This window comes from Fredinandcohnia quinoae, assembly GCF_022427965.1.
GTDB lineage: Bacteria > Bacillota > Bacilli > Bacillales > Bacillaceae_L > Ferdinandcohnia > Ferdinandcohnia quinoae.
This window is the reverse complement of sequence record NZ_JAKTTI010000007.1, coordinates 1-57671: the sequence shown is the minus strand read 5'-3', so window position 1 is coordinate 57671 and position 57671 is coordinate 1. Positions and strand designations below refer to the sequence as shown.

Here is a 57671-nt window from a genome sequence, read left to right as displayed (position 1 = left end):
AGATTCCACCTAAAAAGCTATTAGACATGTATGCGTCAATGAAAGAATTCTTAGGATTATTTGTTGATAATAAAATTTAACGGAGGTGGTCTTCTTGGTAAATAACCAAATGAGGATTACAGGTTTTGCTTCAGGACTAGATACAGCCCAAATTATTACTGACTTAATGAAGGCAGAAAGAATGCCTCTTGATAAACTTTTTCAAAAAAAGGAATGGCTGCAATGGCAACGAGATGCATATCGAGATGTGAATCTAGAATTAGATACTTTCAAGAAAAACAATGATAAGTTGCGTTTTCAAAGCTCATTTAATGGGTATAAAGCATCTAATACTAATTCAAATGTGGCGAGTGTAACTGCTAAGTCATCTGCGGTATCGGGGAATTATGAAGTTGAAGTTATAAAAGTTGCAGAGGCTGCGAAGATATTTTCTGGAAATCCTATTACCTCTGCGAATGGTAATGTTAAAGGATCAGATAAGATACTATCTGGAACTACGCCAACTACTATCCAGATTAATACAAAGGATTCAACAGGTAATGTTTTAACAGGTAAAGAGATTACTATTGATGATAAAACTACTTTTAGTAGTCTTGCTACTCAAATCGCAAATTTAACTGATTCAAATGGAAAATCTCTTGGCTTGCGAGCAAGCTTTGACGATGCGACAGGTCGATTTGTGATTTCTACAAAGGATACTGGTTTAAAGCAAGAAATTACTATAAAGGATACTGGAACTATCGGTGTTGCAAATGCAATTGTAAATGGTGGAGCTATTTCTAATACACCTTTACTAGAAACAAATTTTAAAGGAATAGACGCAGAAGTAAAAGTAAGCGGCGGAAGTGGAGTAAGTGTAGCAACAGTTACTAGTGCCACGAATGATCTTACCGTCTATGGTATGGACATTAAGATTGCGGCAAAAGGGACTACAACAGTCAATGTTTCATCTGATACTGACGCTATCTTTGACAATATTAAAAAATTTGTTGAAGATTATAATTCACTTATCGATAGCCTTAATACGAAGACAAAAGAGAAACGTCAACGTGATTACGCACCTTTAACAGAGGAACAACGAGAAGGATTAACAGAAAAAGAAGCTGAAAAATGGGATAAAGCTGCACAAAGTGGACTTTTGTATAATGACCCCATTTTAAGAGGTGCTTTAAATGATCTTCGTATAAAAATGTATCAACCAGTAGACAGTATACCATCAGGTAATATTCGAATGTTATCAGAGATTGGAATTTCAACCGGGTATTTATCAACTGATGGAAAACTAACCATTAATGAAGAAAAATTACGTGAGGCAATTGCAAATAATCCTGACGAGGTAATGAATCTTTTTACTAAAGATGATGGTATTGCAACTCGAATTATGGACGGGGTTAATTCTACCGTTAAAAAGTTAGTTGAAAAAGCAGGTTCATTAAATAGTCCTTCAAATTTAGATACGAGTGTCATTGGTAAGGATTTAACTGAATTGAAGGAACGAATGGATAGCTGGGAAGATAAATTAAAAATGATTGAGAATCGTTATTGGAAGCAATTCACAGCAATGGAAACGGCGATAGAAAAGATGAATCAACAATCTAGTAGTCTTATGGGTATGTTTGGATAAAAAATAGTAAATGAAAGTAAGAAGTATTGAAGGGGGAGAGAAAAGATGTCTCTACACAATCCATATCAAACATATCAAGATAATTCAGTCTTCACTGCGACACCTGGTGAGCTAACTCTTATGCTATACAATGGTTGTCTAAAGTATATTGGGTTAGCAAAGCAATCGATTCAAGAAAAAGATATTGAGAAAAAGCATGTTAATATAAGTAAGGCGCAGAATATCATCAATGAACTAATGGTTACACTCAATATGGATTATCAAATTTCAAAGGAAATGCGCCTACTATATGATTTTATTAATCGCAAGCTAATTGAAGCAAATGTAAAAAATGATGATCTTGCTTTAAAAGAAGCAGAGGGTTTAGTTATTGAATTTCGTGATACATGGAAAGAAGTGATTCGCTTAAATAGAGCGAAGCAATTCAAAAATGGCGGAATCGCGTAATGGCTTTAAAAGAGTTATATCAATATACTGAAGCACTTCTAAATCATTTAGATAATGAGCATAAAAAAGAACTGAGAGACGAGTATATTGAAAAAGTTATGGATTTACTTGATAAACGGGAGCAAGCATTAACAATTGTTGCTCCCCCTGTGAATGATGAAGAGAAGAAATTAGGCAAACAAATCATTGAAATGGATACTAAGATTAAAAGTAAGCTAACAATTCTATTCACATCAATCAAACAAGATATTGCTTCCATTAATAAAGCAAAAACCCCACAAAAGAAATACCGAAATCCATATGAATCATATAACCCTGATGGTAGGTTTTTCGATAAAAGAAAATAATGTGAAATGTCCCTATATGGGACATTTTTTTTATGAAGTATCGGAATACTTAAACAATTCAGTTGGATTCTATGCTATAATCGACATAATGAAAGGAGTGTATGCTTATTGCTAGAATATGATTGATTTTGAAAGAATATTAGTACTAAACTATTGGAAGATTTCCTCCTATTTTTGCCACCAGATCTCTACGAAAGTATTACCTTCTCAAAATTCCTCAATCGAAGGAGCAAGAACTGCATAAAACTATTCCAAATTCAATAGAAAAAACGCGGATATATATAAAATATATATCCACAACGCTGCGATGAATGCGTTCTTATTTCATACAAAGAACTTTTTTAGTTATCTAAAGAGACTAGGGTGTTGGAGTAATCATTATATGCTCGGTTAAGTGATCTTTATGTAGATCCAAAATTATTAAGCAGGGGAAGTGTATGGGGGATTGTTTATGAAAAGTATTGTTTCAAAAGGTAAAGATATTAATCAAGCAATTATAAGTGGGCTTAGTTTATTAGAAACAACGAAAGATGGAGTAACCATTGAAATCATTCAAAATGAATCTAAAGGATTTTTAGGAATTGGCTGTAAAGAAGGAATTGTCAGGCTTACAAAGTTAGATAAGACGATAAAGGAAGATATTGTATCAAAGGTGCCTAAGATACCCGAGAATCCTTTGAAAAATAATGAAAATCCAGTTGCTGAAAATATCGAGACATCGAACGAATTAGATTTGCTTGCAGGTAAAGTGTGGGTGAAAAATGGGTATTTATATTGTAAATCATCCCCCACCTATTATCCAATGGTGACGGTGACAAATGGTGTTAAGCTTTTTAAAAATGGTCAACCTATAATCGAAGGCTTAGTGATTTTATCTGAACAAGATTCTTATGAGATTAAGACGGAAAATGAAGATAAGGAAACAAAATGGTCGATTTCCATGGATGATCAAAGATTGAAGGTATTGTTAAATGTGGAGCCTGGCTACAAAGTGACAAAAAAAATAGTTGATCATGAGCCAGACAATCATATTGAATTACGTGTGGAAGAAGTGAGAAGGGTCGAAAATACCCTTTCGTATGCAGAAGTCTTACATGAGCTAGAGTCATTGCATGTGACGCATGGATTAAACCAGGCTGAAATTATAAAAGCAATAGGAGTAACTTCCCCAAGCATATTTGAAATTGCAACAGGCATCAAGTCTAAGCCAGGTAAGGATGGATGGGTTGAAATCAAGGTTGATATGAGCGCATCTGAAGAGTTAAAAGAAAATGAGGAAGGTCGTATTGATTTTAGAGAAATAAAAAGAATACCTTCCGTTGAAAGGGGACAACTCATTGGAATTGTTCATCCACCTATATCAGGAGAAATGGGATATACCGTAATGGGTGAACCGCTTCCTGTAAAACAAACGTCTCCAATTATGTTGAAAACTGGAAAAGGTGTTTCAGTTGTTGAGAATAAAATTATCGCAACCCAATCAGGTCGACCGGTAATTGAAACAAGGGGGCATTGTTTTAATGTTGCAATTATGCAGAAATTAATCCATGAAGGAAATGTTGACTTGGCTTCTGGAAATATTCGTTTTACAGGTGATGTTGAAATTAGAGGCGAGGTTAAAGAGGGAATGAAGATTAACGCAGAAGGTGAACTCATCATTCATCAAACTGTTAACATGGCCACTCTTACATCAACAGGAGCAATCATTTCTAAAGGTACTATCATCGGGTCAGAGGTTTCGGCAGGAAAAAATTATTTAATAATTAATGAATTGGGCCAGATACTCGCTAATTTACATCATCAAATTACAAATTTAATTTTTGTCATTGAACAACTTTCTACATCTACAGCTTTCAAGTCAAGTGATTTATCACAGGCAGGAATCCAGCCTTTAATCCGGCTATTAGTGGAGAAAAAGTTTCAAGACCTCCCAAATATCGCTAAAAAGTATATAGAAATTGTAAAAATGAGTGAAAACTACTTGCAGAATGAGGAGTGGAAAGAGTTAGCAGTAATCATAAATAAGCTTTTTCTATCATTAACGAATGAAGTGACCTCACTTGAAACCATTACAGGGCTATCTAGAAAAATGGAAGACTTGATTAAAATAAATAATACGCTAGTAGAATCTCATTCATATATTACAGTTTCAAATTCCCTTAATAGCAGGCTGTATTGTAGCGGAAATATATTGATTACTGATAAAGGTTGTGTCAATTCAAAGGTTCATGCGGGTGGAACTTTGAAAATTAATGGTATACTTCGCGGTGGCGAGGTGTATGGTCGATTAGGTGTAGAAATTAATGAAGCAGGTGCTAAAAGTGGTACATCAACTTTAATCGCTGTGCCAGATGATCAAAAAATTTATATTAACAAGATTATGGAAGGTAGTTCGATCAAGATTGGGAATCAAAAATACATTTTTGAGGAAACAAGGTATCATGTAAAGGCGCGCCTTGATAAGGATGGGAAAATTGTCATTCAATGATGGAGTTACGGAGATTATCGGCGAAGAGATATTCATAAAATCATCGAGTCTGTGTGCATGTCACCACTCGAAATATCTTGTTCAACGGAATTGATTATTTGTAAGGGACTCTAGTTTTACTAGAGTCTCTTTTTTTAGCTATTTGAAACAAACAGAGTACCCCTTCCCAAAAATAATTAGTAAGGAATACTCTGTATGTTCATATGTTAGGGCAAGATTTACCACTACATGTCACCATAAAAACAGACGATAAATTAAGTAGAATAACCTTCGAAAATGGCAAACTTATTGAAAGATAAGGACGCAAAACTACGGGTCTAAGGCTGTGTAAGCTATGATTGCCGAGTTTCCGAAAAGGATTGGATAAAAATTGTGATTGATTAAGTGGGGCGATTATAGAAGCCTATTTGTTGATCATCTTTTGCCTACCAATCTATTGGTAGGCATTTTTAATAGAACTATGTGTGACTTTGATAGGAGGAATTCCAAACATGCTATTCTCTCAAACGATTATCGGATATTTATTTTTTTCTATGAAGGGGGCTTTTGATGATGAGATCACAATTATGCCACCTGAATGAAACTGGGAGGGGAGGGGTAACTGTGAGACGGCTTTTTGATCATGTTCGGAAATATGTTGTGAAGGATAAGAGTGAACCAATTGCAATGACTCTCCCAGTGGGCTTAGCCTACACTGAATTGGAATTTATGACGAAGCGTGGTTTTCTCGCTCAGAAATTAAGCAAATATCTTGGAGTGGATTCATCAGAGGGAAATCGCTTGTTTTATTTATCGTTATCAAAACAATCATTCCTCAACTCGTGTGATGAAGCTGTAAGATTACTTCAATTGAGTGAACAGATGTTAATTTGGGATGCTGAGAAAGAAGATATTTCAGTTCGAATCAAGCAATTAGATGTCAAATCTAGTATCCAAAATGCGATGTTGAAGGCATTTGCTATTTATAAAAATGAGCTATTTCAGTCACCTATAGAGACAGTTGTGTTAGGACCAACGACAAGAAACGATGAGAAATGGGAAGTATATCGGGATGTCGTATTTGCGGCGACACAGGGTAGACTTTTGCTAATAAGTGAAGATGAAGTTAACAGATATAAAGAAGGTAATATTTTATGTGAGAGAACCATTAAGGATCGTTCTGATATTCCTACCTGTCGAAATATTGTGAAAAGTTGCTTAGAAAATAGAGAAATAAGCAATTCTCAAATTATGAGTTGGTTACTTGCTTTATCAGAGGCAATCACAAATACGATTAAGCATGCGGAAGAAGGAAAAATGACACTGATTGAAGATCTTGAAAAAAATGAAATTCGTTTCGTGATTGATGATAATGGACCGGGATTTCAATTAGATGAATTGCCAAGGGCGACATTATTAGCTGGGTATTCGACAAAGAAATCAATGGGACAGGGGTTCACACTCATGATGAAGATGGCGAAACAGCTTTTACTATATTCTTCTCCAAAGGGTTCAATCCTTATTTTGGTATTTGATATGGTTAAAGAGAAGGAGAGGAATCACACTCCAACTGGTTAATCACAAACTTAGGATATGATAAGTCTTAATCGAAATGGGAAGGTGACCATGAAAAAAAAGAAATCTTCATTACGCAAACAATTTTCAACTCGATTAATCTCAATTTTTCTTGTAATGGGGCTTATTTCGAGTGTAGTCCAGCTTTATTTTATGAATAAACAAATTGACTATGAGATTGAAAAGAACACGATTATGATCAATGAAAGTATTAGTCATGGGATAAAAGAAACAGATCTGGCAGCAAAAAATATTGAATATCAAATTGATCTGAAAATCATAGCAGATGCCAAGCATATTGATGATTTATTGAATACAACAAAGGCCAGTGATATTACAAATGAGCAATTAATCCAAATTAAACAGAGATTAAACCTCACGGATATTTCGATAATTAGTAAAAAAGGTGAGGATTATATTGTTGTAAAGGCGACAGATCCAGCGGAGATTGGTTATCAACTCAATCAAACGAACGAATTGAAAAAGACAATAAATGCAATCTTTAATGGGGAAAATCCTATCATTGAAAGCGCCTATACTGGTGATGGGATGTTAGTTTTACCAATCTTAAGCTCTGATGTCCATCCAGGACAGTTTTTTAAATATGCATACTATCACCCAGAAGGAGCAGACTTTCTGATCAATCCTTATATTGAAGCAGATGATATTGAAAAGTTCACCCTTGAGGTTGGACCAGGATCTTGGATTAAAAAGATTATGAAACAACATAAGTATATTAAGGATATTACTGTATTAGATCCAAAGGTTTTTCAAAATCCTAATTTAGAGAATCAACTGTGGCCACCTTTGAAAAAAGTCATATATGGAAGCTTTCAATATCAAACAGAAAAGGATATTAAGACAATTATGAAGATGGCAGAGTCCCCTGCCGAGCAATCATATGTTCAATCGGTAGGCGGTAAGAAGGTTCTGAAGCTTTTCTATCCAATCGAAAATGAGAAGGTTATTTCAATTACATTGGATTATAAAGAAATGACCGGACCACTAGTAATCCATTCTATTATTTTATTTACGTCAGTTGCTATTTCAATCCTATTCATATTTCTACTAATGTATCGTTCTTTCGAAAGAATTTATGGGAAGGTCCAACAAATTGTACTTCAAATTACATCGATAGAATATGGAGATCTTACAGCAAAGAGTACTATACATGACGGTAGTGAAATTGAACATGTATCGGAAAGTTTAAATCGAATGGTCGATAAATTGAACAAACTTGTGCTAGATATGCATGAACAAGCTACAAAAACACAAAAGTTTTCAGCGCTCCTAGAAGCAGAAGCGTCACAATCTTTAGAGAAATTGTATGAAATATCTACGAATGCAACGATCAAATCAAGGGAACAGCTTTATGATATTACGGCATTTCTAGATGAAATCGTAGCAGTTCTAACCCCATATCAAGAAAATAGAAATGTGCAAGAAGCGATTGAGAAAATTGATTTTATGAGAGAAGTAGCGAAGGAACGTACCTCTGCTACAACTACTATTACGATTAGTTTATCTGACTTACTAAAATCATTATATATACAATCAGGTGAGATTTCAGATACTTCAAATACATTACTTGATCAAATTGGAAAATTTAAATTATAAAGTGGGGGAAATGTATGGGATTAACAATAAGTAAAGCGTGTAATGAAACAACTTTAACATTATTCCTGGAGGGTATTTTAGACATTTCAACAGCAAATGTCATTGACCCCTATTTAGAAGAATTGGATGGAATTAATACGTTAATCATTGATTTTTCAAAATTGGAATTTATTGATTCAACTGGGATTGGGTCAATTATGGGTGCCATTTTTATGTCAAAGGAAAAAGGGTTAAAACTGAAGTTTCAGGGAGAAGATGAATTAACGAAGCAAGTGTTGGAAACGGTGGGGCTGTATGACATTTTGAACACAGTGCAGGGGGAGGTACTATGATGTTTATGGATAGTTTATCCTATACGATTTCAACAGGTTCTTACGAAACAGATAAGTTGGATAAATCATTGCAACGTGAGATTAATTTGGCGAAGAATATCCAAGCCTCTTTACTAAATGGAAAAACTCCTTTATTTGAAGGTGGGGAGGTTTCTGGCTCATCAGTTCCAGCAAGGTTAATTGGTGGAGACTATTTTGATTTTTATCCGTTAGTAAATGGAAATATTCGCATTGTTATAGGTGATGTGATGGGGAAAGGAATACCTGCTGCGATGCTAATGATTTTAACGAGGGGCGCGTTTCGGAGTGCAGCGGAGAGTACACAGGGCCCCGGGGAAACATTAACGGCAATGAATCAAGCATTATTTGACGATTTGCGAACGCTAAAATCGTTTGTAACATTATTTTGCGCGGACTGGAACCCGAAAACATCAAAGTTAACATATGCGAATGCAGGACATAATCCTCCATTACTTATCAAAGGTAAAAGTAATTGTGTTGAGGAGCTTCCTAAGGCAAAAGGGATTATGGTCGGAGGACTTCCAAATCAAGTTTATCTTGAAAAAACGATTCAATTAGAAGAACATGACACAGCATTTTTCTACACCGATGGAATTGTTGAAGCACAAAACAAGAGTGGTGAGCAATTTAAACTCCAGCGCCTTACGCAAACATTATTAGCTAATAAAGATAAAGGTGTTGGAGAAATCGAAAAAAGTGTAATGGATTCAATCAATGAATTTACAGAAGGAATGCCACAGAGGGATGATATTACAATGGTTTTATTAAAAATAAGTGAAAGAAAAGCGGATATTACAAGTTTAAATTCTCCAGTGTTATGGTAGGGGGATCTGGTGGTTATGAAAAGTATTGTTTCAAAGGGTAAAGATATAAATCAAGCGATTGAAATTGGACTAGGTTTATTAGAAACAACGAAAGACGAAGTAACGATTGAAATTATTCAAAATGAATCGAAAGGCTTTTTGGGACTTGGCACAAAAGAAGGAATTGTTAAGCTTACAAAGATTGATAAAACGATAAAGGAAAATGAAGTAGATCCATTCGATATAATGGAGGATATTGTCTCTGATATGCCTGAAGTACTAGAGAATCCCTTGAATCAGAATGAAATGACAGATCCTGATATTATCGAGGCAACGAAAGAAATAGATTTGCTTATTGGTAAAGTGTGGGTGAAAGGTGGGCATTTATATTGTAGATCCTCGCCCACCCATTATCCGATGGTTACGGTGCCAAATGGAGTGAAGCTTTTTAAAAATGGTCAGCCTGTAACCGAAGGAACAGCGATTATATCTGAACAAGATTCATATGAGATTAAGGTAGAAGAGAAGGTTAAGGAAACAAAATGGTCAATTTCCATGGACGATCAAAGATTGAGGGTATTGGTAAAAGTGGAGCCTGGCTACAAACTTAATAGAAAAATAGTTGATAGTGAGCCAGATGATCATATTGAACTGCGCGTTGATGAAGTGAGAGAGGTCGAAAATACCCTATCCTATGCAGATGTCCTACAGGAGTTAGAGTCATTGCATGTGAAACATGGATTTAACCAAGCTGAAATTATAAAAGCGATAGGAGTAACTGTCCCAAGCACATTTGAAATTGCGACAGGCATTAAACCAAAGCCTGGTAAAGATGGTTGGGTAGAAGTTAAGGTTGATATGAACACATCTGAAGGGCTTAAAGAAAATGAGGATGGTCGTATCGATTTTAGAGAAATAAAAAAAATACCATCGGTTGATAGGGGACAACTCATTGCAATTGTTCATCCACCTGTACCCGGAGAAATGGGATATACCGTTACTAACGAACCATTGCCTGCGAAGCAAACCTTTCCCATCCTATTGAAGACTGGAAAAGGTGTAACGGTTGTTGAAAATAAAATTGTCGCTACACAATCGGGTCGTCCGGTAGTTGAAACTAGAGGGCAGCTTGTTAAAGTTGCAATCATGCAGAAATTAATCCATGAAGGAAATGTTGACCTAGCTTCTGGAAATATTCGTTTTACAGGTGATGTTGAAATTAGAGGCGAGGTAAAAGAAGGAATGAAGGTTGAAGCAGAAGGCGATCTTACCATTTATCAAACTGTTAACATGGCCACTCTTACATCATCAGGGGCAATCATTGCAAAAGGTACTGTCATCGGATCAGAGGTTTCGGCAGGGAAAAATAACTTGATAATTGCTGAATTAGGCCATATACTCGGTAATTTGCATCAACAAATCACAAATTTAATTTTTGTAATTAAACAACTTTCTACATCAACAGCTTTCAAGTCAAGTGATTTATCACGGGCGGGATTTCAGCCGTTGATACGGATTTTATTAGAGAAAAAATTTCAAAACCTTCCGCCTCTTGCTAAAAAGTATATAGATATTGTCAAAATGAGTGAAAATTACTTACAGGATGAGGAATGGAAAGAGATCGCGTTAGTTGTAAATAAGCTCTTCTTATCATTAACGAATGAAGTGACTTCACTTGAAACTATTGCAGGACTATCTAGAAAAATGAAGGATCTGCATGAATTAAGTAAAACGCCAGTTGAACCCGATTCATATATTACCATTTCAAATTCTCTTAATAGCAGACTATACTGTAGTGGAAATATTTTAATCACTGATAAAGGGTGTATCAATTCAAGGGTTCATGCGGGGGGTACTCTTAAAATTAGTGGTATTCTTCGCGGCGGTGAAGTATATGGTCGATTAGGTGTAGAGATTAATGAAGTAGGTGCAATGAGTGGTACGTCTACCTTAATCGCTGTTCCAGATGATCAAAAAATTCATATTAACAAGATCATGGAAGGCAGTTCAATTAAGATTGGAAATCAAAAATACACCTTCTCGGAAACAAGGTATCATGTTAAAGCGCACCTTGGTAAGGATGGAAAAATTGTTATTCAATGATGGATAGGTTGGGGGATATCACATGTTTCGTTATATATTACTAAAAGAAAATGAGTATGTAGAGGTTAAATTAGAAGGAGATTTGGATATAGATGTTACTGAAGTGGTTGAAGAGGAACTCATTCCTTCATTGGAAGACTTCAATTCAGTGAACCTTAATTTTAAAGATGTTCCATTTGTAGATTCTTCTGGTATCGGAATTTTTCTGCAAATGATTAAAACTCTTGAGCAAAAGGGAATAAAAGTGGTTGTTTCCCATGTTAAAGAAGAAGTGATGGAGGTGTTTAATCTTTTACAAATACCAGAAATTATCGGTGAAGAGTTATTCGTGTAATGATTCATGTCATTGTTATACGAATCACTCATAACTCACTGTAGAAATGCATATAGTTTCAACACTTACACATTTTTTACATTGGATTTACAGTAAGTTAACACATCATCCATCGTTCACATTTTTGTCATGAAAAAAGTTTGTCGAAAAGCAGGAAAAGAAGAAGGATCTGTAGAATATGTAATTATAACCTTTTTAAAATGAAGGGTTATAAAATTTCACAGGTTGAACAAGCTAAGATAGGTTTAAGTTGTGAATATGTAATTTGTTGTTTATTTAGGTGAGTCGAGTTAAAAGGAGGAGTTCTTGTATGAATTACAACGTACGTGGTGAAAACATTGAGGTAACTCCAGCATTACGGGAGTATGTTGAGAAGAAGCTTGGTAAGCTAGAGCGATATTTTGATGGTACTCCAGACGCAAATGTAAATGTTAACTTGAAGGTAAATAGCGCAAAGGATCATAAAATAGAGGTTACAATTCCAATGCCTCAATTAGTCTTAAGAGCCGAGGAATCTCATGATGACATGTATGCAGCAATTGACCTTGTTACTGACAAGCTTGAACGTCAAATTCGTAAGCATAAGACAAAAGTAAACCGTAAATTACGTGAAAAAGGTTCTACACGTGCCATGTTCACAATCAATGGAAATTCAGCAACAGCTGTACAAGATATTGAGGATGAAGATTACGAATTAGTTCGTACGAAACGATTCGATTTGAAACCAATGGACAGCGAAGAAGCCATTTTACAAATGAACATGCTTGGTCATAATTTCTTCGTCTTCACAAATGCTGAGACAAATTCTACAAATGTCGTATACCGCCGAAGTGACGGCAAGTATGGGATCATTGAACCGAATTAAAACATAATAAATATATAGATTTTGAGAGCACAGTCGAATGAGGCTGTGCTCTTTTCGTTTTTTGAAGTGTGACATTTAAGTTGTATGTGAATCGAGGAGGTATTTGGCGCAACGTGCAAATATGAGGGGTAACGTGCATATAGCGAGTGTAACGTGCAAATCCAAGAGATATCGAGCATATCTCTGGCGTAACGTGCAAATCGCGGGCATAACGTGCAAATCTGCGAGTTAACGAGCATATCTTCCGTGTAACGTGCAAATCCGCAAGTTAACGAGCAAATCTTCCGTGTAACGTGCAAATCCGCAAGTTACCGAGCGTATCTTCCGTGTAACGTGCATATCCGCAAGTTACCGAGCATATCTTCCGTGTAACGTGCAAATCCCAAAATTAACGTGCATATCGCCGCCACAACGTGCAAATCTCAATAATAACCTGCATTTCACACTAAGATTCATCTTAAGATTCCTAAATTTCATTAAAATAGGGACTTTTCACTCAGGAAATAGGGGAAACCCCCAATAGTTTTCGATCGTTTATTAGGCAATAATAATTGTAATGATAACTTTATTCATGAAAAAATAGATTTTTAACCTAGGTTTGTTACAATTCAAGCTATGTAAAAAAGGTAGAGGTGTGAGCAATGAGGGAAATACTTGAATCAAGTCTTGCTAATATGGCAATTATTTTATTTATGCATGTATGCCTTTCGATTTTGATTGATAACAAAAGGCACTTTCCGAGCTATTTATTCCCGATTGGTATGATTACCCTCACGTCAGTGACCGTAATTTCCCTTTTTTACTTACCTATTAAATATGGTGGCTACCAATTCGATTTAAGGTTAATTCCGTTAGTCTTTTTTGCAATAAAATGGGGATGGAGATATGTCATTCCGGCATTAATTATTACTGGGAGCTGGCGACTCAACATGGGTGGGGATGGTGCTGTTCTAGGTGTTATTTTTGGGATGGCCATACCAGTATTGATTACGCTATTTTTACTTTTTTTTAAGAAAACAAAACCTGGGCCAATCTCTTTATTTTCTTTATTTTGCATTTGTTGGCTTTCTTCAGACTTACCAATTGTTTACTTTGTTCAGGATGGCTGGAATGTATTCAAGGAAATCTTTCTTGTACGGTTTTTGTCCTTTATGTTGACAGGTTTTATTCTATATTTATTAATCTTAAATTCTGAAAGGGAATTGAAGTTGAAGAAAAGACTTCAATTTTATGCAGAAAGAGACCCTTTAACTGGACTATATAATATGCGCTTTTTTAAATCACATATCGAGACCAGGTCGATAACAGATAAGAAAAAATACATAGTGATGGTTGATATTGATCATTTTAAATCAATTAACGATACATATGGACATTTAGATGGGGATTTAATATTGAAGGGTGTCGCAACAGCTATAAAAGGGGTATGTCCAAAGATAAATGGAACCGAAATAGTAGTAGGAAGATATGGGGGAGAAGAATTTATTCTCTTCATAGCTGTAGATTCAGCAGAGGAATTATCTAAAATAGTTTCTGATATTCGGGTGGTAATTGAAAATACTGATTTTCAATTACAAAGCAGGCAACAAAAAATAAATGTAACAGTTTCTATTGGTGTTTCTGAACTATTTGAACGATCCAATCTGAATCATGCAATTGAAATAGCGGATCAATTACTCTATAACTCTAAAGAAAATGGAAGAAATAAAATAAGCTATGCAAATAATATCGATTTTATCATCACGAAACGTTGTCAGTATACGGGTTAACTATTAAATGAATATAGGTTGTGACCTCTATAAACGCTCACTCCATGAAATATTTTACCCCACACTCAATTAATGGTAAAATGGAGAATAGCTTAAATTTTTAACGTGTAAAAGAGTATTATTTAACTATAGAGGAGCGTTCATGATGCTTGGAATTTTAAATAAAGTATTTGATCCAAACAAACGCCTATTGAAAAAATATGAAACATTGGCTGGGAAAATTGAGGCACTTCAACCAGAGATGGAGAAGCTATCTGATGAGGGACTTCGTCAAAAAACAGATGAATTTAAAGAGCGTTATCAAAAAGGGGAAAAGCTTGATGACTTACTTGTTGAGGCTTTTGCGGTTGTTCGTGAGAGTGCAAAGCGTGTATTAGGCCTACATCCTTATCCTGTTCAGTTAATGGGGGGGATTTCTCTTCATGAGGGGAATATTTCCGAGATGAAGACAGGGGAAGGTAAAACATTAACTTCTACAATGCCTGTATACTTGAATGCATTGACTGGAAAAGGGGTTCACGTTGTTACAGTGAACGAATACTTAGCTGGTCGTGACGCCCATGAGATGGGGCAATTGTATGAATTTTTAGGACTAACAGTTGGGTTGAACTTGAACTCAATGTCTCGTGAGGAGAAAATCGAAGCCTATCGTGCTGATATTACCTATGGTACGAACAATGAATTCGGCTTTGACTATTTGCGTGATAATATGGTGCTTTATAAAGAGCAAATGGTACAACGTCCACTTCATTTTGCAGTAATCGATGAGGTTGACTCCATTTTAATTGATGAAGCCCGTACACCGCTAATTATTTCAGGTTCTGCACAAAAGTCTACATCTCTATATATTCAAGCAAATGGATTTGTGCATACACTAAAAAGAGATGAAGATTACACATATGATGAAAAGACAAAAGGTGTTCAGCTTACTGAAGATGGAATTACAAAGGCTGAAAAGGCATTTGGAATTGACAACTTGTATGACATGGCAAACGTTACATTAATCCATCATATTAATCAGGCATTAAAAGCAAATGTTAGTATGCATCTTGATATTGATTATGTTGTTGATGAGGGTCAAATTGTAATTGTTGACCAATTCACGGGTCGTCTCATGAAGGGTCGTCGTTATAGCGAAGGTCTTCATCAAGCGATTGAGGCAAAAGAGGGCGTTGAGATTCAAAATGAAAGTATGACGCTTGCCACAATTACATTCCAGAACTATTTCCGGATGTATGAAAAGCTTTCTGGGATGACGGGTACTGCTAAGACGGAGGAAGAGGAATTCCGAAATATTTATAATATGAATGTTGTCGTCATTCCGACGAATCGTCCGATCACCCGTGACGACAGAGCTGATTTAATTTATAAATCAATTGAAGGTAAATTCCGTGCGGTTGCAGAGGATATTGCTGAGCGCCATGCGAATGGTCAACCGGTCCTTGTTGGTACGGTAGCGATTGAAACATCCGAAATTATCTCGAAGTTTTTAACGAAAAAAGGGATAAAGCATGATGTATTGAATGCGAAAAACCATGAAAAAGAAGCAGAAATTATTGAGCACGCTGGTCAGCGCGGTGCGGTAACAATCGCAACGAACATGGCTGGTCGTGGTACTGATATTAAGCTTGGCGAAGGTGTAAAAGAAGCTGGCGGTCTAGCGGTTATTGGTACAGAGCGTCATGAGAGTCGCCGTATTGACAATCAGCTTCGTGGACGTTCTGGTCGTCAGGGGGACCCAGGTATTACACAGTTCTATCTTTCAATGGAAGATGAATTGATGCGCCGTTTCGGTTCAGATAATATGAGATCAATGATGGAGCGTCTAGGTATGGACGATTCCCAACCGATTCAAAGTAAGATGGTTTCAAAGGCAGTTGAGTCTGCGCAAAAACGTGTTGAGGGTAATAACTTTGATGCACGTAAGCAACTTTTACAATATGATGATGTATTACGTCAACAACGTGAGATTATCTATGGTCAGCGTTTTGAAGTACTCGATTCAGAGAATCTTCGTAATGTTGTAGAGCGGATGATGCAAGCAACGATTGATCGTATCGTTGCAAAAGGCACGCCGAAAGAAGAGGTTGAGGAAGATTGGAACTATAAGGGTATCATTGACTATGTAAATGCGAATCTTTTACATGAAGGCGATGTTACTGAAAATGACTTAAGAGGGAAAGATCCCGAGGAAATGTCCGAGCTAATCTTCGTCAAAGTGAAGGAACGCTATGATGAAAAAGAAGCGGAGATGGACTCTGAACAAATGCGCGAGTTTGAACGAGTTATCGTGCTTCGTTCTGTTGATAGTAAGTGGATGGACCACATTGATACGATGGATCAGCTTCGTCAAGGTATTCATTTACGTGCATACGGACAAACAGACCCACTTCGCGAATACCAATTTGAAGGCTTTGCTATGTTCGAAGCAATGATTACTTCAATTGAAGAAGACGTTTCGAAGTTTGTCATGAAAGCACAAATTAGAAATAATCTTGAGCGTCAAGAAGTTGCAAAAGGCCATGCCGTTCAACCGAAAGATGAGGGCGGCGAGAAGCCGAAGAAACGTCCAGTAACAAAAGCCGTGAATATAGGACGTAATGATCCTTGCTATTGCGGAAGCGGGAAAAAATTTAAGAATTGCCACGGGAAATAAGATAGTTGAAGTAAAGGTGAGAGTGCTCTCTCACCTTTACGTCTCTCTACAGCATGAAAGGATGAAGGAAAATGGAATTAGTAGAAATAAAGCATGAACTCGAGAAGATGGCTAAGCGATTAGCGGACTTTAGGGGGTCTCTTTGACTTAGAGGCAAAGCAAGCCCGAATAACTGAGCTTGATGAAATTATGTCAATGCCTGATTTTTGGAATGACCAACAAAAGGCTCAAACCTTAATTAATGAATCAAATGCATTAAAAGATCAAGTTGTTCAGTTTAACAATCTTCATGACGAATATGAAAATTTAGATGTAACGTATCAGCTCGTAAAAGAAGAACCTGATGCTGAACTTCAAGGGGAACTTGAGGTTGAATTGAAGGGGTTAACTCAGGAATTTAATGATTTCGAGCTACAGCTTCTTTTAAGTGAAGAATATGATAAAAATAATGCAATTTTAGAACTTCACCCAGGTGCTGGTGGAACTGAATCACAGGACTGGGGTTCGATGCTATTACGCATGTACACTCGTTGGGCAGAGAAAAAGGGCTTCAAGGTTGATACTTTGGACTATCTTCCTGGTGATGAGGCTGGAATTAAGAGTGTAACCTTGCTAATTAAAGGCCATAATGCGTATGGTTATTTGAAGGCTGAAAAAGGGGTCCACCGACTCGTTCGTATTTCGCCATTTGATTCCTCAGGCCGTCGTCACACATCATTTGTGTCATGTGAAGTCATGCCTGAATTCAATGATGAAATCGAAATCGATATTCGAACAGAGGACTTGAAGATTGATACGTATCGGGCTAGTGGTGCTGGTGGTCAGCATATTAATACAACAGACTCGGCCGTTCGGATCACACATATTCCGACTGGTGTTGTTGTTACATGTCAAACCGAACGTTCACAAATTAAAAACCGCGCTCAAGCCATGAATATGCTAAAATCCAAGCTTTATCAAAGAAGAATTGAAGAACAACAAGCAGAGCTAGATGAAATCCGTGGTGAACAAAAGGAAATCGGTTGGGGAAGCCAAATCCGTTCCTACGTCTTCCACCCGTATTCAATGGTAAAAGACCACCGTACAAATACAGAAGTTGGTAATACCGGAAGTGTTATGGATGGTGACCTAGATCCATTCATTGATGCGTATTTGAGATCGAAATTGAATTAATGATTTGTCAACCCATCCGGAGTTCGGGTGGGTTGGCTTTTTTTTGCTTGTAAATTGTATGAGTGCGGTAGAATTTAGATTGGATTTAGGGGATTTCGGGTAACGTGCATTTATTATGCGTAAAGTGCAAATAACGCGGCTAACGAGCAAATCTCCAGATTAACGAACATAAACAACTTTTATCGTGCATAACATCCAAATATCGTGCATATCCCGAAATTATCGCGCATATCGATAGTTCAGCAGAGATTTCACCCCTTAAAGTTTAATGAAACGGACCAAACAATCTATCAAAATATAAAAAAGGTAATTTCTAAGACCAAAATTAACTAAATAAAACCAAAGTCCCAGGAAAAACGCGATCCAAATCAAAATCTGTTTATTTCTGAATAATTCCTAAATATTTTATTTTCCTTTAATGTAAAAAAATTGTAGAATAGTAGTATATATAGAACATATTGGGGGTAAGTTTATGACGGGGTCAATGCTGAATTTAGAACAGGTGGAGAAAGCGGATATTCAAAGAAAGAATAAACTGGTTACAATCGTTACGCTCATTTCTGTTGTCCTCGCTATTATTGTCGATATTGCGATTCAACAGTCTTTACAAGTCATATTGACGATTGCGATAGGTGGATTAACTTTTGTGGCAATTATTGGAGTTTTGATTTATAAGGAAGTATTTATTACGAGGCTTCCATATATTATTATGGTCGGTATGTCGATTGTTATCTATCTTATTATGAGTGTTTCTAGTGCACCACCGATTGTTTTACTACCTTTATACCTATTAACTGCAGCGGCAATTTATAATAAGCGTCCTATATTAGTGCTAGGAGTGGCGAGTGGACTCTTATTAAGTATTCTATTTCTCTTAACAACTATAGAGGAAATTGGTTATTCAACACAGCATATCATCGTCTATTATTTAATTTTTAGTGTTATTATCCTTACATTATTTTTCCAAAACCAAGTAACGAAAAAGTTAACGCAAGACATACATGTACTAAATGAAAATACTAAGAACATGTTAGAAAAACAAAGACTTCAAGCTGTACAACTTGAGAGTAATTCCCAAACAATAAGTGAAAACATATCGAACATCCGAAGCCAGGGTGAAGATCAGATGCATTCATTTAATGAAATGACAATTGCTGTAACAGAGATTTCAGCGGGTATGAACTCACAAAATGAAGCAGCATCAACGATTACTGAGTCAGTAGAGAAATTAAATAAGGTTGTCCAACATCTAATTGAAGGTTCAAATCAATTAAATAAGCAGACAGTGAGTGCAAATCATGCATCGGAAAATGGAAGTGTTACGATTGAACTTCTCCTTTCAAAAATTACAGATTTTCATGAATCTGTTACATCGATGTCAGGTACGATGAATCAATTAGTTACAAAAATACAGGAGACAAATACGTTTACTGATAAAATTCAAGAAATCGCATCACAAACGAATCTTCTGGCTCTTAATGCATCTATTGAAGCAGCACGTGCAGGTGAAAGTGGTAAAGGTTTTGCAGTTGTAGCAGATGAAATTAGAAAGCTATCAGAACTAACATCAAACACAGTCAATCTCATTTCTCAAAATCTATTTGCGGTGAATGAACGTACAATGCTGACACAGAAGCAAATGAATGAAAATGCCGAGAAGATGAATGAAAGTGTAGAACTTACGAAGGAGACAAAGGGCGTATTTGCAAATATTGACCAAACTGTTTCTGAATTAAACGAATCCGTGAAGAAATTTGAGAGGATCTCAAAAGAGATAGGGAGCTCATCTTCGTCAATTGAAACATCTGTAAGTGAATTTGCGGCAATCATTGAAGAAACGACAGCATCACTTGAAGAGATTACAGCAACAATTGAAAACCAAAATAATCAGATACATCAGCTCGTTTCGTACGTCCAAAATACAGATGATGCAACAACTGAATTAATGGAAATTTTTAAAGAGAAGTAAAAGATTTATAGATATCATCAGGAAGAAAAGTCACAATGATACGTTTATAAGTATTGTGGCTTTTTTGGTTGGGTAGACCATGATAAAATATTTATTAAAATCACTTATACGTTTTAACCTAGTATACGCCACCTTGTAGGAGGGATTGCGTTGAAACCTAATGAACTTTGTAGGACTTTAATTGTTGATGATGAAATGTTAATAAGGCAAGGGATTAAACATTATTTAAATTGGGAAGAAGAAGGTTTTCAAATTGTTGGTGAAGCATCAAATGGCAAAGAAGCTCTTGAATTAATTGAGGCAACCAATCCACACATCATTCTTACTGACATCGTTATGCCAATTATGGATGGTGATGAATTAACTAGAATCGTGAAATCAAAGTATCCTCACATTGAAATCATTATTTTAAGTAGTTTTAGTGATTTTGAATATGTACGGTCTACCTTTCAAAGTGGTGTTGTTGATTATATTTTAAAACCAAAAATTGATGGACCTGAGCTTCTTAAAGTGTTAAGGAAGGCGGCAAACAGAATCCCTGCATTTCAATTTATTGGGAGTCAATCAGATTTCAATCTATCATTGGAGCATACGATCGACAAGCTTATTTCTGGCTATGAAATTAATTATGATTCAGAGGTCATATCTAAGATTCTACCTTATAAATATTACTATTTAATGGGGATTGATTTGCAAAAATACTCTACTAAAAGAAAAGAAGAGTTTAAAACGTATTTAAAAGAGAAATTTGAAGAGTCTTTTCCAAGCCAACTGGTTCACCATACTTTTCAACAGGATCAAAATGTAATTGTATTTCTACTTAATGTACAGCAAGAATATACAGTTGAATTAAGTAGATTTGCAACTCTTCTTGTAGAAGCAGAATCGAAAGCGAGATTTGTATTAAGTGAGTATTTCCTTGATTTTTCAAAATTAGGCATGATATATAAAGTAAATATTATAAAACTACTTCAATATCAATTTTATTTTCCTAATCAAATTGTTTTAGTGCAACAGGATTTGCCAGCGCAACCTCCCGAATGTGAAGCTTTTAATTTAGATTGGTTTACAGAAGAGTTTACACATGAGAGATTTGATACAGCATTTGTCTATTTGAAAAAGCATGTTAATAAATTATCTACTTGTTATACGATGGATATTTTTGAGTACAAATCATTTTTTGGAAATATTATTTTTAATATTGCCGTTCTTTTAGGTAATATGGAATATAATGTTAAGAATTTAGAAAGCGCTAAATATTTATGTTTTACAGCCATTAATGAGTCATCAACTGCAGGAGAAGTTGTCGAGCAATTGAATATGTTCATCACAGAAGCAAATAAAGCAATCGCGGATAAACGTAATAAGCTTGGAAATTCAAATATGAAGAAGCTATTGGAATACGTTGAAGAACACTATAATGAGCCACTTAGCCTTTCTAGCGTTGCAAAACATTTTCATTTTAATCCATCCTATCTTTCAAGTTATTTTACTGCACATAATAATGAAGGGTTTAATGAGTATTTAAATAAAATTAGAATTGAAGAGGCTGCAAAATTACTATTAAAAGATACTGCCACGATTTCAGAAATCAGCGGAATGGTAGGTTATTCAGATCACAGTTATTTTTGTAAAGTATTCAAGAAAATGAAAGGGGTTTCCCCTAGTAAATACAGAAGGAAGTATTCTTAAAGATGGGAATAATACCGGATCGATTTAAACATAGCAGCTTATTTATTAAATTGTTTTTCATCACTTTTATTACAATTCTTGCAGTATCTGTAATTATCACTTGGACGACGATTCGGATGTCGGAGCGGTTTTTTATTGAACGGTTCAGCATTACAAATGATACAGTTATGAAACAAATAAAGGAGAGCTTGGATACATTTAATTACTCGATTGTGATTGCTTCTAATAAACTGTTGCAAAATGGTACAGTTAAGAACTTTCTCACTGAAGAGAAGTCTAATAAGCAGCTAATGTCATCTTATTATACGATCCAAAACCAAATGAGTAGTATCGAATCAAATGTAGATGCATATGATGTCGGAATTACAATCTATGGGGTTAATCGAATTAGCTTTGCAACTGATCGAGCGATTTGGTCGGTTTCTAATCAGGAATTACAAAATCACCCCATCACTAGAAAAACACGTCAGGAACCGAAAAAGCTATTATATCAATTAGATCAACAACATGATAATAGTGGGAATGACGATGTTATTATTGCATCGAAAGCATTAATGGAAAGATCCACAAAAACAATCTATGGGTATATGTATTTTTACATTCAAGAAAGTGATTTTAGAAAGTTCTATAATAGTTATTCAAGTCCCGGTAATGATGTGTTAGTTATGAATAAGTCAGGGTTTATTTTGTCGAGCAATAATACTGAATATATTGGTAAAGGGAATGGGGAACTTCTTGAATATGCGATTGAAATGGAAGGTCAATCGAAAAATTACGTTAACACTCGTTTTATGAATAAGGATCACATTGTTATGATCGAGTATCTTCCTTCTTTTGATTTATATTTAGTTAATTTAATTGATAAAAAAGCTGCCTTCGGAGATTTAATAGACAAGAAGTCGATTGTCTTAATAAGTGTTGGGATTATTTTGTTAGCCCTTATTATTGTATTCCTGGTTTCAAGAAGACTGACGAATTCATTATCCATGCTTGTAAAACAAATTGGAAACGCACCGAAGGATCATTTTAACCAATACGTGTCTGTAAGCGGTACGTATGAAACGAGGCAATTGAGTAAAGCTTTTAACTCCATGCTTGACGAGTTGCATGAGTATGTCGATAAACTTGTACATTCGCAAAAGCAAAAACGAAATGCTGAGCTTGCTGCATTACAGCAACAGATCAATCCACATTTTTTATATAATACATTGACATCAATAAAATTCCTGATTCGACAAGGAAGTAAGGAAGAAGCAGAGGACATCATTCATGCATTAATATCCTTATTACAAAACACAATTGGCAATGTTAAGGAAACAATTACTGTCAACGAAGAAATTGAAAACTTGAAAAACTATGTATTAATTAATCAAAAGCGTTATGGTAATCGAATTAATGTGAATTATTTTATCGCTCCTGATTGTGTGAATTTTAACATACCAAAACTGATTATACAGCCATTTGTAGAAAATTCATTTTTCCATGGTTTCAATCGAAAGGATAATGGATATATCAATGTATTAGTGTGGAAGGAAGGTACTAGCTTGATCTGCGAAGTGATAGATAATGGAGATGGGATGGAAATATCAAATGAAAGCAAATTACCAGATAAGAAACAAAAGCAAGAGCGATTTACTGGTATCGGTGTACAAAATGTACATGAACGTATCCAACTCATTTATGGTGAATCCTATGGTGTAACAATCTCAAGCGAAGTCGGAGAAGGTACAAAGGTACGGATTTCTCTTCCTATCTATGAATAATGTGTAAATGATCCCCCTATCTTTTTAAACTTAGGTGGCACAATTATCATAACCATTGTGCTATTTTTTACCGATAAAGTTTAAAAAGTACGGGGGTTTTGTCATCTGAAAATAATTATAAAACCTAAAAAAAGTACAAATGCACTTGGAGTGAAAGCGGATTCAATACACAAAAATATCACAATTATACAGAAATATTCTCCTAACTCTAGAAGCATAGCTGATGGTAACATTGTATCCATAAGAGAGATAACGCTTTCAATAAAAACTAGGGGGTATATCAATGAAAAAGTTTTTAGCACTTTTTTTAGTAAGCATACTGATGTTAACTGCTTGTTCTTCCGGTTCAGATGAGAAAGACGAATCAAAAGGAAAAAAGGATTCGAACGAGGTAACAATTTGGGCATGGGATCCAAACTTTAATATTAAGGCGCTAGAAATAGCGAAAGAGGCATATCAAAAAGAAAACACAGATGTGAAGATTAACATCATTGAAAACGCACAAGATGATATTATTCAAAAGCTTAATACTAGCTTAAGCTCTGGAACAACAAAAGGGCTGCCAAACATCGTTTTAATTGAGGATTATCGAGCACAAAGCTTCCTTCAAGCGTATCCAGATTCATTCCATGAAATAACTGGATCTTTTAAAACAGAAGATTTTGCTCCATACAAGATGTTACCAACAAGTATTGATGGTAAAAACTATGGTTTACCTTTTGACACTGGGGTAACTGGTTTATATGTAAGAACTGATTACTTAGAGGAAGCTGGCTATACAGTGGATGACTTCAAAGATGCTGATTGGGATAAATACATTGAAATTGGTAAAAAGGTAAAAGAAGCAACGGGTAAGGATATGTTAACACTTGATCCAAATGACCTTGGACAAATTCGTATGATGATCCAATCAAGTGGTTCATGGTATTTGCAAGAAGATGGCGTTACACCTAATCTAGCAGATAATGAAGCGCTAAAGAAGGCATTTGAAGTATATAAAGAATTAAATAATGCTGAGATCGTAAAACCTGTATCAGACTGGAGTCAATTTTTAGCAGCATTTAATAGTGGAGATGTGGCTTCCGTTCCAACTGGTAACTGGATTACACCTTCAATTAAAGCAGAGGCTTCACAATCTGGTAACTGGGCAGTTGTACCTTTTCCAAAACTACCAGGTATCGAAGGTTCAGTTAATGCTTCTAACCTAGGTGGAAGCTCATGGTATGTACTTGATGTAGATGGTAAAGATGATGCAGTGGATTTCCTAAGTAAAACTTTTGGTTCCAATGCTGACCTATATCAAGAATTAGTGAAGGAAATCGGTGCGATCGGTTCTTATATTCCAGCTGCTGAAGGTGAAGCATACAAAGCAGCAGACGAGTTCTTTGGGGGTCAAACGATTATCTCTGATTTCTCTACATGGACAGAACAAATTCCACAAGTGAACTATGGCCTTCATACGTATGCCATTGAGGACATCTTAGTAGTGGAAATGCAAAATTACTTAAATGGTGCTGATCTTGACGAAGTGCTAGCTAATGCGCAAAAACAAGCTGAAACACAAGTTAAATAATCAACCAACTAAAAAGTCTCTAATACAATTAGATATATTGATATAGAGGCAATGCCTCGGAAACTCGCACCTCTCTTATTATGATAAGGAGCTATCCTGAACGATCAGGCGAGATATTCCGAGGCTATTACTTTATGGCAAGGAGTGAGAGAAAGTGATAACAGCAAAAACGAATCCAACCATTCAACCAACGAAATCAGGTAAAGGGCTTCGTACGAAAAATGCGATTATTGGCTGGTCTTTTATTGCGATAGCGACTATTATGATTTGCTTGTTTTATTTTTATCCGATGATTCAAGCATTGATTATGTCATTTCAATCAGGAACTGGGACAAATCTAACATTCAATGGAATAGATAACTATATACGATTATTTAAGGATCCAACATTTTTAACAGCGGTTAAGAATACTGTCATTTTTCTTATCATTCAAGTACCCGTGATGATTTTACTAGCTTTAGTTTTATCAGTTTTATTGAATGATAAAGCCCTAAAGCTTAAAGGTTTCTTTCGTACAGCAATCTTTTTACCATGTGTCACATCACTTGTTGCCTATTCTGTAATTTTTAAATATTTATTCGGAGTAGACGGCATGATTAATATGATGCTAATGAAGGTATCACTGATCTCAGAACCAATTCAATGGCTGACAGATCCCTTTTGGGCAAAAATAGCGATTATTATTGCGATTACATGGCGTTGGACTGGCTATAATATGATTTTCTATTTATCATCTTTACAAAATATTGATCATTCAATCTATGAAGCTGCAAAAATTGATGGGGCATCAGCTTTTCAACAATTCTTTAAAATTACAATTCCAATGTTGAAACCAATTATTTTATTCACATCGATTACATCAACAATTGGTACACTTCAATTGTTTGATGAGGTCATGAATATTACGCAGGGTGGGCCTGGGAATTCGACCATTACGATTTCACAGTATATTTATAATTTGTCCTTTAAATACACACCTGACTTCGGATATGCAGCAACTGTTTCCTATGCAATTGTAATTATGATTGTCATCTTCTCGATCATTCAGTTTAAAGTGGCAGGTGATAAAAAATGAGTAAACTAAAACGAATCATTAGTTATGCAATCCTAATTATAGCAACGATCGTATCTATTTTTCCTTTTATCTGGATGATTGTAAGTGCAACAAATAAATCAGTGGATGTAACAAAAGGTAGATTATTACCAGGAAGTAATTTGTTTGAAAATCTACAAAATTTATTGGCTACAGTAGATCTAGTCCCAGCACTACTTAATTCGGCCAAGATTTCAATTTCTACAACGATTTTAGCATTACTAATAGGCTCATTAGCAGGGTATGGTTTTGAAATCCATCGGAGTAAGGCGAAGGATATCGTGTTCAATATTTTACTGCTTTCGATGATGATTCCATTTGCAGCTCTTATGGTGCCGTTATTCCGTATGTTTGGAAAGATTTCGCAAACAGCACCTTTAATTGGAATCGATACATTAACAGCAGCAGTATTACCATCGGTTACTACCGCATTCCTTATTTTCTTCTTTCGACAAAATACGAAGATGTTTCCGAAGGATATTCTTGAAGCAGGAAGAATTGATGGATTAAGTGAGATCGGTGTGTTTTTTAGAATTTACGTTCCGACAATGAAGACAACATATGCCGCAGCGGCAATTATCACATTCATGGCAAGCTGGAATAATTATTTGTGGCCATTAGTTGTGTTGCAATCACCTGAAAATCAAACAATTCCATTGCTTATTTCGAATCTGGGATCTAGCTACGCACCTGATTATGGTGTCATCATGCTGGCAATTGTTATTGCAACATTACCTGCAGCACTTATCTTCTTTCTCATGCAAAAGCATTTCGTTGCAGGTATGATGGGCTCTGTTAAATAAAGTGGATTGAAAGGAAGTGTGTCATTATGACTAAAACACCTACGATTGATTGGCTAACCGATCTTGATATTTTTGCAGTAAATCGACTTCCCGCACACTCGGATCATTTGTATTATGAGACGATGGCTGAGGCGAAAAGCGCTATACCAATGAAACTCCGTTATTATTTGAACGGAAATTGGAAATTTAACTATGCGGTGAATCCAAGTAACCGACCTGAGCAATTTTATCGTCTTGATTATGAATGCTCTGGATGGGGGGATATCACAGTTCCTGGGCATATTCAATTGCAAGGCTATGGAAAACCGCAATATGTGAATACGATGTACCCGTGGGACGGTTTGAATGATATTCGCCCACCTGAAATCCCAACCGATCATAATCCAGTTGGAAGCTATGTAAAGTACTTTCATGTCCCTGAAAATATGGATAAAAGGTCAGTATACATCTCGTTTCAAGGTGTTGAATCGGCATTCTTTGTCTGGTTGAACGGTGAATTTGTAGGCTACAGTGAGGATTCATTCACACCTGCAGAATTTGAATTGACTCCTTTTTTAATAGAGGGAGAGAATAAGCTGGCAGTTGAAGTATATCAGCGCAGTACGGGAAGTTGGCTAGAGGACCAGGATTTCTGGAGGTTTTCGGGGATTTTCCGCGATGTATACTTATATACAGTCCCTGAAATTCATATTCAAGATATTCATGTACAGACAGAGTTGAATCCGAGTTATTCGGTAGGGACTCTAAATGTTAACATGAAGTTTTCATCTGAGGTTCCAAGTGGTTCGAAATTAGTAGGGGAAATCGTTGATGTTAAAGGTAACTTAATAGAAACTACTTATCTTAACGTGAATCAATCACTATCAATGGAAGTCAAGAATCCTAATCTATGGAGTGCAGAACATCCATATTTGTATACATTATTTATTCAAGTATATGATCCATCAGGTAATCTAGTTGAAGTAATTCCGCAAAAAATAGGTTTTCGAAAATTTGAGCTTGCTGATAAAATCATGCGAATTAATGGGGAACGCATCGTCTTCAAAGGGGTTAATCGCCATGAATTTAATTTTCGCAGTGGGCGCGCAATTACGAAGGAAGATATGCTTTGGGATATTAAGACGTTAAAACGCAATAATATTAATGCTGTTCGAACTTCTCATTACCCAAATCAAAGTTATTGGTATGAATTATGTGATAAATACGGGATTTATGTTATTGATGAAATGAACCTAGAAACGCATGGTTCTTGGCAAAAGATGGGGGCAGTTGAACCTTCATGGAATATTCCTGGGAATAAGCCAGAATGGGAAAATATCGTATTAGATCGAGCAGTTTCGATGTTTGAAAGGGATAAAAATCATCCTTCAATTCTTATCTGGTCATGTGGAAATGAATCCTATGCAGGTGAAGTCATTCTGAATGTCACGAAATATTTTAAATCGGTAGATCCAAGTCGACTTGTTCATTACGAGGGTGTATTCCATAACCGGGATTATAATGAGACAAGTGATATGGAAAGTCGTATGTATGCAAAGCCGAATGATATCGAGAAGTATTTGCAGGAGAATCCAGATAAGCCGTACATTAGCTGCGAGTATATGCATGCGATGGGTAATTCTCTTGGTGGTATGTACAAATATACCGATCTTGAACGTAAATATCCAATGTACCAAGGGGGGTTCATCTGGGATTACATTGATCAATCTATTATTAAAAAAGACCGTTATGGAAATGAATTCTTAGCATACGGTGGGGACTTTGGAGACCGTCCAACTGATTATGGCTTTTGTACAAATGGAATTGTGTACGCAAATCGTGAGCTTTCACCAAAGATGCAAGAAGTAAAATTTTTATACCAGGACATTAAGCTAATCCCAGACCGAAATGGTGTCACAATTCGAAATGAAGGGCTGTTTTCTAATACGGCTGATTATGATTTGGAATACAAGCTATTCCATGAGGGAAAAGAATTATATAAAAAAACTTCATCTATAGTTGTGGAGCCACAAGGCGAAGGAAGACTTGAATTTCAGTGGACAGATGATTTGATGGGTGATACAGGTGAATATTGTATTCATACTTCATTCAAATTGAAGGAAAGTACTCGATGGGCAGAATCAGGACATGAAATAGCATTCGGACAATTTGTATTCGAAATAGAAGAAAAAGTGAATGAAAATCAAGCACTATCAATTAGAGACTTGAGAGTTGTACATGGCGATGTGAATATTGGTGTCCATGGGAGAGATTTTACGATTATTTTCTCGAAAGCCGTAGGTAGTCTAGTATCTCTAAATTATGCGGGTAAAGAAATGATTGAGAGTCCACTCGTGCCATTGTTCTGGAGAGCAACGACAGATAATGATCGAGGATATTCACAAACCTATCATTCTGGATGCTGGTTAACAGCTAGTCTAGCACGAAAATGTGTGGGAATTGATGTGGATGAAAAGAATGATCGTTTCGATATTTCTTTTACGTATAAATTATCGATTAGTAATGAAATAGAGGTTAAAACTATTTATTCTGTGTACCCGGACAGCAGTATCCGAGTTAAGTCAATCTATCATGGTGTAGAGAATCTTCCGCAAATGCCAATTTTTGCTGTTTCTTTCAAAGTTCCAGCAACCTTTAATCAGCTTGAATGGTATGCCATGGGACCTGAAGAAAATTATTCCGATCGTTCAATGGGGGCAAGACTAGGAATCTTTAAAAATACGGTTAGTGAAAATATATCGGGTTATGTGAATCCACAGGAATCAGGTAATCGAACCGGAGTACGCTGGACAAAGCTTACAAATTGTGAAGGACAAGGTGTACGTATATCTTCAACGACGGAGCCACTCGAATGTAATTTTTCACCTTATACCGCCTTCGAGTTGGAGAATGCTGCTCATCATTACGAGCTGCCGAATGTACATCACACAGTCGTTACGGTAGCAGGAAAGCAGATGGGAGTCGGTGGCGATGACAGCTGGGGTGCGCCAGTACATGAGGAGTATCTTCTTAACGCAAATGAAAAGATGGAATTCGAATTTATGATTCATCGCATTTAGTAAATATTTAATTGTAAAGAGCTTGGATTATTCGGGCTCTTTCCTTATATAATGAGGTGCTCTTATGAACATTTATGTAAATGAACAGTTAAAGCAATTCCATTTAACAAATGGTTCAATTAGTTATATTTTTAATGTCCTGAAAAATGGTAGTCTAGGTCAAATGTACTTTGGAAAAGCAATTAGACATCGAGAAGATTTTTCTCATCTTCAAGTAAATGATGTACCGACACCAGCTAGCTGCCACTATGATCAGAATGATCCCGCCTTCTCTTTAGAAACAACAAGGCAAGAGTATCCGGTAGTTGGAAAGGGCGATTTCCGTGAAGCTGCGATCGAAATGGAGAACAGTGAAGGAAGAGCGGGTAATATGTTTTCGTTTCAGAGTTATACGATAACGCAAGGTAAACCAAAGTTAATAGGACTTCCTGCAACATATGCGAAAGAAAATGAAGCAACTACATTAATCATTACATTACTAGATAAAAAAATAGGCTCAGAACTTCACCTAATGTACACGATTTTTCATGATTATCCTGTGATTACAAGAAGTGTCAATGTCAAAAATATTGGCAAAAGCATGTTATCTCTTAAAAGAATAATGAGTGCTTCAATTGACCTCCCCCATCAAGATTTTACGATGGTTCATTTGGCTGGAACATGGTCGAGAGAAAGGCATATAAAAGAACGTGACCTCGTTCAAGGAATCCAATCTATTTCAAGTATAAGGGGTGCAAGCTCACATCATCATAATCCATTTATCGCTCTTAAGAAAAAGGAAGCAACAGAGCATGAGAGTGAAGTATTTGGTTTTAACTTCGTCTATAGCAGTAATTTCTTAGCACAGGTTGAACTGGATCATTATGATGTAGCAAGAGTGATGATGGGAATACATCCACACCAATTTAACTGGAAGCTTGGAAGTGAAGAGTGCTTTCAAGCTCCGGAGGTTGTAATGGTTTACTCTAACAAGGGATTAAATGGGATGAGTCAAGCCTATCATGAGCTATATCGTAATCAATTAATTCGGGATCCATGGAAAACAAATGAGAGACCAATTTTAATTAATAACTGGGAAGCTACTTATTTTGACTTTGATGAAGAAAAGCTCGTCAATATCGCAGAGAGTGCCCAAGAGTTAGGAATCGAATTATTTGTTTTAGATGATGGTTGGTTCGGTAAAAGGAATGATGACACTTCCTCATTAGGGGATTGGTTTGAAAATGAGACGAAGTTGCCAAATGGTGTGGATGCATTAGCGCGTAAAATAAACGATTTGGGTCTGAAATTTGGTTTATGGTTTGAACCAGAAATGGTCAATCCAGACAGTCAATTATATCAGAATCATCCTGATTGGATTGTAGGGAGACCAGGAGAACATGTAGTATTTGGTCGTAATCAATTAGTATTGGATTTTTCAAGAACTGAAGTTGTTCAATACTTGTATGAAAGAATGGCAACGATTATCCGTAAAACAAACCTGTCATATATCAAATGGGATATGAATCGAAATATTACCGATGCTTATTCCTCAGCACTTTCAATTGATCAACAAGGTGAGTTTTACCACCGTTATATGTTAGGAGTCTATTCACTCTATGAAAAACTAACAAATGAGTTTCCGAATGTCTTATTTGAATCATGTGCGGGCGGGGGTGGGCGTTTTGATCCTGGAATGTTTTATTATGCGCCACAGGCTTGGACAAGTGATGATACCGATGCGGTTGAACGTTTGAAAATCCAGTATGGTACTTCTTTGGTATACCCAATTTATAGCATGGGTTCTCACGTTTCAGCTGTTCCTAATCATCAAACTTTACGAACAACATCAATTGAAACAAGGGCAAATACTGCTTATTTTGGAACGTTTGGTTATGAGCTTAATCCCTTGGAATTAAGTGAGGATGAAAGAGCCGTAATCAAGCAACAAGTTCAATTTTATAAAAAGCATCGTAAATTAGTAAGAGATGGTGATTTATATCGTTTATTAAACCCTTTTGAAAATAATGAAACAGCATGGATGATAGTTTCTAAGGATAAAAAGGAAGCACTAATTGGCTGGTATAAAGTATTGGCAACTCCAAATTCAAGTAAACAACAAGTTCTCCGACTAAAAGGATTGGATGAAAATACGTTATATTATGTTGAAGGCCAAGAAAAAGCCTTTTATGGTGATGAATTAATTCATCGTGGATTAACATTACCGACCGAATTTAATGGAGCCAATGCAAAAGAAGCACAACGTGGTGGAGATTATCAATCAGTCGTCTATTATATATATGAATGAAAAAGGGAGAGGGAGTAGTTAACTGATAACTACTCCTTTCTCATTAACCTAAAAAGTGTATGAAATATTTTTACTAAACTTTTACTAAAAATCATTGACCTTTTTAACTAGAAGGAATACACTTGTGGTAGAAAAGTAAAAATAGTCGCATTATTAGGAGGTAGCACCGTGGATTTTCAAGATTTAGCAAAGCGTTTTAAAGAAATCTTCCAAGAAGATGAATATCGAAGTTTTTTTGCACCTGGAAGGATTAATTTAATTGGGGAGCATACGGATTATAATGGGGGGCATGTGTTTCCGTGTGCGATAACAAAGGGGACTTATGCATTAGCAAGGAAGCGTTCGGATCATAAGGTAAGGATGTATTCAATGAACTTCGAGCAATTAGGGATGATTGAATTTGATCTGAACAATTTAGATTATGATGATGCACACAACTGGGCGAATTACCCAAAGGGGATGCTTCGCTATCTACGTGAAAATGGGTACTCCATTCAAACTGGAGTAGATGTTCTCTTTTATGGGAATATCCCGAATGGTGCTGGCTTGTCATCTTCGGCTTCAATTGAGCTAGTGTCAGGTGTGATGTTTGAGAACCTATTTGATTTGAAAATTGACCGAGTTGAACTTGTGAAAATTGGTCAACAGGTTGAAAATAAATTTATCGGTGTCAATAGTGGAATCATGGATCAGTTTGCGATTGGAATGGGTAAAGAGAACGCGGGAATCCTTCTAAACTGTGATACACTTGACTACAAATATGCGCCACTTGAATTGGAAAAGCATCTTATTTTAATCATGAATACGAATAAGCGGCGTGAGTTAGCAGACTCGAAGTATAACGAACGTAGAAGTGAGTGTGAACAGGCGCTTGAGCTGTTCAAGCAAGAATTAAATGTGGAAGCGCTTGGGAATATTTCTTCCACCCAATTCGAACAGAATAAGCACCTTATTTCCGATTCTATCATCCAAAAACGCGCGAAACATGCAATCTATGAAAATGAAAGAACGCTTCAGGCATTGAGAGCATTGAAAGAGGGTAACCTCGATGAATTTGGTCGTTTAATGGATGCTTCACATATTTCACTGCGTGATGATTATGAGGTAACAGGTATTGAACTTGATACATTAGTTGCTGCTGCCTGGGCACAGGATGGTGTATTAGGTGCTCGAATGACAGGTGCTGGCTTTGGTGGATGTGCAATTGCAATTGTCGAAAAAGACAAAGCTCAAGCAATCATTGAGTCAATTGGGGCAATCTATGCAGAAAAGATTGGCTACAAAGCTGATTTTTATGAAGTAAGTATTGGTGACGGAGCCAAAGTGCTTACAAAGGAATATATATTTTAGTAAAAAATTTAAACGGGGTGTTTTCATGAGTATTCTAGTATTAGGTGGAGCAGGTTATATTGGCTCTCATGCAGTGTATCAATTAATTGATGAGAATTTTGATGTTGTCGTCGTTGATAATTTACAAACTGGTCACAGACAAGCGATTCATCCGAAGGCAACATTCCATCAAGGTGATATTCGTGATCGTAGCTTTATGCAATCTGTATTTGAAAAAGAAAAGATTGATGCGGTTATTCATTTTGCGGCAAATTCACTCGTTGGTGAGTCAATGGTAGAACCGTTAAAATACTATGATAATAATGTGTTCGGCACTCAGGTCGTCCTTGAAACCATGCAAAAAAATCATGTGAAATACATCGTTTTCTCATCAACTGCGGCAACATACGGTGAACCAAAGCAGGTTCCGATTACTGAGGACATGCCAACTGTTCCAACAAACACTTATGGTGAAACAAAGCTTGCGATGGAAAAAATGATGAAGTGGTCGGAAATTGCAACCGGTCTGAAATTTGTATCACTCAGATATTTTAACGTAGCTGGTGCAAGAACGACAGGTGAAATCGGTGAGGATCATGATCCGGAAACACATTTAATTCCAGTTGTCCTTCAGGCTGCACTTGGTAAACGTGATGCAATCACCATCTTTGGAGAAGATTATGATACCCCGGATGGGTCATGTATCCGTGATTATATTCATGTAACGGACCTAATTGATGCTCACATTTTAGCACTGAAGTACTTGCAAAATGGTGGGGAGAGCAATTATTTTAATCTTGGTAGCAGTAAAGGATTTTCTGTTAAAGAAATCGTTGAGACCGCAAAGGAAGTTACAGCAAGGGAAATTCCGGTAAAAATCGGCGAACGTCGTGCGGGTGACCCAAGTACATTAATCGCTTCATCTGATAAAGCAAAGAACATATTAGGCTGGGAACCAAAACGTACATCAGTTCAGCAAATTATTACGGATGCATGGAATTGGCATGTGAATCATCCAGACGGATATGAAAGCTGAGTGAACATAATGAATATATATGAAACCATCCAGAATTTAACGAATCAAGCTGTTACTGTACAGCTTATTGAAGAGCAAGATATCGTTTATGTTCGTAATCAAATCCTGTCACTATTGGAACTTGACGATTATGTTCAAACAGAAGTAATTGTTACGGAAAAAGGAATTCCAGATTTACTTGAGGATCTGGTTCAATATGCGGTTGAAAATAATATAATTGAAGACTATTTTGATGCGAAGGAAATTCTCGTGAGCAAAATTATGAATACGATGATTCCACTTCCTTCAATTGTGACAAATCATTTTTATGAGCTTTATAAAAGTGACCCGGTTTCAGCAACGAATTATTTTTACGAGCTCAGTAAACATTCGAATTATATTCAAATGAAGCGAATTGAAACGAACATTGAATACAAGGTTGAGACAAAATACGGTGAGCTGGACATTACCATTAATTTATCCAAGCCAGAAAAGGACCCGAAGCAAATTGCCTTGGAAAAGGCGGCCAACCCTAAGACTGCCCAATATCCTAAGTGCTTATTATGTACGGAAAATGAAGGATATGCTGGGCGAATAGGTCATCCGGCACGTTCCAATCATCGAATTATTCCAGTACCATTAATAGATGAAACATGGTTTTTGCAATATTCGCCATATGTGTATTACAACGAACATTGTATACTATTATGTGAAGAACATCGTGATATGAAAATTAGTAAAACGACGTTTGAGCGTTTGTTGCGATTTGTTGAGAAATTTCCTCATTATTTTATTGGTTCAAATGCTGATATTCCGATTGTTGGTGGCTCGATTTTAACACATGATCATTACCAAGGTGGAAACTATGAATTCGCGATGGCAAAAGCTGAAGAAGTTATGAAGTTTGAATGGCCACAATATCCTAATGTTGAGTGTGCAACAGTGAAATGGCCAATGTCGGTTATCCGATTGAAGAGTGAGGATATTGCGAATTTAATTGAAGCAGGAAACCACATTTTACAGTCTTGGAAACAATACAGTGATCCTGAATGTGATATTATTGCATGTACAGGTGAAACCCCACATAATACGATTACACCGATTGCTAGGATGAGAGATGGCAAGTATGAGTTAGATTTAGTTTTACGTAATAATCGTACTAATGAAGAGCATCCATTAGGTATTTTTCATCCACATGCTGATGTTCATCATATTAAAAAGGAGAACATTGGACTAATTGAGGTCATGGGTCTAGCCGTTTTACCTGCAAGATTAGTTACGGAGTTGAAAGAAGTTGAACGATATTTGATCGATGAACCTAATGGTATCAATCCGATTCATGAATCATGGGCAAGGGAATTAAAGCAAATGTTTGCTGGCTCGGTTGATGAAGTTCATGAGTTTGTAAAACAAGAGGTTGGGAAAAAGTTCATGAGAGTCCTACAAGATGCGGGCGTTTTTAAACGTAATGGGGCTGGTCTTGCTGGGTTCGAGCGTTTTATAAAGTATTTTACGAGGTAGGAGATAATAATGGAAGTTATTTCACAAAGCTTTGATCGGTTGGGGCAAGAAGAAATTCAGCAGTATACGATTACGAATGATCATGGGATGAGCGTAAGTTGCATCAACTATGGCTGTATTATTACGGACATAGTGACTCCAGATCGTGACGGCAAATTAGAAAATGTCGTTCTAGGTTTTGATAACGTTGGTGACTATATAGAGCATGCACCTTATTTCGGTGCGATGATTGGGCGTGTTGCTGGAAGAATTAAAGGTGCTCAATTTGAGTTGGATGGACATGTATATTCACTTGATAAAAATGAGAAGGACAACCATTTGCATGGCGGGAAACGAACCTTTCACAATGTACTATGGGATGCTACCGTTATTGAAGATGATGAAAAATCGGGCGTTGAGTTCACATATGTAAGTAAAGATGGTGAAGAAGGTTACCCAGGAAATCTGAACATGACTGTTACATATGTATTGAACAATGATAATGAGCTAACGATTACAGCTACGGGATTCACAGATCAAACCACTTTGTTAAATGTGACGAATCATACGTATTTTAATCTTTCGGGCGGCCTAAGACGCGATATACTACAGCATGAGTTAACGATGAAAAGTGATCAATTTGTACAATTGAATGAAGAGCTGTTGCCAACTGGTCGGTTTCTTGATGTGTCTGATACACCATTTGATTTTAGAACGGCGCGTAAAATTGTTGATGGAACAGTATCTACAGATGAACAAAATATATTAGCTGGACATGGGTATGACCATCCATTTCTATTAAATAGTAATCATGACCAGGAAATTCAGTTATATGACGAAGAAAGCGGGCGTCACCTAATTGTAGAATCAAATCAACCTAGTGTTGTCGTCTATACGAGTAACCAGATTAATGGCGGTTTTAAGATTGGTGAAGTAGAAGCACGCGATTATTTAGGCATCTGCTTAGAAACGCAAGGCCTGCCAGATGCAATTCATCATCCACAATTCCCACCAATTGTTTTGAAAAAGGGAGAACAATACAACTGGACTACAACTTATAAATTTGCTGTTGTGAAATAGTTGAGAGGAGAACTCGTATGGCAACAATTAAGGACATAGCAGAAAAAGCGGGTGTCTCAATTGCGACAGTTTCAAGGGTGCTTAACTATGATTCTACCTTATCTGTAAGTGATGATACGAAGAAACGAATTTTTGAAGTGGCTGAAGAGCTTTCCTATAAAAAACGACCTGCACGAAAGACAACTTCGGCAAAAATTGGTATCATTCATTGGTATACCGAGAAGGAAGAGTTGAATGATCTCTATTATATGTCAATTCGACTAGGGATTGAGCAGCGTTGTGAACAAAATGATATTCAGGTTGTTAATTTTTATAATAACATTGAAAGTATGAAGCAAGAAGAGCTACAGGGGATTATCGCCGTTGGTAAATTCAGTTTGAAGCAAGTTGATGAGTTGGCAGCCATTAGCGAACATCTCGTGTTCGTCGATTGCAATCCAGATGAGCAACAATTTGATGCAGTCGTTATTGATTTTGAAAAGGCAACAAATATGGTATTGGATCATTTTATCGAAAATGGACATATATCAATTGGCTATATCGGTGGGAGAGAAGTATTCAAGGATCAAACTGCTGAAATAGAGGATTCTCGTGAAAAGGCTTTTAAATCCTTTATGAAGAATATGAATCGATTAGATGAAAAAAGCATGTTTGTAGGTGCTTTTTCAGTGGATGATGGCTTTTCGTTGATGGAGCAGGCCATTCTACAGCTTGGAGAAAATCTGCCTACAGCCTTCTTTGCCGGGAATGATTTACTCGCAATTGGTGCTTTACGTGCCTTACATGAAAAAGGCATCACAGTACCGGAACGTGTAAGTATAATTGGTGTCAATGACATTAGTGTGTCCAAGTATGTATTCCCACCATTATCAACAGTGAAGGTGTATACCGAGGTCATGGGTGAAACTGCAGTCGACACATTGCTAGAAAGAATTAATGGAAGACAAATCGCTAAAAAAGTGTTTATCTCGACGAAATTAGTTATTCGGGAAAGCAGTAAATAGGCAACCACTGTAAATGGTTGCCTATTTCTTATGCCCCTATTTCCTTTTGCAGTTGGAGTTTACTTTTTTCTTTTACCTTTCCATTAAACGATAGATTGGTCCAAATTCGTAGTATTTTTTCGATCGGTCCTGTTTTGAAGTGGGAAAGATACCAGCTGCTTGCTACAACCTGAAGGAGATAGATTCCAATGGATAAGCCGAATCCTGCTAGTACACCGAGCTTTCCAAACAGTCCAAATCCGTATCCATAGAATATCGTCGTACAGATGACCGTTTGCATTAAATAGTTTGTGAATGATAATTTGCCAACTGCTTCAAATCCCTTCAAAAGCTTGGAGTTTTTAGCATACGCATAAATTAAACCGATGCAGAAAATATAGCCAAGAGATAAAATATTTGCTCCAACTATTTCGGCAACACCCACACAGCTTTCCGGGACTGATAACAGACTAGCACTTTTCAACACGAGTCCAATCGGTACAAATAGGAAGACACAGACCTTATAGAAGAACGCTTCCTTCCTTGGCTCGCGAAATAAGTCATTTTCTGCAGCGTACATTCCAATTAAAAATAGTGGTGCTGAAAGGAGTGGTGCCAGTAGAAGCAATATGACGTATGCATAATCAGGTAAATTGAGTGGCATTTCATTGTTGCGATGTTCCATGATTTCCGAATAGCTACCACTTCCGTAAATTTCAATCGTATTTGTAATATAGGAATCCATTATTTGTTTATCTTCTTTTGTTTCATCTAATGAACCATAGCCCAATAATGAAGTACCTATGAGTAACAGGATTCCCCAGACTAGCATTGTTTTCTTTTTACGATTTAAGAAGAGTAATAAAAATATCCCCATTAATCCGTACAGTAATAAGATGTCGCCTTCCCATAAATAGGTTGAGTGTAGAATCCCAATTCCGAATAAAAATAAAAACCTTCGGAAAAAGTGGCGTTTTACTTTTTTTCCTTTGCTCTGTAGGTTTTGCCTCATTTTAATCATGCCATAACCAAAAAGGAATGTGAAAATGGGCATGAAGCTTCCTTCCACGAAAATTTTTAAAAACTCATGACTAAAAATATCAGTTTGTGAAGGTGAATAAAAATCCATTTCTTCCTTCCCCCACATACCGTATTGAAAAATTAACATATTAGCAACTAATATACCGAATAAACTCAAGCCCCGCATGCCATCAACGGCAGTAATTCTCTTACTTTTCGTATTCATGAAGTGTCTCCTTTTAAATTGTTGATTGAATACCTTTAGTGTACTCTTTGAAGATTACCTTGTTAGGAACTGGACATTACGAGTAGATTACCTCTTTAGAGTATTACGTTTGAAAAAATTATGCTTTTTCTGGAAATTTGAAAATACATGTAAGCTATTGGTAATGTTCATATGCTAAGATTATCTCGGGTGATGAATTGTGGAAAATATTAATATTTTACTAGTTGATGATGAGAAATCAATCGTAAAAATGCTGGAAACAGTGTTACGCAAAGAGGGATTTTCAAATATATATACGGCACATACAGCGAATGAGGCAATTGACATATTAAACAATACAAAAATGGATATTATCGTGTTAGATGTGATGCTTCCAGACAAATCGGGATTTGAGATTTGTCCGAAAATCAGAGAAATCTCAGAAGCATTTATACTGTTTGTAACCGCAAGAGTATCTGATTTAGATATATTAACAGGGTTTGCAATTGGTGGGGATGATTATATTACGAAACCATTTAATCCATTAGAAATAGTAGCTCGAATTAAGGCAAGATTAAGAAGGAGCTTCAAGTCAGAGGAGCAAGTACAGGTCTTGACATCCGAAACGCGATATCATTTTGGGCGATTTATTGTTGACGAGGAAGCTGGTGAATTACTTGTCGAAGGTGAGGTTGTAAAATGTCCGGCACAAGTATTTTTGTTATTGCTTTATTTTTGTAAAAATCCGAATCGAGTATTTTCGAAGGATCAATTACTTGAAGCAGTTTGGGGTATTAATAGTTTTATCGATGATAACACGGTCATTGTTCATATTAGAAGAATTAGAGAAAGAATTGAGCGGGATCCTAGTAATCCAGAGCACTTAGTAACAGTGCGTGGCTTAGGGTATAAGCTAGTGAAGGAGAAGGACAAGTGAAGTCATTAAAAAGAAGGATTGGTCTCCATTTTTCGCTGCAGTTTATTCTTATTTTTGTGCTCGTTCTCGTTATTTTATTCATGTTACTATTTTTATTACTCAATTTTATTATGAAGGAAGATATGAAAAGGAATTTTCCAATAGCTGCATTGGACACGATTGCAACTGAAACCTATTTCGAAGATGATAAACCGATTGTACAGGGCAATTGGAAGAAGGATTTACAGAAAGAAGGAATGTGGTTTCAAATCATTGATAAGAGTGGGTTAACCATTTATGAAATTAACACTCCGTCATCGATACCGATGAAATATACAGCAGGTCAATTACTTGAAATGCAGGAAAGTCAGAGGTTTGGTAACTATACCGTTCAACTTCAAATGGACACTTATTATGATTCATATCTTTACATTTTAGGCTATGAAAATGAAACACTACGGCAATTGGATAAATGGGTGAGTGAGTTCGGCAAAGACATCCAACGTAATACAGATTCTATTGCAAAGCTAGAAAAGGAAATCAATAAGTTTGGATATTTACATATTGTTGATGAAAATGGGCATGTTATTCGCTCGTTTGGTAAGGAATCATTAGCGGAAAAGTATGAACCGGTTGAGATTATTGAACGGAAGCTACTTCCCGAAAAGTTTGATTCAGCAGCAACTATTTACAATGATGCAAATAGTGGATTGACATGGATTTTATATTCAAATAAAGAAAATAAGGAGTATGATGGCTCCAACTTTATCAAAAATGTTACTTTGGCGATTATCGCAGCTGGATTAGTGATGTTGGTGATTACGATTGGATTTACAATATGGCATGCTTTTCGATATGGACGCCCTTTGCTACTATTTATTAGCTGGCTTGAACGACTTGGGCAAGGTGAATATGATACATTGCTAACGGAAAAGGACAGGAAAAAGGTTTTCACAAAAAAAGGGAAGATTCGTTCGAAATTTAAGCTGTATAAGGAAGTTATTCAATCCTTCTATGATATGGCAGAGAAATTAGAGAAGACGAGACAGGACAGGGATCAGCTTGAACGAACGAGGGAGGAATGGATGACAGGAATCTCTCATGATTTGCGAACACCATTAGCTACGATTCAGGGGTATGGTCATATGCTTGAAAGTGGACATTACGAATGGTCAGGTCAAGAGCTTGAGGACATGGGGAAGACAATTCGTGAAAAAGGCACTTATATGCTTGGGTTAGTTGAAGATTTTTCACTGGCTTTCCAATTGAAAAATAATAAGATACCTTTAGTGATTGAGAAGGTGGATGTAAATAAAACAGTGCATCATTTAGTATTGGATTATGTAAATGATGTGACAATCAAGAATGTTTCCTTTTCATTTGAGAAGCGGAGTGATCAAGATCTCCTTATTCATGGAGATGTGAAAATGATTAGTCGTGCCCTTGATAATCTTTTGTATAATGCGGTTAAGCATAATCCTGATGGAACTAGGGTGATTGTCTCAACCAACTTAGTAGGTAATGAGGTTTTTATTAAGATTGAGGATAATGGGATTGGAATGGATGAGGAAACGAGAAATAATCTCTTTGACCGTTATTACAGGGGTACGAATACTGAAGAAAAGACAGATGGAGCTGGACTCGGTCTGAGTATTACGAAAGCAATTATCGAATCCCATAACGGTACAATTGATGTTGTCTCAAGCTTAGGACTCGGAACGAAATTCATTCTCCGACTGCCGGAAGTGAACTCTGATAGAAGTGGTACCAGAGATTCGTGTTAGCTATGAAAGAAAAATGTATTAAAATGATGAGAAAAAACAAACAATAAGTGTAAGTGGTCGTATTATGTTGCTTTACCACGTTATTCTGCTGGCGTTTACTTGTATTTTTGGTCATGATATACTTCCAAAAGCTATTATAAAATAGAATGATCGAATGCTGTCTATTCGTGTAATGGGGGTATTATGATGCATAAAAGAAGACGCCAGCATGTGGAACTGAATCCAAAGCTGGGGGTGTTAAAGGAAGTACTATACATACTAATCGGCTCGGCGACTGTTGCACTTTCATTTAATTTATTTTTACTTCCAAATAAAGTTGCTTCAGGTGGCGTCAGTGGGATTAGTACAATTTTACATGCATTACTCGGATGGGAGCCTGCCTATGTTCAATGGGCCTTTAATATCCCGTTATTCATAGCAGGGGTTATTTTTCTAGGAAAACAATATGGTATGAAAACATTGATTGGGACACTGTTCCTTCCATTTGTTGTGTATCTCTCTAGAAACCTGGAGCCAGCGACCCTAGATCCACTTCTAGGCTCATTATTTGGTGGAATTGGAGTAGGGCTTGGTTTGGGAATTACGTTTCGTGGGAATGCATCGACAGGGGGGACAGATTTAGCAGCGCAAATCGTCAATAAATTTACTGGCCTGTCGCTCGGTACATGTGTCGCATTGATTGATGGACTAATTGTGCTATCAGCTGCGATTGTCCTTAATATTGAAAGTGGACTCTACGCATTAATCGGTCTATTCGTTACAAGTAAAACGATCGACCTTGTTCAGGTTGGTTTAGGATATTCAAAAATGGCGATCGTCATTACAAATAGGCAAGATGAAGTTCGTCAAGAAATTTTTGAAAAATTAGACCGAGGCGTTACGAAATTGTCAGGATATGGTGGATTTACAGATGATGAGCGCCCAATCTTAATGTGTGGGTGGATCAGACTGAGTTCACAAAATTGAAACAACTAGTCAGAAGCATTGATACGTCTGCATTTGTTGTAGTTATGGACGCTGCAGAGGTATTAGGTGAGGGTTTTAAAAAAGCGTAAATAGGTTATAATATGAAGTGTATAATGGAAAAATTTACTTACATTTTTAGGGGGTTACGATTGTGAAACGTAAGAAGCTATTAGCATTCTTAATGGGCACTACACTCGTGTTCGGTCTTGCTGCTTGTGGTGGAAATGATGATGACAATGCATCAGACAAAGGCACTACAGACAGTGGCGGAGCTGCTACTGCATCCGCAGAAGACATTGTTAAAGACAAAGGCTGTATCGCATGCCATGGTGGAGATTTATCTGGTGGTGCTGGTCCTGACTTAACAAAGGTTGGTTCAAAATATTCAAAAGATGAGATTGCAGATATCATTAAAAATGGTAAAGGTTCGATGCAGCCTCAAAACCTAAGTGACGAAGAGACATCTACTGTTGCTACTTGGTTATCAGAGAAAAAATAATATATGAATCAAGCCATCTGTTTATTTGAACAGATGGCTTTTTATCCGCGAAGATTTAGGTAGAACATTTGCACGATAGATGAATTAAATGCACGATACACAAAATATATGCACGTTAGTTACCAATGTAGCTGCCTTGAAGTTGAAAATGAAAGAACCCCAAAATATGTACAAAAGACGAATCCTCATATATCTCCTACCTCATTAAATATGTAATTATATCCACGCCCCCTTTCTAAAAACTCGCTAACTGCACATCCTAAGCCTATCTATTACAACACGAAATCAAAATGTAATAAATTTTGCTCTGATTTTGACGAATTTTGATGTTATAATGGGAAAGGTGAATAAAGAACATATTTAAAAGTGCGGATTTTGTCGATTAAGTAAATACTACTAAAAAACTACAATAGGTGATTTCATAATGATAGAAATGCAGGATGTTTATAAAAAGTATCCAAATGGCGTTTTAGCTGTTAATGGAATAAATGTGAAAATAAAACAAGGTGAATTCGTTTATGTCGTAGGACCTAGTGGTGCAGGGAAATCTACTTTTATAAAAATGATGTACCGCGAGGAAAAGCCTACAAAAGGTGCAATTATGATTAACGGAATCAATCTTGCAAAGCTAAAAGAGAGCAAGGTCCCTTTTTTACGCAGAAATATTGGGGTTGTATTCCAGGATTTCAAGCTGCTACCACGATTAACGGTATATGAGAATGTGGCGTTTGCTTTGGAAGTAATTGAAGAGAACCCAAAAAATATCAAAAAACGTGTAATGGACGTTCTTGATTTAGTTAAGTTAAAACATAAGGCGAGATTTTTACCGGATGAACTTTCAGGTGGGGAGCAGCAACGAGTTTCCATCGCTCGCTCCATTGTGAATTCACCTGGAGTGATGATTGCGGATGAACCGACTGGAAATCTTGATCCTGATACTTCTTGGGAAATTATGAACATTTTTGAAGAGATCAATTTCCGCGGTACAACAATTGTAATGGCTACCCATAATCGTGAAATTGTAAATACAATTAAAAAACGTGTTATTGCAATTGAAGGTGGGCGAATTGCTCGTGATGAGGTAAGGGGGGAGTATGGTTATGAAAATTAATACCCTTCGCCGTCACTTCAGGGAAAGTTTAAAAAATCTAAGTCGTAATGGCTGGATGACATTCGCATCTGTGAGTGCTGTAACCGTAACACTTCTACTAGTTGGTGTATTCTTAGTTATTATGATGAACTTAAATAGCATGGCAACATCAATCGAAAAAGATGTAAAAATCAGTGTTCAAATTGATTTAGCTGCAACAAAGGAAAATCAAGCCGCATTAAAAGCGAGTATTGAAAAGATTCCACAGGTTGCAAATATTACCTACTCTTCTAAGGATCAAGAATTAAAGAAATTAATGGAAAGCTTTGGCGAAGAAGGTAAAGTACTAGAACTATACGAACAAGATAATCCGCTTCATGATGTATATATCGTAAAAACAAAGGAACCAACAGATGTCATGGGAGTAGCAAAGAAAATAGAAGGACTTGAATTTGCTTCAAAAGTAATCTATGGAAAAGAAAGTATCGAGAAGATGTTCGGTGCTGTTAAAGTCTCTCGAAACATTGGAATTGGATTAATTGTAGGGTTACTCTTTACGGCAATGTTCCTCATTTCAAATACGATTAAAATTACGATTATCGCTAGGAAAAGGGAAATTGAGATTATGAAGCTTGTTGGTGCAACAAATTCATTTATTAGATGGCCATTTTTCTTAGAAGGTCTCTTCTTAGGAATTTTAGGATCGATTATCCCAATTTCGCTCATCCTTGGTAGCTATAATTACTTATATAATTTTCTTCAACCAAAACTGGCTGGCACATTCCTAAAACTATTGCCATTTGAACCATTTGCGTTTCAAGTGTCAGGTTTATTAATAGCAATCGGTGCATTTATCGGTGTTTGGGGAAGCTTAATGTCTGTAAGGAAGTTTTTAAAAGTATAAGAAGTTCGGTTGTAAAGTAGAAAAACGATATTTACAGGGGCAAAATCACATAAAACATACAGTAAAACGCAGAGGTTAAGCAGCCTCTGCGTTTTTTTAAACGTCCTTAATAAATATGTCGAGTAACTATTAAAAGTAAAATAAGCGAAGATTTTCCTGTTAAATGCAGAATGGTGTTCATTTCAGGGGAAATAAGGGAAGGTTTTCCGCTTATGCCAAGTAAATCCTCCAATTTTGCTGTTTCTCGGGCGAATAGGCGGAAATTTTCCTTTTATTTATGCCTTTTTTTAATAATATTTACAAATTAGAGGAAATTCTCCGTCTATTTATCAGCCCGAGTGCTCACAACCTGCCCCTCCAACCGATATTTAATCAACCAGTGCTATTTCCGCAACCTTTTTCGAATGAAGGTATGTTGTATCAAACACAGGTATTGATGTATCCACTTGTTGAATTAACAACGGAATCTCGGTACAGCCAAGGATGATTCCTTCTGCTCCTTCTTTGTGAAGGCTTTGTATAATGTCCAAATATGCTTGCTTCGAGGAGTCATTAAGCTCACCCTTACATAACTCTTGATAAATAACATTGTGAATAACTTCACGGTCTGAATCATTTGGAATGATGACCTCAATGCCACTTTTTTCAAGAATTTCTCGATAAAACGGTTGTTCCATCGTAAACCTTGTTCCAAGAAGGCCAACCTTCGCAAGTCCCTTCTCCTTAACCGCTTCGACAACACAGTCAACAATATGAATAATCGGAATCGATAGCGTACTCTTCATTTCATCGACCATTTTGTGCATCGTATTCGTACAAATAACAATCATGTCTGCCCCACTATTTTCTAATGTTTTTGCAGCATGGATCATTTCATCAGTTAGTTTAGCCCATTCGCCAGCCTTTTGCAGCGCAGCTACTTCTTCAAAATTAAATGAGTACAATAGACATTTTGCAGAATTAATCCCACCTAAACTCTCCTGAACAAAGCGGTTTATATAGGAATAATAGACGCTCGAAGACTCCCAGCTTAATCCACCAATCAATCCAATCGTTTTCATTTTTTATTCCTCCTTTTCTCTATAAAAATGGTATCATGTTATACTGGTCACATATAGAGCCAAAAAAGAGCTAATTTGATAGTACCAGTTTTGAAAGGAGTCATTAAAAATGTTGTGGTTTCATGTAGAACGAAAAGATACGAAGTCCTTAACGCAACAAGTGTATGAGCAAATTAGAATGTATATTTTAGATGGGGATTTGAAAGTAAATGAAAAACTGCCATCAACTCGGGAACTTGCAACTTCTGTTGGTGTTTCGCGGAATATTGTTCTTGAGGTTTATGATCAATTAGTTGCAGAAGGTTATTTAGTTGTTCGCCCAAAATCTGGTACATATGTAGCTCCTGGTTCTTCTTTTAAAGTAAAAAGTCAGCAGGATACAGCATCTTACCAACAGGATCAACCGGGAATGATTGAACAAAATATGATTGATTTTCGGGCTGCCCATCCAGCAATGGACCATTTTCCGAGAAAAGTATGGGGGAGGCTTGCGAAGGAGATTTGCTATGATGCACCAGATTCTATTTTTGGATATCATGTAGCAGGTGGTCATCCAGAATTAAAACGTGTTTTAGCAGCATATTTATTACGAACCCGTGGGGTAAAGTGTGACCCCAATCAAATCGTGATTACGTCAGGTGCGACGCAAGCTCTATCAATTATTACGGAATTATTAGTAGATGCTGCAAACCCTTATGTTGCAGTAGAAGACCCTGTTACCTATGAGATGCGAAATATTTTTTCTTATGCTGGTGCATCTATACGACCAATTCCTGTCGATCATGAAGGCATTCAACCGGAGTTTCTATCAAATGATGAACCTCCGAGCTTCATATTTGTGATTCCCTCCCATCAGTTTCCACTGGGGGGAACTTTAACAATTCAAAGGAGAATAAAGCTTATAGAATATGCACGTCAGATGAATTGCTACATCGTGGAGGATGATTATGATAGTGAATTTACATATGAGGGAAGTCCTGTTCCTTCACTTCAAGGGCTTGATCCAGGCAAAGTGCTATATGTTGGAACGTTTAGTAAGATACTTTCACCTGCATTAAGAATTGGATATGTTGTGTTGCCGACTAATCTAATCGAGCCCTTTCAAACTTTAAAATGGTATACAGACCGTCACAATTCATCCCTGGAACAATTAATTCTTGCTCGTTTTATTGAAGAGGGCAATCTAGATAAGCATATAAGGAAAATGAGGAAGGTTTATCAACAGCGTAGAAAAGCATTAGTGGATGGTTTATTAGCAACTTTTCCGGAATGTACAATTTTAGGGCAAGCAGCAGGGATGCACCTAGTTGTGGAGTTAAAAAACATCATCTTTGACTCACATTGCTTGCAACGGATTGAAGACCAAGGTGTACGTGTATATCCAGTTGAAGATTTTTCCCTCGTTAAAGGAAAGCATATGCATCAAATTGTGATTGGCTATGGTAGTTTAACAGTGGATGAAATAAAGGATGGGATAAGTAGGTTAAAAAAAGCATTATATGTGTAGACGAATATAATTAATTTTTGTACAATTAATTCTGAATGTTATATATTTTTAGATAAATTAAAGTCATCATAGATAAAATAATAATAAAAGGGGGATTTGAATGAAAAAGAAAAGAGTATTTGCTTTGCTTTCTACGATTTTACTAATGCTTGGCTTATTAGCAGGATGTAGCAGCTCTGAAAGTGGTGGAGAAGGTGGAGAAGGAGACATCATCAAAATAGGGGTCAATCTTGAGCTCACTGGTGAGTCTGAATTTATTGGGAAGTCAATCGAACAAGGTCTTGATCTCGCTCTTAAACATGTGAATGAAGAAGGAATCGGTGGGAAAACAATTGAGCTCGTCAAAATTGATAATAAATCAAGTGAGGATGAAGCGAAAAGTGGTGCGACGAAGTTAATTGACGATGATAAGGTCATTGCAATCATTGGTTCAGGGACAAATGAAACCACACTTGCACAAATTGACATTGCCCAGGAAAAGAAAATCCCATTAATTACACCAACTGGAATGGATGCATCTCTAACAAGTCAGGAATATGTGTTTCGAACTACATTTATTGATTCCTACCAGGGACCAGCGGCTGCAAACTTTGCATCACAAGACTTAAGTTTGAAAAATGCGGTGATTTTAATTGATAATGCAAGTGATTATTCTAAAAATCTAGCAGAATCTTTTAAAAACGCATTTGAAGAAAATGGTGGAAAAGTAGTTTCTGAAGAAGAATATAGTAGTGGAGATACTGACTTTGCTGCAATCCTAGCAAATGTTCAATCAGCTAATCCTGAATTTCTGTACGTACCTGGTCATTATGAGGAAGTAGGGCTTATTTTAAAGCAAGCGCGTGAACTTGGACTTAAAATTCCATTTATCGGAGGAGATGGCTGGGATTCAGCGGAGTTAGGTAATATATCTGGCAAGCAAATGTTAACAAATGCATTTATAACAACGCATTATACGTCCAAAGATAAGGATAAAGCAGTTGCTACCTTTGTAAGGAAATTTAAGGAGAAAAATACAGGTCAGGTGGCGAACACTTACTCAGCTCTTGGATATGATACTGTATTTTTACTAGCGGATGCGATAAAGCGGGCTGGTTCAGCAGATCCTGAAAAAATTCAAGAAGCACTAGCTGCTACTGATGGATTAGCTCTAATAACAGGTACGTTAACCTTTGATGCTGATCGTAACCCTTTGAAATCTATTACAATCATAGAATATAAAGACGGGATTCAGCAGTTTATTAAAAAGATAGAACCAAAAGAATAGAATCGAGGACTACAAAATAATAAGCACAATTTGTCATGTTAAAGAGGTGACAATTTGTGCTTTTTCTGTTTCACTTCATTTTTATTCGAATTCCACATTCACAGAGGATACTATGTTTTAAATATTTGATTGAAGATCCGCATTTAGGACAAAGCGATTTTTGAAGTAGCATTTTTTTCACCCTCTTTATTGAATTTGACATGTCGGACAAAGTCCGTACACCTCCATTTGGTGTGTGTGTATTTTAAAAGAAGTTAATTTACAGGCAACATGTTCAATTTCCTTCAAGTTTGGATAGTTAAAGTCGATAATTTCTCCACAGGATTCACATAAAATGTGATAATGCTCTGGTTGATTGGCAAGTTCATATTTACTTAAACCGTTTCCATATGGCAGTTCTTTTAAAATATGCAATGATAGAAATAATTTCACGTTGTTATAAATAGTCGCCAAGCTAATATAGGGTAATTTTTGATGAATATCTTCTACAGTAGGGTGGCCTTTTATTGAAATGATTGTTTGCAAGATTAAAATTCGTTGAGGCGTTATCCGTAATCCACGTTCTTTTAAAAATGGAATAAGTTCTATTATTTTTTCATCTTCCACAATAAACATCCTCTTTTATATAGTGTAAAGATAGGTATCCGAAAATGTTATCGGATACCTAAATGAGAATTTGAGAATAAAATTGAGAATTGATAGATTGATAATGCTTCCTTATTTACGCTAAAACTTCTGCAGGTACTTGTAAGCCTAGTCCTTCTGCAATACGAGTTCCATACTCAGGATCAGCTTTGTAGAAATGTCCGATTTGACGAAGCTTGATTTCATCGCCCTCTACAGGCTTCATTGCACCAACGATTGTATTCACAAGACGAGTTCGTTCTTCTTCACTCATCAAGCGGAATAAGTCACCAGCTTGTGTGTAGTGGTCGTTTGCATCATAAGAAACACTGTCAGCAACGCCAGATATCGCATATGCTGCTTGCTTATCTTCTGGTGATTCTGTTGGTCCACCAAAACTATTTGGCTCGTAATATAGTGATTTTCCACCATTGCCATCAAAACGCATTTGGCCATCACGTTGGTAGTTGTTCACTTCATTTCGTGCACGGTTAATTGGTAGAGCTTGATGGTTTGCACCAACACGATAACGATGTGCATCATGATAAGCAAACAGACGACCTTGTAGCATTTTATCTGGTGATACATCAATACCAGGCACCAAAGTTCCAGGTGAGAATGTAGCTTGTTCAACTTCAGCAAAATAGTTCTCTGGATTACGATCCAATACCATACGACCTACCTCGATTAACGGATAGTCTTTTTGTGACCATGTTTTAGTTACATCAAATGGGTCAAAACGGTACGTATTCGCATCTTCTAAAGGCATAATTTGAACGTAAAGCTTCCATTCAGGGAAGTCTCCATTTTCAATGGCATTAAATAAATCTTCAGTATGATAATCTGGGTTTTCACCAGCAATTTTCTCTGCAACTTGTGGATCTAAGCATTTCACACCTTGCTCAGTTCTGAAATGATATTTTATCCATACGCCATCGCCTTCAGCATTGGTCCATTTGAATGTATGGCTTCCGTAACCATGCATATGGCGAAGTGTTGCTGGAATACCACGGTCTCCCATTAACCAAGTTACTTGGTGTAATGATTCAGGAGATAAAGACCAGAAATCCCAAACTGCTGTAGGATTTTTCAAATGTGTTTGTGGGTGGCGCTTTTGTGTATGAATGAAATCAGGGAATTTAATCGCATCGCGAATAAAGAATATCGGTGTGTTATTCCCAACTATGTCATAGTTACCTTCTTCTGTATAAAATTTAACTGCAAAACCACGTGGGTCGCGAACTGTATCTGCAGATCCATTCTCACCAGCAACTGTTGAGAATCGAATAAATAGTGGTGTACGCTTCCCTACTTCTGAAAAGAGGTTAGCTTTTGTGTACTTTGTAACATCATTCGTTACTTCAAAATAACCATGTGCACCAGCACCTTTTGCGTGAACAACACGTTCAGGAACACGTTCTCTGTTAAAGTGTGCCAATTTTTCTAATAGATGTACATCCTGAATTAATGTTGGTCCTCTTGATCCTGCTGTCATAGAGTTCTGGTTGTCCCCAACAGGAGCACCCCAACTAGTAGTTAGCTTATTTTTATTTGTACTCAAACTAGATCACCTCATATCAAAATTTCTCTTACAAATATAATGATAACATCTCTCAATAAAAAATCAATACTTTTTTATAATAATTATAAATTAGTATACTATATAAAGGGTGGAAAATTCTTTATATTATAAAAATAGTAGCTGGTAAATAGAATCTCTGACTATTAATACAGTATTCTATGAATGTAGAAATAGAACATTTTAAGGTTTTAGGAAAATGGTATACATATAAGCAGAGTACACAGGGAATAATTTTATCGTCTTCTTAATAGAAATAGGAGGGATATATTCATTGAAGGAAAACAAACATGAAACGAATGCTAGTGGTGTTGGAGGTTCAGGTGATAACCGTTTAGGCACTGGTGAAAGTACAGATTCATTAACAAATCGCCAAGGCCATCCTATTACAGATAATCAAAATATTAGAACAGTTGGCAGCCGTGGGCCGTCAACGCTTGAGAATTATGATTTTCTAGAAAAAATGACACACTTTGATCGTGAACGAGTCCCGGAACGGGTAGTGCATGCGCGGGGGGCAGGTGCCCATGGGTATTTTGAATCTTATGGGAAAGTGGGTGATGAACCTGTTTCAAAATATACGAGGGCAAAGCTGTTTCAAGAGCCTGGAAAACGTACACCGGTTTTTGTTCGCTTTTCAACTGTTGCAGGTGCGATGGAATCACCAGAAACTGAACGTGATCCAAGAGGATTTGCTGTGAAATTTTATACAGAGGATGGAAACTGGGATCTTGTCGGAAATAACTTGAAAATATTCTTTATCCGCGATGCGATGAAATTCCCCGATATGATTCATGCATTCAAGCCCGATCCGGTATCGAATCTGAGTAATCCAGAAAGAATGTTTGATTTTCTCTCCCAAACGCCAGAGGCAACACATATGGTTACATTCTTATTCTCGCCATGGGGGATTCCAGCGAACTATCGACAGATGCAAGGGTCTGGGGTAAATACATACAAATGGGTTAACAAGGATGGAGAAGCGGTATTAGTGAAGTATCATTGGGAACCATTGAAGCAAGGAATTAAGAACTTAACGCAAAAAGAAGCACACGAAATACAAGCAACGAATGTAAGTCATGCGACTCAGGATTTGTATGAGGCAATTGAACGTGGTGATTATCCCGAGTGGGAGTTTTGCGTTCAGATTATGAGCGATGATTATCATTCAGAGTTAGATTTTGACCCATTGGATGATACGAAATTATGGCCAACTGATCAGTTTCCGTTTTTAAAGGTGGGAAAAATGGTTTTAAATAAAAATCCGGAAAATTATTTTAATGAGGTTGAGCAATCTGCATTTGGTACAGGTGTTTTAGTAGATGGATTAGATTTTTCGGATGATAAAATGCTACAAGGCAGAACGTTTTCTTATTCAGACACGCAGCGCTATCGTGTTGGAACAAACTATTTGCAGCTTCCAATTAATGCACCGAAAAAACGTGTTGCTACCAATCAGCGAGGCGGTCAAATGTCATATTATGTGGATACAACACCTAGCCAGAATCCGCATATTAATTATGAGCCATCTGTTATTGGTGGACTTAAGGAAGCCAAGCAATTAGGGAAAGTACATGAGCCACATTATAGTGATAAATTAGTTCGCGAAAAAATTGACCGTCCGAACGATTTTGGACAAGCTGGTGACACGTACCGTAGCTTTGAAGAATGGGAGAGAGAGGAACTCATCAGTAATCTTGTCAATGCACTCAAGAATTGTAGACCTGAAATTCAAAATAAAATGATTGAGTATTTCACTAATGCTGATAAGGATTATGGAAGACGAGTTAAAGAAGGTGTGGCAAAAGCAATGGAAGCGATGAAAGATATGCCGCAAACAGGTTCTGCAAGCGCAAATAAAGCGAGTGAAAAAGCAGAAAATATGGGGCATGAAGCAGACCCATATTAGAAAGAGATAGCCGGCCTCAAGGGTTCGGCTATTTTTATTTGTTTAAAATTGGTGGTGTAAATGCACGATGCCTTGCTGCGGAAGTAAAAAGTTCCCAAAAATAGTGGTGCAAAAGTCCGAAACACCACTAAGGAAGTAAAAAAATCCCAAAATTAGTGGTATAAAAGCTTGAAACATCACCTAAAAAGTAAAAAGTTCCCAAAAATAGTGGTGCAAAAGTCCGAAACACCACTAAGAAAGTAAAAAAATCCCAAAATTAGTGGTATAAAAGCTTGAAACATCACCTGAAAAGTAAAAAGTTCCCAAAACCAGTAAGGTAAATGCTCCATATCTCAACAATTTTTCCAAATCAATAATAAAACACTTGATACCGACATTATTGTCGTTTATAATAACGACAAAGATGTCGATAATAAAGTTGGAATGGGGAGAATGTAATGGAACAAACGAAGGAATTGATGGATATTAACCGTCTTGCTAACATTACAGACGAAGAAGAGTGGAAAGCTGCTTATGATGAGGAATTTGCTAAACTTCAACATGTGTCACAAAGAAGTAAAGAACTAGAATACAATATGTTTGCTTACAATGAACACTCAGAAGAGCAAGGCATGCTTGAGGAAAGTGTGCATAGTACCTTATCGAATCCAATGCTGCTAGAAACATTAAAAAGATGGAAAAGTCACATAAAAGAACCACTTTGGAATAGACGACTTCAAGTAATGATTCAAGAAATCGAAGAGACGCTTGTAGCTTCTGACCCGAGAATAACTAAAATACGAAATGAATTGCAAACAACTTTAATGCAAAAGGAATTCATTGTTGATGGGCAGACTTTTAATATGGCAACTGTGAATTCAAGTCGGATGGAACTGGTAGATCGAGAGTTAAGAAGAAAATTGCATTTAGCAGTTTCGATGTACGGGAATGAAGTACAGGAGCCATTCCGCAAGCTCATTAAGATACGTAACCAAGTAGCAACGGAATTTGGCTACCGTAATTATTATGATTTTAAATTTCAATTTCGCGGGCTAAACTTCGAGCAATATAAAAAGGAATGTCAAACCATCATTGAGAATTCGAGGGATACTTGGGATAACTGGATGAATCGAATTAAAGAAAAATTCGGTTGGGATGAAATCTATGCTTCTGATGGATTATATGCAGCTGTTAACTTCGGCAATATCGATCAAGTACAATTTAGTCCCGATAAAATCCAAAAGGCTATCGATGATGCAACTAAGAAATTTGGGGTTGATCTACAAACCCTTCCAATTGATATCAAGGTTTTAAAGATCCCATTTGGAGGATTTAATATCCAGATTGCACCAGATGATATTCGAATGGTCGTTAATGAAAAAACGGGCCATTCAGTCTTTTTTACAGCATTTCACGAATTTGGCCATGCTTTATATGAAGCATTCTCCTCCACTAGGTATATTGAGCTATATGATTATAAAAATGTGATCGCTCATGAATCAATGGCTGAGCTTTTTGCAACAATTACAAGTCAGGAAAAGTGGCTCCGCGGATTTTGGCAGCTAAACGATACAGAGATAAAAGAAATTACTGATTCCCAACATATCTTTGAATTAATCTTAATGAGAACTCATTACTATTTCAGTCTCATAGAGCAGGGAATCTATGAGAACCCAAGCTGTGATCTAGGCGAACTCTCCAATCAATTATTTAAGGAAGTTTACGGGATAGAGGATGTCGGTTTCCATCCAGCCGCTGAGCTTTTATATGTATCTAACCCTGCATATGTTCAAGACTATATTTACGCTGATGGGATTAGAGATATGCTCCTACACAAACTTAAGGTGGATGGCATGTATGGGGAAAATGAAGCCTTTGAAGTGATCAAGAAGGAATTTATGGAGCCTTCAGAACGATTCACTTGGGCAGAAAAAGTAAAACAAATTTGTGGTGAAGAGTTCACATTTGCGTATTATGGGGAATATTTAGCAAGTGGAAGAAAATAATATTGAAGGACGAGGGTGTTTACCACGATTTTAAGTAGGGAACACTTCGTCCTTTTTCTATCACATCAAGAATTGCATGCCCAAGTACACGATAAAACAAAAGATGGACCCAACTAAAAATGGACCGAGCCGTACCACGGCTTTTTCATGCTTTGGTTGATGTCTACCAGCCAGCGCATGAAAGACTGCAACCTCTGAATTCTTTGATAATGCATCCCCCGAAGAACCTAGTAAATAAGCAATAAATGTAAAGATAACAGAGCCAAAAAACATAGTTGATAACAAATGATAATCAAAATAAAAGGCCACACCGAAAAGGATACCTAGCTCAATCAATAAAACTAAAAGACTAAAGCCAAAAAACCTTAACATGTTCCTACCCCTCCTTTATCCTTTATACGTACTAGTAAAGAAAAAGTTTCGGAAAATTCCATCAACTATAAAAATGACAACAATCCCTGTGACAAATTACTCATTAGTTTAAATTGAAGTGTGTGTGTAAACGCTTTAATATTAACCATACAAACAGCAATTATTATTAAGTTATTTGAAAGGGGTATAGATATGACAAATACAGGAGAGACACAAAGTGGTTTTCGTGTAAAAGTTCAGAAGTTTGGTAGCTTTTTAAGTGCAATGATTATGCCAAATATCGGAGCGTTTATCGCTTGGGGCTTTATCACTGCATTATTTATTCCGACTGGCTGGACACCGAATGAGGATTTAGGAAAGCTAGTTGGTCCAATGATTACGTATTTATTACCACTACTTATTGGTTATACCGGTGGTAAGATGGTCCATGATGTCCGAGGGGGGGTTGTTGGTGCAACCGCAACGATGGGGGTAATCGTTGGTGCAGATATCCCAATGTTCCTTGGTGCAATGATCATGGGTCCTTTAGGAGGCTGGGCAATTAAGAAATTTGACCAGCTCATTCATGGTAAAATTAGACAAGGCTTTGAAATGTTAGTCAATAACTTCTCAGCAGGAATTATCGGTGGTCTTTTAACCGTTTTAGCATTCAAGGCAATTGGCCCAGTTGTTGTTGCGTTAAGTGATGTTCTTGCAGCAGGAGTAGAGGCGATTATTAATGCAGGTTTATTGCCATTAGCAAGTATTTTTGTAGAACCTGCAAAAGTATTATTTTTAAACAATGCGATTAACCATGGAATCCTTAGTCCATTAGGTATCGACCAGGCTGCTGAAACAGGAAAGTCAATCCTATTCCTACTTGAAACAAACCCAGGACCTGGATTAGGAATTTTATTAGCATTCATGTTCTTTGGAAAAGGTTCTGCAAAACAAACTGCACCTGGTGCTGCGATCATTCACTTCCTAGGTGGTATTCATGAAATTTACTTCCCTTATATTCTTATGAAGCCGATGCTATTATTAGCGGCAATCGCTGGAGGATTAAGTGGAGTATTCACATTTACAATCTTTAGTGCTGGTCTAATTGCTCCACCTTCTCCAGGAAGTATTATTTCATTAATGGCGATGACACCGAAAGGAAATTATGTTGGTGTATTAGCGGGAGTAATTGTTGCGACTGCGGTTTCGTTCTTTGTAGCTTCAATCATTTTAAAGGCAAGTAAGAACAAAGAAGAAGATATTTCAGAAGCAGCTGCAAAAATGCAAGAAATGAAAGGTAAAAAGAGTAGTGTTGCAGGTGCGTTAGATACACAACAAGCTGAATCAGCTTCATTAGATAAAGTAAATAAAATCGTATTTGCATGTGATGCGGGTATGGGTTCAAGTGCAATGGGTGCTTCCATATTACGAAATAAAGTTAAAAAGGAAGGCTTAGATATTGATGTGACGAATACGTCTATTAGTAATCTCCCGCCAGACGCTGATGTGGTTATTACACATAAAGATCTAACCCCACGTGCAAAGGATAAGCTTCCAAATGTTCATCATATCTCTGTTGATAACTTTTTAGGAAGTCCAAAATACGATGAATTAATCGAACAATTAAAAACTGACAAATAATCAAAAGAGAGTCTAGTGTTTACTAGACTCTCAGATTGTCGACAAAAGGCACCGAGAGGAATCCCTCTCGGTGCCTTTTGTCAT

At 36.7% G+C, this 57671-nt stretch carries 43 protein-coding genes, 1 pseudogene and 1 riboswitch (1 of these 45 running past the window's edge); of the genes and pseudogenes, 39 read left to right on the top strand and 5 right to left on the bottom strand.

Annotated elements, in window-relative coordinates; genetic code table 11:
* From flaG to MJG50_RS06810, 28 genes are all read left to right on the top strand, one after another.
* Positions 1-80, top strand: the final stretch of a protein-coding gene (flaG, locus tag MJG50_RS06945) for a flagellar protein FlaG (protein ID WP_240253999.1). Its footprint begins 304 nt before the window's first position; 80 of the gene's 384 nt are visible here — the last part of the coding sequence; its start codon lies beyond the left edge, outside the window; it ends in the stop codon at positions 78-80.
* A 29-nt stretch (positions 81-109) separates the two neighbouring features.
* The gene (fliD, locus tag MJG50_RS06940; protein ID WP_240253998.1) at positions 110-1624 is read left to right on the top strand and encodes a flagellar filament capping protein FliD; all 1515 of its coding nucleotides are present in this window, start codon (positions 110-112) and stop codon (positions 1622-1624) included.
* Between the two features lie 45 nt (positions 1625-1669).
* The gene (gene fliS / locus MJG50_RS06935; RefSeq protein WP_240253994.1) at positions 1670-2071 is read left to right on the top strand and encodes a flagellar export chaperone FliS; all 402 of its coding nucleotides are present in this window, start codon (positions 1670-1672) and stop codon (positions 2069-2071) included.
* The gene (gene fliT / locus MJG50_RS06930; RefSeq protein WP_240253992.1) at positions 2071-2418 is read left to right on the top strand and encodes a flagellar protein FliT; all 348 of its coding nucleotides are present in this window, start codon (positions 2071-2073) and stop codon (positions 2416-2418) included. Before fliS ends, fliT begins: the two co-directional genes overlap by 1 nt.
* A gap of 451 nt (positions 2419-2869) precedes the next feature.
* On the top strand, positions 2870-4906 hold the full coding sequence (locus tag MJG50_RS06925; RefSeq protein WP_240253990.1) for a flagellar assembly protein A: 2037 nt from the start codon (positions 2870-2872) through the stop codon (positions 4904-4906).
* A gap of 268 nt (positions 4907-5174) precedes the next feature.
* Positions 5175-5260, top strand: a riboswitch (cyclic di-GMP riboswitch).
* 249 nt (positions 5261-5509) lie between these two features.
* A complete protein-coding gene (locus tag MJG50_RS22300) occupies positions 5510-6463 on the top strand; it encodes an ATP-binding protein (RefSeq protein ID WP_240253981.1) in 954 nt (317 codons plus the stop codon).
* A gap of 48 nt (positions 6464-6511) precedes the next feature.
* The gene (locus MJG50_RS06915) at positions 6512-8077 is read left to right on the top strand and encodes a methyl-accepting chemotaxis protein (RefSeq protein ID WP_240253978.1); all 1566 of its coding nucleotides are present in this window, start codon (positions 6512-6514) and stop codon (positions 8075-8077) included.
* Positions 8078-8091: 14 nt separating this feature from the next.
* A complete protein-coding gene (locus MJG50_RS06910; RefSeq protein ID WP_240253976.1) occupies positions 8092-8409 on the top strand; it encodes an STAS domain-containing protein in 318 nt (105 codons plus the stop codon).
* Positions 8409-9254 (top strand): PP2C family protein-serine/threonine phosphatase, encoded by an 846-nt coding sequence (locus MJG50_RS06905; protein WP_240253974.1) that lies wholly within the window; start codon positions 8409-8411, stop codon positions 9252-9254. The genes MJG50_RS06910 and MJG50_RS06905 overlap by 1 nt, the downstream gene beginning before the upstream one ends.
* Positions 9255-9269: 15 nt before the next feature.
* Positions 9270-11336, top strand: coding sequence for a FapA family protein (locus MJG50_RS06900; protein WP_240253973.1), 2067 nt, complete (start codon positions 9270-9272; stop codon positions 11334-11336).
* Positions 11337-11358: 22 nt separating this feature from the next.
* Positions 11359-11670: an STAS domain-containing protein gene (locus tag MJG50_RS06895; RefSeq protein ID WP_240253971.1), complete on the top strand. Its 312-nt coding sequence runs from the start codon at positions 11359-11361 to the stop codon at positions 11668-11670.
* Between the two features lie 310 nt (positions 11671-11980).
* Positions 11981-12535 (top strand): ribosome hibernation-promoting factor, HPF/YfiA family, encoded by a 555-nt coding sequence (gene hpf, locus MJG50_RS06890; RefSeq protein WP_240253969.1) that lies wholly within the window; start codon positions 11981-11983, stop codon positions 12533-12535.
* Between the two features lie 641 nt (positions 12536-13176).
* On the top strand, positions 13177-14304 hold the full coding sequence (locus MJG50_RS06885; RefSeq protein WP_240253967.1) for a GGDEF domain-containing protein: 1128 nt from the start codon (positions 13177-13179) through the stop codon (positions 14302-14304).
* A gap of 145 nt (positions 14305-14449) precedes the next feature.
* Positions 14450-16960 (top strand): preprotein translocase subunit SecA, encoded by a 2511-nt coding sequence (gene secA / locus MJG50_RS06880; RefSeq protein WP_240253966.1) that lies wholly within the window; start codon positions 14450-14452, stop codon positions 16958-16960.
* Between the two features lie 71 nt (positions 16961-17031).
* Positions 17032-18133, top strand: a protein-coding gene (gene prfB, locus MJG50_RS06875) for a peptide chain release factor 2 (RefSeq protein ID WP_240253965.1) whose coding sequence is annotated in 2 segments (ribosomal slippage) — positions 17032-17103 and positions 17105-18133 — 1101 coding nt in all. Because the reading frame shifts where the segments join, the coding sequence is not laid out codon by codon here.
* A gap of 472 nt (positions 18134-18605) precedes the next feature.
* Positions 18606-20102, top strand: a complete 1497-nt coding sequence (locus tag MJG50_RS06870) for a methyl-accepting chemotaxis protein (protein ID WP_240253964.1) — start codon at positions 18606-18608, stop codon at positions 20100-20102.
* Between the two features lie 150 nt (positions 20103-20252).
* Positions 20253-21794, top strand: coding sequence for a response regulator transcription factor (locus MJG50_RS06865; protein WP_275695528.1), 1542 nt, complete (start codon positions 20253-20255; stop codon positions 21792-21794).
* Between the two features lie 2 nt (positions 21795-21796).
* Positions 21797-23557 carry a sensor histidine kinase gene (locus MJG50_RS06860; protein WP_240253963.1) on the top strand — a complete coding sequence of 587 codons (1761 nt, stop codon included), beginning with the start codon at positions 21797-21799 and terminating at the stop codon, positions 23555-23557.
* A 283-nt stretch (positions 23558-23840) separates the two neighbouring features.
* A complete protein-coding gene (locus MJG50_RS06855; RefSeq protein ID WP_240253962.1) occupies positions 23841-25130 on the top strand; it encodes an ABC transporter substrate-binding protein in 1290 nt (429 codons plus the stop codon).
* A gap of 154 nt (positions 25131-25284) precedes the next feature.
* Positions 25285-26205, top strand: coding sequence for a carbohydrate ABC transporter permease (locus tag MJG50_RS06850; protein ID WP_431307263.1), 921 nt, complete (start codon positions 25285-25287; stop codon positions 26203-26205).
* On the top strand, positions 26202-27026 hold the full coding sequence (locus MJG50_RS06845; protein ID WP_240253961.1) for a carbohydrate ABC transporter permease: 825 nt from the start codon (positions 26202-26204) through the stop codon (positions 27024-27026). The genes MJG50_RS06850 and MJG50_RS06845 overlap by 4 nt, the downstream gene beginning before the upstream one ends.
* A gap of 26 nt (positions 27027-27052) precedes the next feature.
* Positions 27053-30085: a beta-galactosidase, LacZ type gene (lacZ, locus tag MJG50_RS06840; protein ID WP_240253960.1), complete on the top strand. Its 3033-nt coding sequence runs from the start codon at positions 27053-27055 to the stop codon at positions 30083-30085.
* Positions 30086-30149: 64 nt separating this feature from the next.
* Positions 30150-32372, top strand: a complete 2223-nt coding sequence (locus tag MJG50_RS06835; protein WP_240253959.1) for an alpha-galactosidase — start codon at positions 30150-30152, stop codon at positions 32370-32372.
* A 168-nt stretch (positions 32373-32540) separates the two neighbouring features.
* On the top strand, positions 32541-33722 hold the full coding sequence (locus MJG50_RS06830; protein ID WP_240253957.1) for a galactokinase: 1182 nt from the start codon (positions 32541-32543) through the stop codon (positions 33720-33722).
* A gap of 25 nt (positions 33723-33747) precedes the next feature.
* A complete protein-coding gene (galE, locus tag MJG50_RS06825) occupies positions 33748-34737 on the top strand; it encodes a UDP-glucose 4-epimerase GalE (protein ID WP_240253955.1) in 990 nt (329 codons plus the stop codon).
* Between the two features lie 9 nt (positions 34738-34746).
* Positions 34747-36237 (top strand): UDP-glucose--hexose-1-phosphate uridylyltransferase, encoded by a 1491-nt coding sequence (galT, locus tag MJG50_RS06820; protein ID WP_240253953.1) that lies wholly within the window; start codon positions 34747-34749, stop codon positions 36235-36237.
* Between the two features lie 9 nt (positions 36238-36246).
* On the top strand, positions 36247-37296 hold the full coding sequence (locus MJG50_RS06815) for an aldose epimerase family protein (RefSeq protein ID WP_240253951.1): 1050 nt from the start codon (positions 36247-36249) through the stop codon (positions 37294-37296).
* Positions 37297-37313: 17 nt separating this feature from the next.
* Complete coding sequence (locus MJG50_RS06810; RefSeq protein ID WP_240253949.1) at positions 37314-38300, top strand: LacI family DNA-binding transcriptional regulator; 987 nt, start codon at positions 37314-37316, stop codon at positions 38298-38300.
* 28 nt (positions 38301-38328) lie between these two features.
* Here MJG50_RS06810 and MJG50_RS06805 read toward each other — a convergent pair whose 3' ends face one another.
* Complete coding sequence (locus MJG50_RS06805; RefSeq protein ID WP_240253947.1) at positions 38329-39525, bottom strand: DUF418 domain-containing protein; 1197 nt, start codon at positions 39523-39525, stop codon at positions 38329-38331.
* 199 nt (positions 39526-39724) lie between these two features.
* Between MJG50_RS06805 and MJG50_RS06800 the strand changes: the two genes are divergently transcribed.
* The 6 genes and pseudogenes from MJG50_RS06800 (at position 39725) to ftsX (ending at position 45663) form a co-directional block, all read left to right on the top strand.
* On the top strand, positions 39725-40441 hold the full coding sequence (locus MJG50_RS06800) for a response regulator transcription factor (protein WP_240253945.1): 717 nt from the start codon (positions 39725-39727) through the stop codon (positions 40439-40441).
* The gene (locus MJG50_RS22295) at positions 40438-42204 is read left to right on the top strand and encodes a sensor histidine kinase (RefSeq protein WP_240253944.1); all 1767 of its coding nucleotides are present in this window, start codon (positions 40438-40440) and stop codon (positions 42202-42204) included. Before MJG50_RS06800 ends, MJG50_RS22295 begins: the two co-directional genes overlap by 4 nt.
* Positions 42205-42390: 186 nt before the next feature.
* A pseudogene (locus MJG50_RS06790) lies at positions 42391-43259 on the top strand (YitT family protein).
* Between the two features lie 62 nt (positions 43260-43321).
* Positions 43322-43669, top strand: a complete 348-nt coding sequence (gene cccB / locus MJG50_RS06785) for a cytochrome c551 (RefSeq protein WP_240253942.1) — start codon at positions 43322-43324, stop codon at positions 43667-43669.
* A gap of 424 nt (positions 43670-44093) precedes the next feature.
* A complete protein-coding gene (gene ftsE / locus MJG50_RS06780; RefSeq protein WP_240253939.1) occupies positions 44094-44780 on the top strand; it encodes a cell division ATP-binding protein FtsE in 687 nt (228 codons plus the stop codon).
* Positions 44770-45663 carry a permease-like cell division protein FtsX gene (gene ftsX / locus MJG50_RS06775; protein ID WP_240253938.1) on the top strand — a complete coding sequence of 298 codons (894 nt, stop codon included), beginning with the start codon at positions 44770-44772 and terminating at the stop codon, positions 45661-45663. Before ftsE ends, ftsX begins: the two co-directional genes overlap by 11 nt.
* Positions 45664-46031: 368 nt before the next feature.
* Here ftsX and MJG50_RS06770 read toward each other — a convergent pair whose 3' ends face one another.
* Positions 46032-46724, bottom strand: a complete 693-nt coding sequence (locus tag MJG50_RS06770) for an aspartate/glutamate racemase family protein (RefSeq protein WP_240253936.1) — start codon at positions 46722-46724, stop codon at positions 46032-46034.
* A 109-nt stretch (positions 46725-46833) separates the two neighbouring features.
* Here MJG50_RS06770 and pdxR point away from each other — a divergent pair, with 109 nt between their 5' ends.
* Positions 46834-48231: a MocR-like pyridoxine biosynthesis transcription factor PdxR gene (pdxR, locus tag MJG50_RS06765; RefSeq protein ID WP_240253935.1), complete on the top strand. Its 1398-nt coding sequence runs from the start codon at positions 46834-46836 to the stop codon at positions 48229-48231.
* Positions 48232-48331: 100 nt separating this feature from the next.
* On the top strand, positions 48332-49498 hold the full coding sequence (locus MJG50_RS06760; protein WP_240253934.1) for an ABC transporter substrate-binding protein: 1167 nt from the start codon (positions 48332-48334) through the stop codon (positions 49496-49498).
* Between the two features lie 186 nt (positions 49499-49684).
* On the opposite strand, the gene MJG50_RS06755 is transcribed toward MJG50_RS06760, so the two are convergent.
* Positions 49685-50113 (bottom strand): Fur family transcriptional regulator, encoded by a 429-nt coding sequence (locus tag MJG50_RS06755; RefSeq protein WP_240253933.1) that lies wholly within the window; start codon positions 50111-50113, stop codon positions 49685-49687.
* Between the two features lie 106 nt (positions 50114-50219).
* Positions 50220-51683, bottom strand: a complete 1464-nt coding sequence (katA, locus tag MJG50_RS06750) for a catalase KatA (protein WP_275695527.1) — start codon at positions 51681-51683, stop codon at positions 50220-50222.
* 292 nt (positions 51684-51975) lie between these two features.
* On the opposite strand from katA, the gene MJG50_RS06745 reads away from it, so the two are divergent.
* Entirely contained in the window at positions 51976-53610 is a 1635-nt protein-coding gene (locus MJG50_RS06745) for a catalase (RefSeq protein WP_240253932.1), read from the top strand.
* A 437-nt stretch (positions 53611-54047) separates the two neighbouring features.
* Positions 54048-55595, top strand: coding sequence for a gluzincin family metallopeptidase (locus MJG50_RS06740; protein WP_240253929.1), 1548 nt, complete (start codon positions 54048-54050; stop codon positions 55593-55595).
* A 60-nt stretch (positions 55596-55655) separates the two neighbouring features.
* Here MJG50_RS06740 and MJG50_RS06735 read toward each other — a convergent pair whose 3' ends face one another.
* Positions 55656-55967, bottom strand: coding sequence for a hypothetical protein (locus MJG50_RS06735; RefSeq protein ID WP_240253928.1), 312 nt, complete (start codon positions 55965-55967; stop codon positions 55656-55658).
* A gap of 192 nt (positions 55968-56159) precedes the next feature.
* Between MJG50_RS06735 and MJG50_RS06730 the strand changes: the two genes are divergently transcribed.
* A complete protein-coding gene (locus MJG50_RS06730) occupies positions 56160-57587 on the top strand; it encodes a PTS mannitol transporter subunit IIBC (protein WP_240253927.1) in 1428 nt (475 codons plus the stop codon).
* The last annotated feature ends 84 nt before the right edge of the window (positions 57588-57671 follow it).

Bases quoted from the DNA above. Each gene is read 5' to 3' on its own strand.
- MJG50_RS06860 (WP_240253963.1), top strand. From the start codon at position 21,797: ATGGGAATAATACCGGATCGATTTAAACATAGCAGCTTATTTATTAAA.
- MJG50_RS06805 (WP_240253947.1), bottom strand. From the start codon at position 39,525: ATGAATACGAAAAGTAAGAGAATTACTGCCGTTGATGGCATGCGGGGC.
- MJG50_RS06870 (WP_240253964.1), top strand. From the start codon at position 18,606: ATGACGGGGTCAATGCTGAATTTAGAACAGGTGGAGAAAGCGGATATT.
- MJG50_RS06735 (WP_240253928.1), bottom strand. From the start codon at position 55,967: ATGTTAAGGTTTTTTGGCTTTAGTCTTTTAGTTTTATTGATTGAGCTA.
- ftsE (WP_240253939.1), top strand. From the start codon at position 44,094: ATGATAGAAATGCAGGATGTTTATAAAAAGTATCCAAATGGCGTTTTA.
- ftsX (WP_240253938.1), top strand. From the start codon at position 44,770: ATGAAAATTAATACCCTTCGCCGTCACTTCAGGGAAAGTTTAAAAAAT.
- fliT (WP_240253992.1), top strand. From the start codon at position 2,071: ATGGCTTTAAAAGAGTTATATCAATATACTGAAGCACTTCTAAATCAT.
- secA (WP_240253966.1), top strand. From the start codon at position 14,450: ATGCTTGGAATTTTAAATAAAGTATTTGATCCAAACAAACGCCTATTG.
- fliD (WP_240253998.1), top strand. From the start codon at position 110: ATGAGGATTACAGGTTTTGCTTCAGGACTAGATACAGCCCAAATTATT.
- MJG50_RS06845 (WP_240253961.1), top strand. From the start codon at position 26,202: ATGAGTAAACTAAAACGAATCATTAGTTATGCAATCCTAATTATAGCA.
- MJG50_RS06915 (WP_240253978.1), top strand. From the start codon at position 6,512: ATGAAAAAAAAGAAATCTTCATTACGCAAACAATTTTCAACTCGATTA.
- MJG50_RS06885 (WP_240253967.1), top strand. From the start codon at position 13,177: ATGAGGGAAATACTTGAATCAAGTCTTGCTAATATGGCAATTATTTTA.
- fliS (WP_240253994.1), top strand. From the start codon at position 1,670: ATGTCTCTACACAATCCATATCAAACATATCAAGATAATTCAGTCTTC.
- MJG50_RS06895 (WP_240253971.1), top strand. From the start codon at position 11,359: ATGTTTCGTTATATATTACTAAAAGAAAATGAGTATGTAGAGGTTAAA.
- MJG50_RS06770 (WP_240253936.1), bottom strand. From the start codon at position 46,724: ATGAAAACGATTGGATTGATTGGTGGATTAAGCTGGGAGTCTTCGAGC.
- MJG50_RS06760 (WP_240253934.1), top strand. From the start codon at position 48,332: ATGAAAAAGAAAAGAGTATTTGCTTTGCTTTCTACGATTTTACTAATG.
- MJG50_RS06835 (WP_240253959.1), top strand. From the start codon at position 30,150: ATGAACATTTATGTAAATGAACAGTTAAAGCAATTCCATTTAACAAAT.
- galE (WP_240253955.1), top strand. From the start codon at position 33,748: ATGAGTATTCTAGTATTAGGTGGAGCAGGTTATATTGGCTCTCATGCA.
- MJG50_RS06730 (WP_240253927.1), top strand. From the start codon at position 56,160: ATGACAAATACAGGAGAGACACAAAGTGGTTTTCGTGTAAAAGTTCAG.
- galT (WP_240253953.1), top strand. From the start codon at position 34,747: ATGAATATATATGAAACCATCCAGAATTTAACGAATCAAGCTGTTACT.
- MJG50_RS06910 (WP_240253976.1), top strand. From the start codon at position 8,092: ATGGGATTAACAATAAGTAAAGCGTGTAATGAAACAACTTTAACATTA.
- hpf (WP_240253969.1), top strand. From the start codon at position 11,981: ATGAATTACAACGTACGTGGTGAAAACATTGAGGTAACTCCAGCATTA.
- MJG50_RS06855 (WP_240253962.1), top strand. From the start codon at position 23,841: ATGAAAAAGTTTTTAGCACTTTTTTTAGTAAGCATACTGATGTTAACT.
- MJG50_RS06740 (WP_240253929.1), top strand. From the start codon at position 54,048: ATGGAACAAACGAAGGAATTGATGGATATTAACCGTCTTGCTAACATT.
- pdxR (WP_240253935.1), top strand. From the start codon at position 46,834: ATGTTGTGGTTTCATGTAGAACGAAAAGATACGAAGTCCTTAACGCAA.
- MJG50_RS06925 (WP_240253990.1), top strand. From the start codon at position 2,870: ATGAAAAGTATTGTTTCAAAAGGTAAAGATATTAATCAAGCAATTATA.
- MJG50_RS06815 (WP_240253951.1), top strand. From the start codon at position 36,247: ATGGAAGTTATTTCACAAAGCTTTGATCGGTTGGGGCAAGAAGAAATT.
- lacZ (WP_240253960.1), top strand. From the start codon at position 27,053: ATGACTAAAACACCTACGATTGATTGGCTAACCGATCTTGATATTTTT.
- MJG50_RS06810 (WP_240253949.1), top strand. From the start codon at position 37,314: ATGGCAACAATTAAGGACATAGCAGAAAAAGCGGGTGTCTCAATTGCG.
- MJG50_RS06905 (WP_240253974.1), top strand. From the start codon at position 8,409: ATGTTTATGGATAGTTTATCCTATACGATTTCAACAGGTTCTTACGAA.
- MJG50_RS06755 (WP_240253933.1), bottom strand. From the start codon at position 50,113: ATGTTTATTGTGGAAGATGAAAAAATAATAGAACTTATTCCATTTTTA.
- MJG50_RS06900 (WP_240253973.1), top strand. From the start codon at position 9,270: ATGAAAAGTATTGTTTCAAAGGGTAAAGATATAAATCAAGCGATTGAA.